Raw genomic sequence first — 56,769 nt, forward strand, 5'->3', positions numbered from 1 at the left:
ATGGGGAACAGCGTCACGCCATCAGTGTGCAGCTGCTCGCCCAGGAATTTCATCAAGGGCATGCCCCAGGCACCCACGGCACCACCCAGTTGTACCGGCGCGGCATCACCCGGCTGCTGGATGGCCACCCCCAGCAGGTAGCGCAGGAATACGCCCTCTTCTTTCAGGGTAATGGCCGCACCGTCCAGCGCTTCGCCGGCAAGGGGGGCCGCTGCATCCAGTTCACGGGTCAGGCGATACAGCTTGGCCGCATCCATAGCCACCACACTGTCCGGATGCAAGAGCTGGCCGAACACGCGGGCCTCGCCATCCGAACTCAACACCCCGTGCTGGCGCAGCAAGGCATTCAGGCCATCTTCATCAGCAATCTGCGCCGGCAGCGTCGCCTGATTCTTGCTGCCTGCCACCAGCACCAGCGGCAAGGCAAACAGGTGAGCACGGCGGCCATCCGGCTGCTCCACCGCCGCACGCAACGCATCCCAGACAATCTTATAAGTGTCTTGCGACGGCACCATCGCCAATGCGACCGAAATCGAGAGCAATTCGCCACGCTGCAGCATTTGCGCCATGGCATCACGAATGGCGACAAACCACAGCTCGCGGTCGGCATCGCTGGTGGCATTTTGTACCGACAAGGCGTTGTGGATCAGCATATTGGTCAGCGACACCGGCGGGTGGTACTGGCGCGGGTCCGGAAGAGTGAGAAGCGGCTGCGACATCATGTCATCCTGCTGAAATCGGGAAAGGGCATATTGTCGCACAATCAGCCGCGCCCGGCTCACCAAGCAAGCGCTTGACTTTCGATTTCAAACATAAGCATGTGCTAATTAGCGACAGAAACGGATATTTTTAAGCTTTTCGAAAATACTAATGTTGACACCCGAGCGCGACATCCGGATAATCCGTACTCGTTGAGATGCAGCAATTGCTTCTTGATAGTTTCTCCTCTATTTCTCCTTTGTAGACTTGGCGCGGGCCTCACGGCACCGCGCATTTTTTTGTCCATTCGCCAGGCAAGCCCAAAGAAAATCCATATAAGACAATGTTATTAAAGATTTTTTACACGGGCGGCAGTATTCTCCCTCTGGCCAAGAATCACGCTGACCACCATGACGGCCCTGTCATCTGCCACTCTGCGCATACTTGCAGCCACTGCGGCGGCAGGACATTGGAATGTACATTGGCATGTTCGAATTTGCGCAATCTTGTGCAGCAAATGAAACATATACTGTATACAAGTTCAAATTGTGACAAAAAAGAAAAACCGAACATGCGGAAATGTTCGGTCTTGCTGAGCTAGCAAGGCAAAACAGCGGGAATTGCGCTGTTGATCGGGGAATCCAGTCTGGGGACCAAACCGGAAATGATGTGACAGCGCCAGGGAAATTAAGTTCTGACTTGTAGAAAATTCCACAGCGCACATGATCAGCACTGTGGCAAGCAGTACACCGCTTAGCGGCTGCCCGACATCAGGCCAGCGCCGGGCGCGGTAGCTGCAGCCACTGCTGCACTGATGGTCGCTGCCATTGCCGGGCCGCATAGTCTGCCAGCCGCGCAGGCAGTTCATCGCCATTCAGCCGCAGGCGGTTGAGCATCAGCGCCAGATCGACATCGGCAATGCTCCACTCTGCAAACAGATGATCCCGCCCCGGTAACAGCAACTGTTCGGCAACGCGCAGCAGCTTGTGGGCGGCGCGCTGGCCGCTATCCGACAGGGGCTGTGTCACTGGCCGATAAAACACCACCAGCGTGTCGCGCTCCTGCCTGAGTGCCAGCAAATCGCTACGCAGCCAGGCCTGGATTTGCCGCGCCCGCGCCTTGTCCTGGGCCGATTGCGGGTACAAAGCCGGGCCGGGAAACAGCTCGTCGAGATATTCGGTAATGGCCGAAGACTCACTGAGCACGAAATCACCATGCTGCAAGGCGGGAACCCGCGCGGTCAGCGAGCTGAAGGCATAGGCCGGCGCATGATTGGCCCCGGCATCCAGATCCAGCGTCGACAGGGTAAAGGGCAGCTGCTTTTCCTGCAGCGCCACATACACCGACATGGCATACGGGCTGCAGTACTGGGCATCAACGGTCAGGTGTAGTGAAGCGGTATTGTTCATTGCCAAGTTCCTCCGCTGGTGACATCAATCCACACAAGCCTGGTCTAGTTGCACAGGACCGGAGACAAAGCTTGCGCTGCTTATCTTCCCTTCTTCCACGGTATACAGGCACAGCAGCTCGATCTGGCCCGGGCCTTCGGCAAAATTGCGCCTGACCATTTCGTGGTCAATCACCACCTGCCCCAGTACCTGACGCCGTAACAGCCGGGCATGCAGATCGGGCTCGGCGAAGCGGGCGATGGCCCGCTGGCGAATCTCGGCATGACCACGCGCCAGCAAGGTGGCAGGGTGCTGGTACTGGCAGGCATCTGCCGCATAGGTAGCCAGCCAGGCGTCCAGATCATGGGCGTTATAGGCGTCCAGCTGTTGCTGGACCACCTCTTCAAGGGACAAATGCAGGGTCTCTGCCATACTGGGTATTCTCCGGTGAGCACTAAGCGAAAAAAACGGCAGCCACAGCTGCCGTTCTTGCACATTCAGCGGGCAGTCCGCTTATTTTTCCACCTGGGTCACATCACGCACCGCACCGGTATCGGCGCTGGTGGTCATGGCAGCGTAGGCACGCAGGGCGGCGCTGACCGGACGCTGGCGGCCCAGCGGTTTCCAGGCATCACGACCACGGGCGTCCATGGCGGCACGGCGTGCTGCCAATGCCTCGTCGCTGATCGACAGGCTGATGCCACGATTGGGGATGTCGATCTCGATGGTATCGCCCTCTTCCACCAGACCAATCGCACCGCCTTCGGCTGCTTCCGGCGACACATGGCCGATGGACAGGCCGGAAGTGCCACCGGAGAAGCGACCATCGGTCAGCAGTGCGCAGGCCTTGCCCAGGCCCTTGGACTTGAGATAGCTGGTGGGATAGAGCATTTCCTGCATGCCCGGCCCGCCCTTGGGGCCTTCGTAGCGGATGACCACCACATCGCCGGCCACGATCTGGTCATCCAGAATGGCGGCGACTGCGTCGTCCTGACTTTCGAAAATACGGGCACGGCCGGTGAACTTGAGGATGGAATCATCCACCCCGGCGGTTTTCACGATACAGCCACGCTCGGCGATATTGCCGTAGAGCACGGCCAGGCCGCCATCCTGCGAGTAGGCATTGGCCTTGTCGCGGATGCAACCACCGGCACGGTCGTCATCCACGCCGGGGTAGCGCATGGATTGCGAGAAGGCAATGGTGGTGGGTACGCCACCCGGAGCCGCACGGTAGAAGCGGCGGGCTTCGCTGTCTTCGCCGTGGCGCATGATGTCCCAAGCTTCCAGTCCCTCGGCCAGCGTCTTGCTGTGGATGGTGGGGACATCGCGGTGGATCAGGCCGGCGCGGTCCAGCTCGGACAGAATGGCCACCACGCCACCAGCGCGGTGCACGTCTTCCATATGATATTTCTGCGTAGCCGGGGCCACCTTGGACAGGCAGGGTACCGAGCGCGAGATGCGGTCGATGTCGGCCATCTTGAAATCGACACCGGCTTCGCTGGCGGCAGCCAGCAGGTGCAGCACGGTATTGGTGGAACCGCCCATGGCCACGTCCAGGCTCATGGCGTTTTCAAAAGCCTGCTTGGTGCCGATGGCACGCGGCAGCACGCTGGCGTCGTCCTGCTCGTAATAACGCTTGGTGATATCGACGATCAGGCGGCCGGCACGCAGGAACAGCTCCTTGCGGTCGGCATGGGTAGCCACCAGGCTGCCGTTACCCTGCAGCGACAGGCCCAGTGCCTCGGTCAGACAGTTCATCGAGTTGGCGGTGAACATGCCGGAGCAGGAACCGCAAGTCGGGCAGGCGGAACGTTCCACCCGTTCCACGTCTTCATTGGAAATGGCGCTGTTGGCCGCTTCCACCATGGCGTCCACCAGGTCGAGCTTGCGGATGTCGTTGCCCCACTGCACCTTGCCGGCTTCCATCGGGCCACCGGAAACGAAGATTACCGGGATGTTCAGGCGCATGGCGGCCATCAGCATGCCGGGGGTGATCTTGTCGCAGTTGGAGATGCACACCAGTGCGTCGGCACAGTGGGCATTCACCATGTATTCCACGCTGTCGGCGATCAGGTCGCGGCTGGGCAGGCTGTACAGCATGCCGCCGTGGCCCATGGCGATGCCGTCGTCGATGGCGATGGTGTTGAATTCCTTGGCCACCCCGCCGGCGCGTTCGATTTCACGTGCCACCAGCTGGCCCATATTGTGCAGGTGGACATGACCGGGCACGAACTGGGTGAAACTGTTGGCAATGGCGATGATGGGCTTGCCAAAATCCTCGTCTTTCATGCCGGTGGCGCGCCACAGGGCGCGGGCACCCGCCATGTTGCGACCGGCGGTAGAGGTTTTGGAACGGTATTGGGGCATGTCTTGTTTCCTTGATGATTCAGATGCTTGCAGAGCACATTGCCGCTGACCACGCCTGTGTTGCAGGCAGGTCTGCCCTTTCCGGGGTGCCGCAGGATCGGGCTGGCCACATTCTGTCACGGTAATGACAGGACGCGGCGGAACGCATTCCGTATAATTTCGTCCATATTCTTTTACCGCAAACGCACCGACCTGACAAATGATCGTTCATCCGCAGTTTGACCCCGTCGCCATCCACCTGGGCCCGCTGGCCATTCACTGGTATGGCCTGATGTACCTGCTGGGCTTTGGCCTGTTCCTGCTGCTGGGCAATTACCGCATCCGCCAGGGCCATGCTTTTCTTACTTCCAAGCTGCTGGACGACCTGCTGATGTATGGCGTGCTGGGGGTGGTGATTGGCGGCCGGCTGGGTGAGGTGCTGTTTTACGAGCCGGGTTATTACTTCAGCCATCCGGCAGAGATCTTCATGGTGTGGAAGGGTGGCATGTCCTTCCATGGCGGTTTCCTGGGGGTGCTGGTGGGCATGGCCTTGTTTGCCCGCAAGCAACAACGCAGCTTCTGGGAGCTGACCGACTTCATCGCCCCACTGGTACCGCTAGGCCTGGCGGCCGGGCGTATCGGCAACTTCATCAATGGCGAGCTGTGGGGACGGGTAGCCAGCCCCGAGCTGCCGTGGGCCATGCTGTTTCCCCAGGCGCGGGCCAATGACCTAGCCGAGGGCCAGACCTCGTCCGACCTGCTGAACATGCTGATGCAGTATGGCGCGCTGCCGCGTCATCCTTCGCAGCTGTATGAATTTTTGCTGGAAGGCATCGCCCTGTTTGCCGTGCTGTGGATCTATAGCAGCAAGCCGCGCGCCCGTGGCCAGGTATCGGCGGTGTTCCTGATCGGTTACGGTCTGGCGCGTTTTGTCAGCGAGTTCTTCCGCAATCCGGATGCCGGTATTTTCGGCCACTCCTACACCATCAGCATGGGCCAATGGCTAAGCCTGCCGATGATCATCATCGGGGTGCTGCTACTGCTATTCTTCGGCAAACGCCAGCCACGCTAGGTTATAATTGCCGCTGGCAGCTTTTCGTCTGCCACCATCGCTTTATCCAGAAAGCCAGTCATCGACTGGCTTTTATTTGTCCTGCGGCCTTTCGCCCGCACCGCTAAGGAAATCTGGCATGAAAACCCTCAAGCTCACCCTGGCCACGGCCTTGCTGGCAGTCTCCGCTCTGGCCTCGGCCGAAGAAGCCGTGTTGAAAGTATCGGCCATTCCCGACGAGGCTCCTACCGAGTTGCAACGCAAGTTTGCGCCGCTGGGCCAGTATCTGGAAAAGGAGCTGGGGATGAAGGTGCAGTTCGTGCCGGTGACCGACTACGCCGCGGTGGTGACTGCGCTTAACAGCGACAAGATCGACATGGCCTGGCTGGGTGGCTTTACCTTTGTGCAGGCCAGCCTGCATGGCAAGGTGGTGCCGCTGGTACAGCGCGAGGAAGACAGCAAGTTCACCGCCAAATTCATCGTCAATACCGCTGTGGGGGCCAAATCGCTGCAAGACCTCAAGGGCAAGAGCTTTGCCTTTGGCTCGGCCTCCTCCACTTCCGGTCACCTGATGCCGCGTTACTTCCTGCAGAAGGAAGGCATCAAGCCGGAAACCTTCTTCAAGAACGTCGCCTACTCCGGCGCACATGACGCCACCGTGGCCTGGGTCGCCTCCGGCAAAGTGGATGCCGGTGCGCTCAATGCCTCGGTATGGGAAAAGCTGGTGCAAAGCGGCAAGGTGGATGGCAGCAAGGTGAAACTGCTGGCCACCACGCCGCCCTTCTATGATTACAACTGGACGGTGCGTGGCAATCTGGACAAGAAGCTGCAGGCCAGAATCAGCGCGGCTTTCCTCAAGCTGGACCCGAAAAATCCGCAAGACAAAGCCATTCTCGATCTGCAGCGTGCCAGCCGCTTCATTCCCACCAAGGCGGACAACTACAAGGGTATCGAGGCTGCGGCAGAAGCGGCAGGCCTGCTCAAGTGAGCCTGCGGTTTGACAGCGTCAGCCTGCAACTGGGCGGAACAGACATCCTGCGCGATATCAGTCTGAGTCTGGCCCAGGGGGAGCAGGCGGCGCTGATCGGCCCGTCTGGTGCCGGCAAGACCTCGCTGTTATTGCTGGCCGCCACGCGCTACTGCCCCAGCCACGGCAGCCTCAACCTGCTGGGCGACAATCCCTGGCACTTGTCGCCGCGCTGGCTGGCCGGTTTGCGTAGCCGCATCGGCATGATCTACCAAGCAGCACCGCTGCCGGCCCGCCAGCGGGTAGTGCATGCGGTGGCAGCCGGACGACTGGGCCAGATGTCCGGCTGGAGCGCACTGCGCCAACTGCTGTGGCCTGATGATACCGCCGCCATCCTGGACAGCCTGCAGCGGGTGGCGCTGGCCGACAAGCTGTGGCAACGCTGCGATCAGCTGTCCGGCGGGCAGCGCCAGCGCGTCGGCATTGCCCGGGTACTGCACCAGCGTCCCGCGCTGATGCTGGCGGACGAACCGGTGGCAGCGCTCGACCCGCGGCTGGCCGATGACACCATCCGCCTGCTGTGCGAAGAAGCCAGCACCCACCAGTCCACCCTGCTGGTCAGCCTGCACTCGGTGGAACTGGCGCTGGCTTATTTCCCGCGCATCATCGGGGTGCGCGATGGGCAGATCATGTTCGACCTGCCACGCGAGCAGGTGCATCCGGGCGTGGTCAGTGCCCTGTATGCCGGTGAAAGGCTGCGCGAGCCGGCTGAGCCGCCCGCCCCAGCAGCCAGCCGCCAGGACCTGCGATGCTGAGCAGCCATCCGCGCGATCCGGCGCGCTGGCCGCGCCTGCTTACCCTGCTGCTGTGTCTGGCCTTGCTGGCCCCCAGCTTCAGCCTGACCCAGTTCAACCCGGCTACCCTGGCCAACCCTGATAGCTGGCGCACCATGGCCGGCTTTGTCGCAGGGTTCTTCCCCATGGCGCTGCAGGCGGATTTCCTGCGCGATGTGGCACGCGAAACCCTGACCACCCTGGCCAGCGCCACCGCCGGCATCGCCCTGGCCATGCTGCTGGGTGCGCCGCTGGCCTTTGCCACCAGCCATGCCTTGCAGCGCCATGTGCTGGGCGGTGAGCGCCCTGCCCGCCTGGCCGGCTGGCTGGCCTCGCTGCTGCGCGGGCTGATGGTGATCTTGCGCGGCATTCCGGAAATCGTCTGGGCGCTGCTGTTGGTGCGGGCGGTCGGCCTGGGCAGCCTGCCTGCCGTGCTGGCCATCGGCCTCGCGTATGGCGGCATGCTGGCCAAGGTATATGCCGAGATTCTGGAATCACAAACACCTGGGCTGGCTTCTGCCCTGTATCTGCAAGGTGCCAGCCGCTGGCAGTGCCTGCTGTACGGCCTGTGGCCACAAGCCCTGCCCGAGCTGCTGAGCTATAGCGTGTATCGCTGGGAGTGCGCCATCCGCGCCTCGGCGGTGATGGGGTTTGTTGGCGCCGGTGGCGTGGGCCAGTTGCTGGACACCAGCCTGAAAATGCTCAATGGCGGTGAAGTCAGCACCCTGTTGCTGGTTTTCCTGCTGCTGGTCAGCCTGAGCGAAGGCATCAGCCTGTTGTCGCGCCGTGCCCTGGCCAGCGTGGCCGCTACCCGCATGCTGCCGGCACTGGGCCTGCTGGCCGTGGCGGCCAGCGTGCTGTGGCTATGGCCGGGCTGGCGTGATAGTGGTTTCGACACCAGCGCCATCGTGCGCTTTGCCCGGGACTTCTTCCCTCCGGCCAGCGACATGCTGACGGAAATTGGCCACGGCATTGTAGAAACCCTGGCCATGTCGGGGCTGGGCAGCGTGCTGGCTTTTATGGCTGGCGCGGTGCTGGCCATGCCGGCCGCCGGCCGCTTTGGCACTGCCGCAAAGTGGCTGAGCCGGCTTTTGCTGAATGTGCTGCGTGGCGTGCCTGACCTGCTGTGGGCATCCATTGCCGTACTGGCAGTCGGCCTTGGCCCGGCGGCCGGGGTGCTGGCGCTGGCACTGCACACCACCGGCGTACTGGGGCGGCTGTTTGCCGAAACACTGGAAAACGCCGACCCGGAACCTGAGCTGGCCTTGCAACAGGCCGGGGCCGGCAGACTGCTGGCCTTTGCCTACGGTCAGTTGCCCACGGTGTTCAGCCAGTGGCTGGCCTACACCCTGTATCGCTGGGAAAACAATATCCGCAGCGCCACCGTACTGGGCATTGTGGGTGCCGGTGGCCTGGGGCAGCAGCTGTATCTGGCACTGTCGCTGTTCCAGCAGCACCGGGCGGCCAGCCTGATCATCGCCATGCTGCTGCTGTCGTGGGCGGTGGAACAGCTCAGTCGTTATTGCCGGCAGCGCATGGGCTGAATCGTCAGCATGCACAGCGCCTTGCAACGGCAGCCTTGGGCTGCCGTTTCTTATTCCATATTCTGATAAAAAATGCAGTTTTAATCGTTTTACCTGCTGAGCAGCTGCGCCTAGCATGGGGGCCATTCACAGCAGCGCCTACCGGAGCTGACTGTCCTACCCTTCTCACTCCACAAGAGGCTTAGCCATGAAAACCCCTTCCCTGCTACTGGCACTCACCCTGCTCGGCACTGCCGGCCACGCCCTGGCCGATCGCCTGGACGACATCAAGAAAGCCGGCGTGCTGCGCGTGGCGGCCTTCGACAGCAACCCGCCCTTTGGCTTCCTGGATGCCCAGACCCACCAGATCAGCGGTCTGGATGTGGAAGTAGCCCAGGCCATTGCCAAGAAACTGCAAGTGAAACTGGAACTGGTTGCCACCAACCCGGCCAACCGCATTCCGCTGCTGGTAGCCGGCAAGGCCGATCTGGTCGCCGCCAACTTCACCGTCACCGATGAGCGCAAGAAGCAAGTGGATTTCAGCCTGCCCTACTTTGCCTCCGGTCAGCAGTTCATCGCCCGCAAGGGCAGCCTGAGCAAGCCGGAACAGCTGGCCGGCCTGCGCGTGGGTGTAGACAAGGGCACCACCCAGGAAATCTATCTGCGCGAGAAATACAGCAAGACCACCGTGGTTGCCTACGACGACACCCCGCTGGCCTTTACCGCACTGCGTAACGGCAATGTGCAAGCCATTTCACAGGACGGCTCCAAGCTGGCTGCGCTGCTGGCCAATGCCCCGGACAAGGCCAAGTACGAGCTGGCGCCGTTCACCCTGACCCGCGAGTACCAGGCCATCGGCCTGCCCAAGGGGGAAGCCCGCCTGACCAAGACAGTGAATGACACGCTGGTGGAACTGGAAAAATCTGGCCAGGCCCGCAAGATCTACGACCGCTGGTTTGGCCCCAAGACCAAGGCCCCGCTGCCGCGTGATTTCAAGATCGGCGACGCTGCCTGAGTCTTGCAACACCGCCCAAACCGGCCTGAGCGCTTATGGCGCAGGCCGGTTTTCCCGTTTCATCTCCGGATTTTTGAGCAGGAAAGATTGCCATGACACCCCCCTCCTGGCTGGGACAAGGCTGGCTGGCGCCACACTATCTGGGCTGGCTGCTGCAAGGTGCAGCCATGACTGCTGCGCTGGCGCTATGCGTCTGCCTCAGTGCCACCGTGCTGGGTGTGCTGCTAACCGCCGCACAAGATAGCAAGCAGCGCTGGCTGCAGTGGCCGGCGCGTCTGTTTTGCAGCCTGCATCGCAACAGCCCGCTGCTGGTGCAGGTTTTGCTATGGTATTTCGGCGTGGGCGGCCTGCTGCCGGATCAGGCCATGCAATGGCTGAACAGCCCGCACCAACTACCGCTGCCGCTGGGCTTGAACCTGTCCTGGCCCTCCTTTGAATGGCTGGCCGCCTGGATTGCCCTGTCCTTGTATTCGGCCTGCTTCATCAGCGGCGAACTGGCCGCCGGGCTGCGTACCGTCGGCAGCGGGCAACGGCTGGCTGGCCGGGCCCTGGGCATGAGCGAGTGGCAGATTTTCCGCTTTATCGTGCTGCCGCAGGCATTGCGCCACATCCGCCAACCGCTGCTTGGCCAGTACACCGCCATCATCAAGAACACCTCGCTGACCATGGCCATTGGCGTGGCGGAGCTGTCCTATACCTCACGCCAGGTGGAAAGCGAAACCCTGCTGGCCTTTCAGGCCTTTGCCGTGGCCACTCTGCTCTATCTGCTACTGGTGATTGCAACACAGCTGGCAGGTAGCCAGCGCAGCGCCGAGGAGCCTGGCCGATGATGCTGACCTTGCTGCATGACAATCTGGACTATCTGCTGTGGGGCAATCTCACCCGTGGCCAGCCGGGTGGCCTGCTGCTGACCCTGGGTATCAGCCTGGCTGCCGGCATGCTGGCCACGCTGGGTGGGTTGGTCGGGGGGGTTGCGCTGTGCATGGGTGGGCCGCGTCTGTGCCGGGTACTCGACACGCTGGTGCAGATTCTGCGGGCCATCCCGGTGCTGATGCTGATTTTCTGGTGCTATTTTTTGCTGCCGATTTTGTTCGGCATTGATATTCCTGGCGTGTTGACGGTGATTGCCGCGCTGGCGGTGATCAATGCCGCTTATCTCAGCCAGTCGGTCAAGGCCGGCATCGATGCCATCGGTGACGGGCAATGGCGCGCGGCCCAGGCACTGGGCATGACCCGCTGGCAAGCCTTGCGCTACATCATCCTGCCACCGGCCTTGCGCGCCATGTTGCCGTCCTTCGTCAACCAGTGGATCACCTTGCTGAAAGACAGCTCGCTGGCCTATGTGGTGGGTGTGGCGGAGTTCACCTTTGTCGCCACCCAGATCAACAATCGCGAGCAGGTCTATCCCTTGCAGATCTTCGGCCTGCTGGCCATCGGCTATCTGCTGCTGTGCAGTACGCTGGAATGGCTGGGCAGGCGGGCCGGCCGCATGCCGGCCTGAGGTCGTCCGGCCCGGCAGCACACGAGCGGGCTTGCCACCACTCGATGCACTCCGGCGCAATGCTGCGCCATCGACTACACTGGCTACAGGTTGATCCGGCTGATGAGCGAGGGGTTCCACATGCATGTCAAGGTTCTGGGTGCGTCCGCCGGTATCGGACAAGCGGCGCGTACCACCAGTTTTCTGGTTGATGGCAATTGCCTGATCGACTGCGGCAGCGGCGTTGCCGACCTCGATACCGACGCCCTGTTGCAGATCGACACCGTGCTGCTGACCCACAGTCATCTGGATCACAGCGGCAGCCTGCCGCTGCTGGCCGATGCCCATGTGACACACGGCGGCAGGGGGCTGGACGTCTATACCCAGCAGGAAACCATCAGCGCGCTGCAACAACACATGTTCAACGGCCTGCTGTGGCCGGACTACACCAAGGCGGCCCCCGGTAATATGCCGTGGGTGAGGCTGCATGCACTGGAAGTGGGTGACTCGATTCCCTTGCCCGACGGCATTGCCACCGCGCTGCCGGCCGAGCACAGCGTGCCGGCAGTGGGCTGGCTCTTGGAGGGGCCATGGCGGGCGCTGGCCTTTACCGGTGATTCCGGTCCTTGCCTGGCTTTCTGGCACTGGATCAGCCATGTCCCGTCATTGACGGATGTGATTTGCGAATTGAGTTATCTGAACGAGCAGTCGGCACAGGCGATGAAAGGTGGCCACATGTCCCCCGCCCTGCTGCTGCCACTGCTGGAAATCCTGCCACCCAATGTCCATGTGTGGATTACCCACACCGAAAACAGCCTGCGCAGCCAGATGCTGGAGCAGGTACGCAAGGAACTGCCCTCGCTATTGCACCTGCATCCACTGGAGCAAGGCATCACCATCGAGCTATGAGTGCCACTTGGAGCCGCGAACAAAAACCCTGCGGCTGCGTTGCGCCTCCTTGCCGTACTATTTGTACTATCTGCGTCGCCAGGCCTTGCACCAGAGACGCTACGCTATTTTTGTAACCGCTCTTATTCGCTCACACCATAAATGCGATTGAGTGGCTCCATGATGCGAGCCAAAGACCCATTACGCCGAACGCGCTCAAAGCCATCACGCACCTGCTGTACCAGGGCATCGCTGGTATCACGGTTAAACACCATGTACAAACCAGACTCCAGCTCGCTCAGCACATACACCGGCTCGATACCGCTGCAATCCAGGCCATGGGGGGCGCACTTGGCCAGCCCCAACGGCACCAGATCGATGCGCCCAGCCTGCAACATGGGCAGCAGCAGGTCACTGGAACTCACCACCATCAAGGTCTTGTCGCCGCCATCGGCAAAGCCCTTGCGCCGCAGGTACTCCTCGCGGAAATCCATATTGACCACGCCGATGCGATAACGCCGGGCATCATCCAGGCTGTGCACCACGACATCCCCGCGCCCCTTCTTGCGAAACAGGGCAATGCGGTTGCTCACCAGCGGACCTATCCATTTGAACTTGTTCTCACGGTCCGGCGTTCTGGCCACCGGATACATCAGCGTGCCCGGCCGGGCCAATGTAGTGGTGTAGATTCTGGCCCAGGGCTGGATTTCCACCTGGTAGGGCAAACGGGCGGCGCCCAGGGTGGCGCGCATGATGTCGGTGCAATAACCCTGGATCGCACCATTCTGCCGATAGGAAAAAGGCAGATTATCCTCGGCCAGTACCGGTATTGGTGCTGCCAGCACCTGCCCGCTGCAGACCGCCAGCCCACACCATACTGCTACCCACTTGATCGAAAAGCGCATCATCGCGTCATCTGCGGCTTGTAGCCGTCTGCTTGTAAACGACTGATGCCGGTCAGGGACCGGCATCTGCAATGACAGCAGTATAAGTGTTTATACCGATAGCCGGTACTTATTCATTAGCTGGCGACTACCTCGAAGCCGGCATCCACCACGGCGGCGGCCAGCTCCTCGGGCGACACGGTAGCCGCATCGTAAACGATGTGTGCCTGCTTGTTTTCCAGGCTGACCTCGGCACTGCTGACACCAGCCATGGTGGACAACACCTTGCTGATGCTGTTGGAGCAGCCAGCGCAGGTCATCCCTTCGATATTCAGTTTCAGTTCGCTCATGCTTGTTCCTTTCAGTTTATTTCCAGCGGCGCAGCAGCAGCGAATTGCTGACTACCGACACCGAGCTCATGGCCATGGCAGCACCTGCCAGCACCGGATTCAGCAGCCCCAAGGCCGCCAGCGGAATGCCCAGTACATTGTAGATAAAGGCAAAAAACAGGTTCTGCCGGATCTTGCCCAAAGTGGCACGCGACAGACGGATGGCATCGGCTACCTGCTGTACATCACCACGCATCAGGGTGATGTCGGCGGTTTCCAGCGCTACATCCGAACCGGCCCCCATGGCGAAGCTGACATCCGCCACGGCCAGCGCCGGCGCATCATTGATGCCATCACCCACCATGGCTACCTTCAGGCCTGTTGCCTGGATTTCGCGCAGTGCATCCGCCTTGTCCTGCGGCCGCAAGCCAGCGCGGTAGTCGTCGATGCCGGCTTCCGCAGCAATGGCAGCGGCTGTCGACGGATTATCGCCGGTGAGCATGATGACCCGCACCCCCATTTGCTGCAAGCTGCGCACCGCAGCCGCCGAGGTGGGACGCAAGCGGTCGGCAATGGCCAGCAAGCCCAGCAAGACGCCATCGCGGGCAAGCGCAATCACGCTTTGCCCCGGCGCACTCCACGCGGGAGGCAAGGGCTGATTGCTGGCCCACTCCGGCCGCCCGACCCGTATTTCACCGTAACCGGCGAGGTGGGCAATCACCCCCTGCCCTACTTCGGCGCGGAAGGACTGCACCGGCAACAAGGATAGCTGACGCGCCGCCGCCTGCTGCAGCAGGGCCAGGGCTAGCGGATGCTCCGAACCGCTCTCTGCACTCGCCGCCAGGCACAACAGCCGGTCCTGGTCACCATCAGCTGCCCAGATGCTGGTCAGTTGTGGCCGACCTTCGGTCAGTGTCCCGGTCTTGTCCACCACCAGCAGCTGGATGCGGCCAGCCGTTTCCAGCGCTGCGGCATTGCGAAACAGCATGCCACGGCTGGCTCCCTTGCCTACCCCCACCATGACGGCAGTCGGGGTCGCCAAGCCCAGCGCGCAGGGGCAGGCAATCACCAGCACCGCTACGGCATTGATCAGTGCCTGACTCCAGTCGCCCAACCACCAGCCGTTCAGTAGCAAGGTCAGCGCCGCCAGGCCAGCCACCACCGGCACAAACACCCCGGCAATACGATCGGCCAAGCGCTGGATCGGTGCCTTGCTACCCTGCGCCTGGCCAACCAGCCGGATGATTTCCGCCAGCTGCGTGTGGGAACCAACACTGCCAGCCCGTATTTTCAGCATGCCTTGCAGATTGCGGGTAGCGGCATACACCTTGTCACCCACATCCTTGGCCACCGGCATGCTCTCACCGGTCAGCATGCTTTCGTCGAGGCTGGCCTTCCCTTCCAGCACCACGCCATCCACAGGCAGGCTTTCACCATGACGCACCAGCACCACATCGCCCACTTGCAGCTGGTCAACTGCGATCTCCTGCAGGCTGCCGCCCCGCTCTATGCGTGCCGTGCGTGGTGCCAGCCGCAGCAGGCTGGCAATAGCCCCTGCACTCTTGCCACGTGCCCGCGCCTCCAGCAGCTTGCCCAGTAATACCAGGGTAATCACCGCCGCACTGGCCTCGAAATACACATGCTGGTGCTGCCAACCCGACAGGGTAACCACGGTGGACAGCAGCCAGGCCATGCTGGTGCCCAGCGCCACCAGCACATCCATATTGGCGCCGCCGCTGCGCAGCGCATGCCAGGCTCCGCGATAAAAGCGCCAGCCAATGATGAACTGCACCGGGGTTGCCAGGGCCAATTGCAGGCCGCGTGGCAACATCAGCTGGTGCCAGCCGAACAACATGGCCAGCATTTCCAGGAAAAATGGCAGCGTAAGCAGCGCGGAGACGGCAAACCACAACAGTTCGCGCCGGTACGACTGCATCTGCTGCCCACCATCCTGGCTGGCAGCCTGCTGTAGCGTGGCAGTGAAGCCGGCCTTGGCCACTGCGGCAATGGCATCGGCCGCCTGCAGCGTGCCCGGCGCAAACTGCAGGCGCGCAGTGGCCGTGGCGAAATTGACCTCGGCCTCCAGCAGCGGCAGTTTGTTCAGCACTTTTTCCAGCCGTACCGCGCAGGCAGCACAGCTCATGCCGGCGATATCCAGTTGCAGTTGCTGCAGCGGTACGCTGAAACCGGCTTTGTCGATGGCGGCCTGCAGCTGCGCGATGGTGGTGGTGTCGGGCCGATAACGGATAACGGCCTGCTCGCTGGCAAAATTGACATTGGCACTGACATCCTCCAGCCGGTTCAGCACCTTCTCCAAGCGGACGGCGCAGGCAGCGCAACTCATTCCGGCAATGGGCAGGGTAATGGCAGATTCATTCATGACAGCCTCCTTGATATTTCAGTATATACCCCCAAGGGGTATATGAAAACCATCATTACCAAAACTGCAGGCATGAAAAAACCGCAGGGCCCATGGCGCTGCGGCTGGGGGAGCAACGGGGGTGGCTCAGATCCAGTTGCGCTTCCAGAACAGCCAGATCAGCCCGCCGGCAATGGCAGCCATCAATCCCAGTACACCAAAGTACCCATAGTGCCAATGCAGTTCTGGCATGTTCTCGAAATTCATGCCGTAGATGCCGGCAATCAGCGTCAAGGGCATGAAAATCATGCTGAACACGGTGAGCACACGCATCTGCAGGTTCAGCCGGTGCGACTGGGTAGACAGATACAGGTCCAGCATATCGGCTACCATTTCGCGGGACATTTCCAGAGATTCGATGACATGCATGGTGTGGTCGTAGGCATCACGCAAATACACCTGGGTTTCCGGGCGGATCAGCCGATATTCGCCGCGCAGCATCGTCAGCAGCATCTCGCGCAGCGGCAGAATGGAGCGGCGCAGCTTGAGGCAGTCATGCTTCAGCCGTTGCACCTTGTTCAGCACACCTTGCTCACGGCCGTGCAGCAGCAACTGGTCGGTACGCTCGACATGCTCGGTAAACTGGCTGAGCACGCCGAAATAGTCGTCGATGATGGCATCCAGCAATGAATAAGCCAGATAGTCCGCCCCCTTGCTGCGCAGCACACTGTGCGGATTGCGCAGCCGCTCGCGCACCGGCTCGAAGACCCCGGTCGGCCTTTCCTGAAAGCTCAGGACGAAGTTTTCGCCCACCACCAGATACATCTGGTCGTAGCTGAGCCGGCCACCATTTTTGGGAAAATCGAACACCCGCGTGGCGATGAACAGATAGTCGCCATAGTCTTCCAGCTTGGGCCGCTGCCGGTTGTTCAGAATGTCTTCCTGCACCAGCGGGTGTAGCTGGAAACGCTCGCCGATAGCCTGCATCACGGCAGGGTCGTGCAGACCATAGACATTGAGCCACAAGACTGGCTGTTCCGGCTGATAGGCCAGCCCCGCCGCGATACTGTCAAAACGGTTTTCACTCAGCTGCTGCGGACCGAACTCCACCAGGGCAAGACTGGAGCTGGGTAATTTCTGCTCACCGACTGGCAGCAGGCTACCGGGTGCCTCACCCAGGCTGGGCACCCGTTGTTTCACTTCGGCATGGCGCATGATTAGAGCTTGCTGACGTCGAGTTCGAAACCGACATTCTTCCACTGCAGCACTTCCTGGCGGAAGGCGCTGGCAGTCAGCGGATTATCATTCAGCCAATTCTGACTCATGGTCAGCACAAAACCTTTCACATCCAGCTTCAGATCCAGCAATTCCGGCAGGGTGATGGCCATGCGGCTGCGATAGAACAATACCGCCAGCCGCAGCGCAACTACGGCCTGCCACAAGGCAGGGTCGTTCACCACCTGCAGCATCTTGCCCATGTCGCCGCGATGGCCCAGCACGATGGTAGCCAGCATGGCCTGCTCACGCTTGGAAAAACCCGGCATGTCGGCATTCTGCAGGATATAAGCCGAATGCTTGTGGTAAGCGGTATGGGCGATGGTCAGGCCGATTTCATGCAGCCTGGCGGCCCAGATCAGCCGCTTGAGCATGTTCTGGTCCACATCCTCACCAGCCACCATGCGGTACAACCGCTCGGCCAGCACTTGCACCCGCTCGCTTTGCGGCACATCCACGTGATAACGGCGCTTGAACAGCTGTACCGTGCTTTCGCGCATATCCTTTTCGCGCTGGCGGCCCAACAGGTCGTACAGCACGCCATCACGCAGCGCACCTTCAGCCACGGTCATCTTGCTGATGCCCAGCTCTTCGAAAATGGCAATCATGATGGCCAGCCCACCCGGCAGCACAGGCAGCCGGTCAGCCTTCAGCCCATTCAGGCTGAGGTTTTTCAGGGACTCACGCTTGATCAGCTCGGCCCGCAATTGCAGCATGCCTTCCAGCGTGATGTCGGAAGCCGACCAGTCGTTGATTTCCAGAATATCGCGCAGTGAACGGGCAGTGCCCGAGGTACCCACCGCCAGTTGCCACTCTTCCGGACGGTATTCGGTGGTAATGCGCTGGATTTCATTGCGCGCGGCCAGCGTGGCATCGGCGAAATTGCTGCGGCTGAGCTTGCCGTCGGCAAAGTAGCGCAGGCTGTAGCTGACACAGCCCAGCGGCAGGCTTTCGGTTACATGGGCCTTGAACTGGCTGCCGATGACAAACTCGGTCGAGCCGCCACCGATGTCCACCACCAGCCGTCTTTCCTTGGTAGCAGGCAAGGAGTGCGCCGCGCCGATATACACCAGCCGTGCCTCTTCGCGCCCGGCGATGATTTCGATGGGGAAGCCCAGCAGTGCTTCGGCGCGCTGGATGAAATCGGCCGAGTTTTTCGCCACCCGCAGGGTATTGGTGCCGACGATACGCACCTGCGCCGGGCTGAAACCACGCAGGCGCTCGCCAAAACGAGCCATGCAGGCCAGGGCTTTTTCCTGGGTGGCGTCGTCCAGGTATTTGTCGGCAGTCAGGCCGGCGCCCAGACGCACGGTTTCTTTCATGGCGTCCAGCGGGTAAAGCTGGTCTTCTACAACGCGGGATACTTGCAGACGAAAGGTGTTGGACCCCAGGTCGACCGTGGCCAGCACATCCGGGGTGGGCAGGGTTGTGGTCAAAGGCTAGCCTTTTCCAATTTGGTTTGCTGCGCAGCCATGTTCAGGGCTCCGCCTGTACCGGGCTACGCCATGGATTATTCAATAAAAAATGGCAGTAACATGCGCGATGTTACCGCCATTTGTGCCCTTGCGTCATTGCGCTTGATCAGTGGCCCAGGGTTTCCCGCTTGATGGTTTCCAGCGAGGTGTGGCGGATGTCCTTGCCCTTGACCAGATAAACCACGTACTCGGAGATGTTCTTGGAATGGTCGCCAATGCGTTCGATGGCCTTGGAAATGAACAGGGTGTCGATGGACATGCTGATGGTGCGCGGGTCTTCCATCATGAAGGTGATCAGCTGGCGCAGTTCGGCGGCGAAATCGTCGTCCAGCCGCATGTCTTCTTCGGCCAGTTCCAGTGCCGCGCTGGCATCCAGCCGGGCAAAGGCATCCAGTGCGCGGCGCAGCATGGCCAGGGCCACTTCCGCCATTTTGCGGATTTCGCGGAAACGCGGCATCTGGTAGCGCTCGGACTGGTAGATAGTTTTACCCATGCGGGCTATTTTTTGCGCCTCGTCACCAATGCGCTCCAGATCGGTAATGGTCTTGATCACGGTGATGATGATGCGCAGGTCGCTGGCAGCCGGCTGACGGCGCGCGATGATGTGCTGGCAGTCGTCGTCGATGGTGACTTCCATGGAGTTGACCAGCGCATCTTCGGCAATCACCTTGTCAAACTTGGCGATGTCACCGGACATGAGCGCATCGATAGCAGAGAGGATCTGTTGCTCCACCAGGCCGCCCATTTGCAGGACGCGGGTGCGGATGGTTTCCAGTTCCATGTCAAACTGCTTGGAGATGTGTTCTGCCATGTCTGCCTCTTAAACGAATCCGGATTTCAAAGAATGGATGATGGTAAGCCTGCTGGATGACAGGCTGATGACATTTAATCAAAACGGGCCTGTCAGCGACAGGCCCGGCGACATGCGACAACGGGCTTAGCGAATGACTTCCACGCCATCCTGACGGCCCAGCACCAGTACATCGGCGCGACGACGGGCAAACAGACCACAGGTCACGACACCGGCGATATGGTTGATGGCTTCCTCCAGCTCGACCGGGGTGTTGATGGTGAGACCATGTACGTCAAGAATCAGGTTGCCGTTGTCGGTGACCACGCCCTGGCGCAGTTCCGGGTGGCCGCCCAGCGCTACCAACTGGCGGGCTACCGAGCTGCGCGCCATCGGAATGACTTCGATCGGCAGCGGGAACTTGCCCAGCTTGAGCACGTACTTGCTTTCATCGGCGATGCAGATGAACTGCTCGGCTACACTGGCCACGATTTTCTCGCGCGTCAGTGCTGCGCCACCGCCCTTGATCATGTGCAGGTGATGGTTGATTTCATCCGCACCATCGATATACACCTCGAGCTTTTCCACCTCGTTCAGCTCGAATACCGGAATGTGGTGTGCTTTCAGGCGGGCGGTGGAGGCTTCCGAGCTGGATACCGCGCCCTTGATACGGCCTTTGATGGTGGCCAGTTCTTCAATGAAGAGATTGACCGTGCTGCCAGTGCCCACACCGACGATACAGTCGTCCGGCACGAATTCCAGCGCCTTTTGGGCCACGGCCAGCTTGAGTTGGTCTTGGGTCAGCATGTTGATACCTCCATCAGGTGAGTTCGATTCCGCATTCAGACAGGGATTATCCCACATCGGCTGGCTTCTGTCGGTGCGCCAGCCATCACTGCGCCGGCATCAGCAGGCAAATGGCCTGCGCTTCGATTGCCTCGCCACGTCCCAGATAGCCCAGTTTTTCATTGGTCTTGCCCTTCACATTGACCGCATTCACGGCAATGCCCAGGTCGGCAGCAATGCAGGCACACATGGCATCGATGTGCGGTGCCAGTTTGGGGCGCTGCGCGATCAGCGTGGCGTCCACATTCACCACTTGCCAGCCAGCCGCCCTTACCCGTACCGCCGCTTCGCGCAACAATACCCGGCTATCGACACCTTTGAAGCGCGCGTCGGTATCCGGAAAGTGCCGGCCGATATCGCCCAGTGCGGCAGCTCCCAGTATGGCATCGGTAATCGCATGCAGCAGGGCATCGGCATCGGAATGCCCCAGCAGGCCATGGCTGTGCGGAATGGTCACCCCCCCCAGGACCAGCGGGCGGCCTTCCACCAGCTGATGCACGTCGTAACCTTGTCCAACTCGGAACATGCTGTTCACTCCTTTCTTGCGGCCAGAATGGCACGCGCCAGCGCCAGATCGCGCGGGTAGGTCACCTTGAAATTCTGTGCATCCCCCTCCACCAGGCGGGGTTTGTGTCCATATTGCTCGACAGCGGAGGCTTCATCGGTGATATCCGTCACATTGGCCGCAGCCAGCGCCTCGGCCAGCAGCCCGGCGCGGAACATCTGTGGTGTCTGCGCCAGCCACAGTCCCTGACGCGGCACGGTGGCGCTGATGCGCCCTTCGCCATCAGCCCGCTTCACCGTATCCGGCACCGGCAAGGCCAGCAAGCCGCCTACCGGATCGTCAGCCAAGGTGGCAATCAGCCGCTCCACGGCAGCGACAGACAGGCAACAGCGCGCCGCATCATGCACCAGCACCCAGTCCTGCTCGCTGGCTTCCATGGCCTGCAAACCATTGCGCACGCTTTCGGCGCGGCTGGCACCGCCCACGCGCAGCACCCTGAGCTTGGGCAGGTCCCATTCGAAATCATCGAACCACTCATCACCCGGTGAAATCACCACCACTACCTGGCTGATGGCTTCCACCTGACACAGTACCTGCAAGGTGTGCCACATCAGCGGACGATTGTTCAGTTGCAAGTACTGCTTGGGGCTGGGACCGCCAAAACGGCTGCCGGAACCGGCGGCCGGTACCAGGGCAAGATAACGGCTCATGCAGCATCCCCTGCCGGTGGGTTCTCCAGCGTGCGCCACAGGCAACTGCCCTTGACCGCCTTGTCCAGGTCACCCAGATAGCTCTGATGTGCGGCCAGTTCTTCCTCGCTGGCCCGGCGTACCGACAAGGGCTTGCGCTCGAACTGGATGTCGCCGGCCTGCTGGCTGCCATTGTCGACATCGATATCCATGACCAGGCTTTCCTGGCCCCGGGTCATCCACAAGTAAACTTCCGACAGCAGCTCACAGTCGATCAGCGCGCCGTGCAGGGTACGGTTGGAGCGGTCGATTTCAAAGCGGTCACACAAGGCATCCAGGCTGTTGCGCTTGCCGGGAAACTGGTCACGCGCCATGGCCAGGGTGTCGGTCACCTGCTCGGCCACATCCTTGATGCGTGGCAGGCCCATGCGGTCAAATTCGGCATTGAGGAATTTAACGTCAAACGGCGCGTTATGGATGATCAGCTCGGCCCCACGCATGAAGTCGGCCAGTTCGGCCGCCACCTGAGCAAAACGCGGCTTGCCCTCCAGCGAGGCCAGCGAAATGCCGTGCACCCGCTCGGCATCCGGATCGATATCTCGCTCCGGGTGAATGTAAACGTGCAGATGCTTGCCGGTCAGCTTGCGGTTCACCATTTCCAGACCGGCGAATTCAATGATGCGATGGCCCTGATCAGGGTCGAGGCCAGTGGTTTCAGTATCGAGAATGATCTGTCTCATGCTGCTGCTTTCGGACGGACCGGCCTGCGCCGGTCGCAATCAATAAATCTATCTGGGGGATTTACAGCGTGTCGACGCCACGGTTGGCCAACTGGTCGGCGCGTTCGTTGAATTCATGGCCGGCGTGGCCCTTGACCCAGCGCCACTCGACATGGGCATGGCGGTTGCGTTCAGCATCCAGTGCCTGCCACAGGTCGGCATTCTTGACGGGTTCCTTGGCGGCAGTTTTCCAGCCACGGGCCTTCCAGCCGTGGATCCACTCGGAAATGCCTTTCTGCACATATTGCGAGTCGGTGTAGACCACCACACTGCAGGGCCGGTTCAATGCTTCCAGTGCACGAATCACCGCCAGCAGCTCCATGCGGTTATTGGTGGTACCGCGCTCACCACCAAACAATTCCTTTTCCTTGCCCTTGAAACGCAGCAGCGCACCCCAGCCGCCAGGGCCAGGGTTACCCTTGCAAGCACCATCGGTATAAATCTCAACGCGATCTTCAGTTGTCATGTGTCTCTAGTCAGTTCCGCCCCGTCCTGCCGACCGGGCATGGTCATTCTTTGTGCTCTCCCGCACACCGGCTAGGAGTGGCGGCTTGTTTGTGCGTAGGATGGCGCTCGTTACCGCCGGCCACCACCAGCCCCTGTGCCGACTTGGCGGTTTTCCATTTTGGGGTAATCAGCCGCATGCCGCGTTGACGCTTGATGGCTTCAATACCATACACGCCGGCAGCCAGCGGCCACCATTTATCACCCGCCCGCTCCAGGAAGCCAAAGCGCTCCAGCCAGTCGTGCTGTGAAACGGGGGGGGCATAAGCCATGAAACAGCCGGCGACCGGTTCCAGATCCAGCAATTTCAGCCAGTCGCGAATGCGGATCAGCGGGAAAAAATTGCCACGCCACGGCGTGTCTGCCCGCCCTTGTATCAGGCGACGTACCCCCCACAAGGACACCGGATTGAAACCGGTCATCAGCAGACGCCCTTCCGGCACCAGCACTCTTTCCACCTCGCGCAGTACCTGATGCGGCTCGGTGGTAAAATCCAGCAAATGCGGCATGACCAGCAGATCGAGGCTGCGCGATTCGAATGGCAACTGCGCCGGATGGCAGATAATCTGCGCTGCCTCACCGCTTTCGGCAGCCCGGCATTGCCAGGGAATGCGGTTAGCCGCCAGAAAATCCACCTCTGGCAAGCCCACCTGCACCGCATGAAAACCAAAAATATCGGCAACAGCCCGATCGAAAAACGCCTGTTCGCACTCCAGCAGGTAATGTCCCAGTTCGGTCGTGGCCAGCCACGTGGAAAACGCTTGCATCATTGAAGGAGTCCGATCCGACCATGTTTACCATTACCCCCGTTCGGGCATTTGCCGACAATTATATCTGGGTTTTGCAGCAGGGCACCGGCGCACTTGCAGTTGATCCGGGCGACGCGGCACCGCTGATTGCCTTTCTGGAGCACGGCGGTCTGGCGCTGCAGGGCATTTTGATCACCCATCACCATGCCGACCACTGTGGCGGGCTGGCCGAGCTGTTGCAGCGCTGGCCACAGGCCAAGGTTTACGGCCCGGCCGGCATCAGCGGCGTGAATCAGCCCGTTGCGGAAGGCGAACAGGTCGACTGGCAGGGCTATCAGTTCGAGGTATTGGCATTACCAGGCCACACATTGGACCACCTGGCTTATTACGGCCATGGCCAGCTGTTTTGCGGTGACACCCTGTTCGGAGCAGGCTGTGGCCGGCTGTTTGAAGGCAGCCCGGCCCAGATGCTGTCCTCGCTGGACAAGCTAGCCGCGCTGCCGGATACCACCCGGTTTTACCCGGCACACGAGTACACCTTGTCCAACCTCAAGTTTGCGCAGGCAGTTGAGCCGGACAATGACGAAATACAGCTGCGTCAGTTGTTGGATCAAAAGCAGATCGCCATGGGTTTGCCCACGCTGCCAACCGAGCTGGGACTGGAAAAAACCACCAATCCCTTCATGCGCTGCGGCAAACCAGCGGTACAACAGCAGGCCAGCCGACAGGCCGGACATACGCTGCAAGACCGCCTGCAGGTGTTCACGGTGTTGCGCGAATGGAAGAACAACTTCCGCTGACATGCATTCCGGGTAGATCATTCTTGCGAAAAGGCTGGCTGCCAACCTTTATTAAATATATCGACTCATTCAAGCAAAGCTCATGAAATGATTTGCCTTTTTCGATTGACACACCCTTGGGGGGTGTTTAGCATCGGCCGAGATCAGAATTCCGGGCTGGCCAAATGAAAAGAATTACACCATTGGCACTTTCGTTGTCATTTGCATTTTCCGTTTCATCCCTGGCACATGCCGACTCAGGGGCATTCAGACAATCAGTCGGCGTCGACGAAGCCCAGGCTGCCGGCCTGGACATGATGCTGCTGAACTCCACCCTGCTACGCAATGGCGACAATGTGTGGGAGCGTGCGCGCGAAGGCTTCCAGCTGACTGAAGTCAACGCCGACATCGTCCGCAAGCAGGAACGCCTCTACAGCAGCAAGCCCGAATACTTCAAACGCATGCTGGACCGCAGCCACAAATACCTGTTTCACATCATGAATGAAGTGGAACGCCGTGGCATGCCAACCGAAATCGCCTTCTTGCCGGTGGTAGAAAGTGCTTTTGTCCCCACTGCCAACTCACCGGTAGGTGCAGCGGGTCTGTGGCAGTTCATGCCGGCTACCGGCCGCCATTACGGCCTGGAACAGACCTGGTGGTACGATGGCCGCCGCGATGTCATGGAAGCCACCCGCGCCGCCCTGGATTATCTGCAGAATCTGTATGCGCAGTTCGGCGACTGGAATCTGGCTCTGGCCGCCTACAACTGGGGCGAGGGCAATCTGGCACGCGCCATTGCCCGCGCCCAGGCCGCAGGTCTTGAGCCGACCTACGAAAACATCAAGATGCCGAATGAAACGCGCAATTACGCTCCCAAGCTGATTGCCGTGCGCAACATTCTCAGCCAACCAGAAAAATACGGCGTCAAGCTGGATAAATTCCCCAACAAGCCCTACTTCATCGCGGTGTCCACTGGTCGTCATATGGACATCGATGTAGCCGCCAAGATGGCGGGTATTTCTGTTGCCGAATTCAAGGAACTGAACCCCGCCTTCAATCTGCCGGTATATGCCCATAAACCGGGCCGGCAAATGTTGATTCCGCTGTCCAAGGCCGACAAGTTCGATTACAACCTGTCGCACTGGAACAAACCCCTGCTCAGCTGGCAGGTTTACACGCCGTCGGCTGATGAAAATGTCGCCAGCGTGGCCGAACGCTATGGCATGAGCTCGGCAGAGCTGCAAAACGTCAACAAGGTGGGTTCGCGTAACCTGACCGCCGGCCGCCCGGTACTGGTTGCCTTGCGCGGCAAGACTGATGGTGCCAGCCCACTGGACGCTGGCGATGGCAATCTGGGTGATGGCAGCAGCCTGATTGCCTCTGCTCCTGCCCCGGCATCGACGACTCAGGTCGTTGCCAACAAGCTTGAGACTCAAACTATTGCCAGTGCAGCCCCAGCCAGCGTCGCCAAACCCTTGGAAGTCAGCACCAGCACGGTTGCCGTAGCACCGGTGAACGTAGCCACGCTGCCAGTTACCAACACGGTTGCAGCGGCTGAGCCGACCATCATTGCCGATAGCACACCGGCAAAACCGATCGTGAGCGCAGCGCCTGCTGCGACGACCAAACCGGTCTTGCTGGCCAAGGCTGAGGCACCCAACCTGCCCTCCAGCACCACCCCGCCGCCCAAGCCGCTGGAAGCCCGTCTGGCCAGCGTCAATCCGGCAGCTAGCCAGCACACCGTTGCCAGTGGCGATACCCTGTTCAATATTGCGCGCCGCTACAATGTCAGCGTGGCAGACCTGAAAGCCTTCAACAATATGGCGGACAACACCGTCAAGTTGGGTCAGGTCATCAAGGTGAAGGGTAATCCGCTGGCAGCCAATACCATGCTGGCCGAAGCTGTGCCGGTACCCAGTGCGCAGGATGAGGCGCTGGTCAAAGTCAGCAGCAGCATGGCTCAGGCCACCGGAGCGGTACCGGCCGAATACGTGGTACAACGTGGCGATACCGTTTACAGCATTGCCCGCCGCTTTGGTGTGAATCACGCCGATATCCAGCGCTGGAACGATGCCAACCAGTTGACCCGCCTGCAACCGGGCCAGCGCGTACGCATCGAAACCCAGGGCCTGTAATTCACCGGGTTCTGCCAATGAAAAACCCGCTACTGCGGGTTTTTTCTTGCCTGCCATCAGAGCACTGCAGCGCTTACTCGGGTTCGCGGCTGTCCAGCAAAATGGTCACCGGCCCGTCATTGACCAGTGCAACCTGCATGTCCGCCCCAAATATTCCCGTCGGCACCGCACAGCCGATTGCCTGGCTCAGGCTGGCAACAAACTGGTCAAATATAGGCCGGGAAATATCACCACGGGCGGCACGGCTATACGAAGGTCGATTGCCTTTGCGAGTTGAGGCAAACAGGGTGAACTGGCTGACCGCCAGCACCTCAGCCCCCTTTTCCTGCAGGGAAAGATTCATCACCCCGGCGGCATCATTGAAAATGCGCAACTGGCTGATCTTGCGCACCAGCCAGTCGATATCCTGCTGGCCATCCACCTCCTCCACCCCCACCAGCAACAGCAACCCTGCGCCAATCTCACCGCACACCTCGCCGGCAACCGTCACGCTTGCTTCGCTTACCCGTTGAACAACGACCCGCATGCCCACATCTCCTAGAATCTGACGTGTCATTCTACCCGGTGGGAGCCTGTGATGAATATTCTGAAGATTGCCGCCTTTTCCGATGGCGACAAGGGTGGCAACCCGGCCGGAGTGGTGATCCAGCCCAGCCTGCCCAGTGACGACGAGATGCAAGGCATTGCCGCCCAGCTTGGCTTCTCGGAAACCGTATTTGCCATGCCACAAGGCCAGGGCTGGCGGGTACGCTATTTTTCACCCGAAGCAGAAGTCCCGTTTTGCGGCCATGCCACCATTGCACTGGGTGCCGCGCTGGCCATGCAATACGGCAATGGGGATTTCCCCCTACAACTGAATCAGGCCAGCATCAGCGTCAGTGGCCACTACCAGGCAGGCCAGCTCAGCGCAGCCCTGCAATCCCCACCGACACGCAGTACAGCGGCACCGGCAGCCTTGCTGCAAGAAGCACTCACCCTGTTCGGACTTGGCTCCAACCAGCTCTGCCCGACACTGCCACCAGCCCTGATCCATGCCGGAGCCGATCACCTGCTGCTGGCCGTGCAAGAGCGCGCCACCCTGTCCGCCATGCGCTATTCGCTGGAAGCAGGACGCGACCTGATGCGCCGTGCCGGACTCACCACCATCCTGCTGCTGTGGGCAGAAAACCGGCAACGCTTTCACAGCCGCAATGCCTTTGCTGCAGGCGGCGTCTATGAAGATCCGGCTACCGGTGCGGCCACGGCAGCACTGGCCGGTTATCTGCGCGATATTGGCTGGGAGCATGGCGGCCATATCGAAGTAGTACAGGGTGAGGACATGGGGCAGCGCTCCTGCCTGCAGGCCACGATCCCGGCAGAAAAAGGCAGTTCCATCCGCGTGTCCGGCACTGCCAGGCTCATGGAGCCAAGGCGCTGAGCGGCTGTCTCCGCTACAATCCCACCCTACCCCGCTGCAAGGATTCGCCTCATGTTGATGGTACTCTCCCCGGCCAAAACGCTGGACTACACTACCCCACCGCACACCACACGCCATAGTCAGCCGGATTTTCTGGTCGACAGCCAGCAACTGATCACGGTATTACGCGAAAAAAGCCCGGCAGATATTGCCCGCCTGATGAGCATCAGCGATGCGCTGGCCACCCTGAATGTGGGCCGCTATCACGACTGGACTCCCGATTTCACGCCTGACAATGCCAAGCAAGCCGTGCTGGCCTTCATGGGCGATGTTTACGAGGGACTGGATGCGGCCAGCCTGAACGAAACACAGCTGGATTATCTGCAAAACCATCTGCGCATCCTGTCCGGGCTGTATGGTCTGCTGCGCCCGCTGGACCTGATGCAAGCCTACCGGCTGGAGATGGGAACACGGCTGGCCAATCCACGCGGTGCCAACTTGTATGCATTCTGGGGCGAACGCATTACGCAGGCGCTGAATCAGCTGCTGGATGCAGAAGATAACCCGACACTAATCAACCTGGCTTCCGACGAATATTTCAAATCGGTCAAACCGGCCCAATTGCATGGCCGGCTGATCACGCCGGTATTCCAGGACTTCAAGAACGGCCAGTATAAGATCATCAGCTTCTACGCCAAACAGGCACGTGGCCTGATGGCGCGCTGGGCAGCCCTGCATGCAGTAGACACCCCTGAAGCACTGCAGGACTTCAATCTGGGTGGCTACCGGTTTGATACAGCCGAATCAGACAGCCAGCGCTGGGTATTTCGCCGCCAGCTTGCCTGACCCCGGCCTAGCTGCCACTAGCCCCTCAGTTTCCCACCTTGTTGGCCAGCACCTGCCCCTGCTCAAATGCCGTGGCGTTGGCCAGCGTGGTTTCCGCGATATTGTCCAGCGCCTCCCGGGTAAGAAAGCCTTGGTGCGCAGTGACCAGCACATTGGGGAAGGTCAGCAAGCGTGCCAGCTGGTCATCCTGCAGGCCGACTTCAGAGTGGTTTTCAAAAAACACCCCCTCCTCCATCTCATAAACATCCAGCCCTACCCCGGCCAGCCGGCCATCCTTCAAGGCTGCGATCAGGGCCGTCGTTTCCACCAGCGCTCCACGACTGGTATTGATCAACACTGCACCGCTTTTCATGCCTGCCAGTGCATCGGCATTGATCATGTGCTGGGTTTGCGGTGTCAGCGGCAAATGCAGGCTGACCACATCGCACTCCTGTAGCAAACGCGCCATCGACACATATTCAAAACCCAGTTGCTGGTCCAGCCCGGCCTGGGGATAAACATCGAAGGCCAGTACGCGCATGCCAAAGCCCTTGGCAATGGCAATGGTGGCCTGCCCGATGCGCCCGGTACCTACCACCCCGATGGTCTTGCGGTATAGGTCGAAGCCCACCAGACCATCCAGTGAAAAATCCATTTCGCGCACCCGCACATAGGACTTGTGAATCCGCCGCACCACGGCCAAGAGCAGGGCAAAAGCATGCTCGGCCACCGCATGCGGCGAATAGGCCGGCACCCGGGTCACCACGATGCCGTGCTGCTGACAGGCCGCCAGATCCACGCCATTGAAGCCGGCACAACGCAAGGTGATCAAACGCACGCCACGCTGCGCCAGACGGGCAATCACTTCGACATCGAGCCTGTCATTGACAAAGGGGCAGACCGCATCAACGTCATGCACCAGATCCAGCGTGTCCTGATTAAGCCGGGGCTCGAAATAGCTCAAATGATGGCCAAACTGCTGGTTGGCAAGATCCAGGCTTTGACGGTCGTAATTTTTGGTATCGAAAACAGCGATGCGCATGGTGCTTGTCGCCTGAAAGTGGGAGGGCTTTCAGTATAGCGCGGGCAAAGCGCGGCCCCGAGGCCTGAAATACCGCAAGACAGCTGCCAGACGCTGCTAGCAAATAGCAGGCGCTACAATGCAAAAACCCCGTCAAGCATGGCTTGATCGGGGTTTTTACTACCGTGCAGCAAGCTGCAGGGAATTGGTTGCGGGAGCAGGATTCGAACCTACGACCTTCGGGTTATGAGCCCGACGAGCTACCAGACTGCTCCATCCCGCGTCAGTGTTCTGTCGCTGTCTTCTGCGCTGTTTCTTCAGAAGAGGAGTGAATAGTACCTGCCATGGCCGGCAGCGTCAACACTTTCTTAAAATAAATTTAATATGCCACGGGAATCATTTGTAAAACTTATTAACATTTAGCGGCTTGCCTGACACATCTCCTCAATACGGCTGGCCTAAAGTAGCCAATGTGTTACCGCCAGTCACTTCTGCCCCATGAGTGGCTGGCCGCTTGCAGCACACCCCGTCGACTTCCCCGAGAGGCGAACGTGTTGCAGACAGGTAGCCAGTGCAGTTTGAATCGTACTGCGCCAGCTCAGGCGAAGTGCAGCGCGTATTCTCCTAAGTGTTCATCACGGAAATTTTGGGCCGCCGTTTGGCGGCCCCTTTTTTTGCCTTCAGAATGGCAAGGCACGGCCCTGTCCATGCAAGCGCTGCCGACCAAGCCAGGTTAGTCCAATCAGCAAGGCCATGATTCCATAGCTGACAAAGGGCGAAAGCAGCAAAAAGCTGTCCACCGATAGCTGCCAGATCATGGCGGCTCGAATCAATGCTTCCAGAGTCAGCCCCCACCCCCACAAACCAGTCATGCGCCGGATCGCCTGACGAAAGGCCGGCTCTTGCCAGCGCTGGATAAAACGCGCCCGCCCATCGGCCGACTCGCGCACAACCGTGGCCAGCGCCAGATGGTAAACCAGCGGCCGAGCTGTCAGCAGCGACAGCAGGAAAACCACGCCAAACAGGCCCGACAGCAAGGACTCCCGCATCAGCAGGACACGTGGGCTTCCTCCCAGCAACATCACCAGCAAGGACAGCACAATACCGCCGACGACCAGCAGGCTGAGAGCATCAATGCGGCGAAAACGCAGTAGTTCGACCACGCTCCACAGAATGGGCGGCAGCGCAGACACCATCAGTGCAATGCTTTCCCCCCACGGGGCTAGCGCCCAGCGATAGCACAACCAGGGCAGTAGAAAATTGCAGACCAGTTCAGGCAGCAGTTTGAACAAACGGGACATGAGTACGTTACAGGTAAAAAATCGATGATAGGGTAGAAGCCATGCCAGCGACCAGCAGCGGGCAGGAGGTCCATAAAGCAAAACCCCGCCGACGGCGGGGTTGTGTTGTCTGTGTACTGACCGGCTTGGGCGGTCAGTCGGTACTGCAATTATGCGGCGGCGTGGATGAAACCGTTGGCCGGATAAAAGGCGCTGGCAAGACCCAGCACGGATTGGAAAGTGACTTCGAACATCTTGCCAACCTGGCGAATGCTGACGACGGTGTAGTGGACGATATCGCCACTGTCTTTATGCTCAAGAACGGTATAACCCGGTTGCAATTGAGAGATTTTCATTTAGGTATTTCCTTATTTTTTTTATCATTGCGACAAAATTTTTAGTTTGATCTAAAGGTTTAACACGTTATTGACAAATTAGCCAACAATAAAGTTCCGTATCGCGCTGATGAAGCACTGTAACAGCGACAAATGACACATTCGTGACGAATTTCCGGCAAGAATGCTACAAAAAACAAAGCCCTGCCGATACTGAATCGGCAGGGCTTTGAGCTTGGTACTGGTGTAGAGCTTAAGCGATACGCATGCCCGGTACCGCGCCCTGGTCCACATCCAGCAGGAACAGACCGCTATTGTCGTCGGCACCAGAGGCGCAGACGATCATGCCTTGCGACACGCCAAAGCGCATCTTGCGTTCGGCCAGATTGGCCACCACCACCACATTGCGGCCCACCAGTTTTTCCGGCTCCTGATAGGCAGCGCGGATGCCTGAGAAAATATTGCGCTGTTCAAAACCCAGATCCACGGTGAACTGCAGCAGCTTGTCCGAACCTTCCACGAAATTGCAGGCGAGTACCTTACCGATGCGCAGGTCCACCTTGGCAAAGTCGTCAATCTTGATGGTGTCGGCCAGCGGCTCGTAAGTAGCAGCCGGAGTGTTGGCAGTTGCTTGCATATTCTGTTTGTTTGCTTCGATCAGTTTGTCGATCAGCGCCGGGTCGATGCGTTGCATCAGGTGCTGATAGGTGTTGATGGTTTTGCCCAAGAGCAGGCTTTCGGCATCAGCCCAGCTCAGCGCGGCCACGCCCAGGAAGGCTTCCACGCCTTCGGCCAGCTTGGGCAGTACCGGCTTGAGGTAGATGGTAAGCAGGCGGAAGGCATTAAGCAGCACGGTGCAGACTTCCTGCAGGCGTGCATCCTGCCCTTCCTGCTTGGCCAGCTCCCACGGCTTGTTGGCATCGACATAGGCATTCACCTCGTCGGCCAGCGCCATCACGTCGCGCAAGGCCTTGGCGTATTCGCGCGCTTCAAACGCAGCGGCCAGTTCGGCGGCGGCGGCCTGCAGCTTGTGCAGGATGGCGGTGTCAGCCACGCTGTCGGCCAGCTTGCCGGCAAAGCGCTTGCTGATGAAACCGGCAGAGCGGCTGGCGATATTGATGTATTTGCCGACCAGGTCGGAGTTGACGCGGGCGACGAAGTCATTGAGGTTGAGGTCGATGTCTTCAATGCGGCCATTCAGCTTGGCCGCCATGTAATAGCGCATCCATTCCGGGTTCAGGCCGCAGTCCAGATAGCTCTTGGCCTGGATGAAGGTGCCGCGCGACTTGGACATCTTCTGCCCGTCCACGGTGAGGAAGCCGTGGGCAAACACACCGGTGGGCACGCGCATGCCGGAGTACTGCAGCATGGCGGGCCAGAACAGGGCGTGGAAATACAGGATGTCCTTGCCGATGAAGTGATACATCTCGGCATCCGAGCCCGGCTTGAACCAGGCATCAAAATCGATGCCCTTGCTGTCGCACAGGTTCTTGAAGCTGGCCATATAGCCAATCGGCGCGTCCAGCCACACATAGAAGTACTTGCCCGGGGCATCAGGAATCTCGAAACCGAAATATGGCGCATCGCGGCTGATGTCCCAGTCTTGCAGGCCGCCTTCGATCCACTCGTTCATCTTGTTGAGTGACTCGGGCTGCAAGTGCGGCTGGCTCACGCCATCGGCACGGGTGGTGCTGCCGCTGGTCCAGCCTTTGAGGAAATCAGCACACTCGCCCAGACGGAAGAAATAGTGCTCGGAGGTTTTCAGTACCGGCTTGGCACCGGATACCGCCGAGTAGGGGTTCTTCAGCTCGGTCGGGTTATAGGTGGCACCGCACACTTCACAGTTATCACCGTACTGGTCCTTGGCCGCGCACTTGGGGCATTCGCCCTTGACGAAGCGGTCCGGCAGGAACATCTGCTTTTCCGGGTCGAACAGCTGCTCGATGGTGCGGCTGGAAATCTTGTCATCGGCGCGCAGGGCTTTGTACACCTGCTCGGCAAAGGCTTTGTTTTCCGGGCTGTTGGTACTGTAGTAGTTGTCGTGACCGATCAGGAAACCCTGCGAATCGGCCAGATGCAGTTCGCGCACGGCATCCACCAGCTGGGTGGGGGTGATGCCCTGCTTTTCGGCGGCTAGCATGATGGGCGCGCCGTGGGTGTCGTCGGCACACACGTAATAGCACTCGTGGCCGCGCATTTTCTGGAAGCGTACCCAGACGTCGGTCTGGATCTGTTCAAGCATATGGCCCAGATGCAGCCCCGCGTTGGCGTAAGGCAGTGCGCTGGTCACCAGAATCTTGCGTTTGCTCATTGGGTGTTCCTGAAGGTAAGCGATCTCAAGCGGTCGATTATAGAGCCGGATGCCGCTGCCGGTCACGGCGCAGATCGGCAAAAAACCCGGTGAACCGCGGCAAAAGCGGGCCAACCGGGTTGATTGGAGAGTACTTCGCAGAAAATCAGCTGTTTTGGGTTTGCAGTTCCGGCGGCAGATAATCTGCCGGTGCGGCACGCTCGGCCATGGCCTGCGGCACGGTACTGCGTGCCAGCTGGACAAACAGCAAGGCGGTGAGCACCGAGCAGGCGGCAAAGCCAGCCATGCCACCCAGCAGGTAGGCCACGCGGAAGATCTCGATACCCAGCGCGTAGCCGGCCATCGACAGCATGCTCATGGACGCCGATACCGTGCCCTTGGCCACCGGGGAAGACATCAGGGCAAAGCGGTAGAGCACGCCAAAGCTGAGGCCTTCGCCAAAGCTCATCAGGCTCATGCCGGCTACCATCAGCCATACCGGCTCTGCAGCAAACAGCACACCGCCCAGCATCAGCAGCAGGCCACTGACGATAGGCCCCATGCCAACAAATACCGAGCGGCCCAGCGGCCAGCGGTCGGCCAGCAGCACCAGCGCGAAATTACCGGCAATCAGGCCGCCGAACACCGGCAGCTGCATCATGCCGTATTGCAGGGTAGTCATGCCCAGGTCCTGCACCAGCAGCACCGGCGACAAGGCAATCCAGCCCATCAAGGGCAGGGCCAGCAAGGGAATGCACAGGGCAGACAGCACAAAGCGGCGCTGGCTGAACAGACGCAGGTAATCACGGCCCATTTGCGACAACGGCAGCTTGTCATGACTGGGTTTTACCGTTTCCGGCATTTTCCAGATCAGGCCCAGCAGCGCAATAAAGGACATAGCCGCAATCACCAGGAAGCAGCTGCGCCACGGGGCGACTTCCACCAGCGCGGCACCGGCCAGCGGGCCAACCAACGGCGCGATCAGCGCCACATTGGCCATCAGCGCCGTTACCTTGACCGCTGCGGTTTCTTCAAACGCCTCTTGCACGGCGGCATAGCCCACGGCATTGATGAAGCACAGCCCCATGCCCTGCAATACACGCAGGGCAATAAAGCTTTCGATGGAATGCACCAGATAGCTGGCGAGGCAGGCCAATACGAAATACGCCACGCCAAACAGCAGCACCGGGCGGCGGCCGATACGGTCCGACAGCGGGCCGGTCAACCAGGGCAGCACAGCTCCGCCGATCAGGAAAGCGGTCATCGAAGTGGGAACCCACGAGGTATTCACCATGAATTCACGGGTGACCTGCAGCATGGCGGGCTGCACCATGTCATTGGCGATATAAACGGCAAATTCGAACAAGACCAGCGCGAGGGGGAACAGCAGATTGGCCGGACTGAGAGAAACATGTTTGGACTGCAATGCAACAACCTTTCTTGATGACAAAGAGCAAAGCCATGGCCTGACAGGGCCGAGCCGGTGCCGGACGACACGCGAAATACGTACCGTGGCGTGAAAAAAAAGGGGCTAATTCTACGCTTATCAAGCGCTTACGGCAAAATCTTTCGAGGTGAAGCAATCAATAACCGCCAGCAACCTGCCACCCTGCGATGGCCATAGCCACTCGGGCAAGGCGGGAGTAACATGCCAGCTGGCGCAACGGGAGCCACGCACCCGTGCTAAAACATAGTAAAATTGTCGGGTATTCCACCCATCCTAATTGCCCCCATGCTCTCCAAACTGACCAAGCTGTTCGGTGCCAAGCCGGACGCAGATAGCGCAGCCGACACCATGACCCTGACCGACGCCCAAGTACTGGAGGCCGTTGCCGGCCTGATCGACGCGAACACCGGTAAAACCTATGCCGCCGCCAAGGCGGTGAAGAACATCCAGATCAGCGCCGAGCAGCTGGCGCTGGACGTGGTTCTCGCCTACCCGGCCGCCAGCCAGTTCGACAGTGTGCGTAGCCAGTTCGAAACCGCGCTGCAAACCATTGCCGCAGGCCGTGCGCTACAGATTACCGTACGCAGCCAGATCACCAGCCATGCTGCCCAGCGCGGCGTACCGCTGCTGCCTGGCGTGAAGAATGTGATTGCGGTCGCCTCCGGCAAGGGTGGCGTGGGCAAATCCACCACCGCCGTCAATCTGGCACTGGCGCTGCAAGCCGAAGGCGCGCGCGTGGGGATTCTGGATGCCGACATCTACGGCCCCTCGCAGCCGCTGATGCTGGGCCTGCAAGGCCAGCGCCCGGAAACCCCAGATGGCAAAAGCCTGCAACCCATTGTCAATTACGGTATCCAAACCATGTCCATCGGCTATCTGGTGGATGCCGACCAGGCCATGGTGTGGCGCGGCCCGATGGTAAGCCAGGCACTGCAGCAATTGCTCAACGATACCCGCTGGGACAATCTGGATTATCTGGTCATCGACATGCCCCCTGGCACCGGTGACATCCAGCTGACGCTATCGCAAAAAGTGCCGGTTACCGGCGCGCTGATCGTCACCACTCCGCAAGACATCGCCCTGCTGGATGCCCGCAAGGGGGTCACCATGTTCCAGAAAGTAGGCGTGCCGATCCTGGGTATGGTGGAAAACATGGCCATTCACATCTGCAGCAACTGCGGCCACGCCGAACACATCTTTGGCGAGGGCGGAGCCGCGCGCATGGCTGCCGACTTTGGTGTGGAAGTGTTGGGCTCGCTGCCGCTGGACATGGGCATTCGCCTGGCAGTGGATGAGGGCAAGCCGACAGTTGCGGCCGATCCCGATGGTGCCATCGCCACCCTGTACAAGGACATTGCACGCAAGCTGGCGGTCAAGGTGGGTGAAAAAGCGCAGGACTTCTCCGGCAAGTTTCCCAAGATCGTCATCCAGAACAACTAAGCACAGCATGATCGCGATGTTCGACTCCGGCCTAGGCGGGCTGTCCATCTGGCGCGCCGTGCACACGGCGCTGCCTGCCTGGCCGATTACCTATCTGGCCGATCAGGCCTACTGCCCCTATGGCGGCCGCAGTAAGGCCGAAATCATCGAACGCAGCCTGAAAATCGGCCACTACCTGCACCAGCAGGGGGCCAGCCTGCTGGTGGTAGCCTGCAACACCGCCACCACGGCAGCCGTGGCGGCACTACGCCAGCAGCTGCCCATTCCCATCGTCGGGGTCGAGCCGGCGATCAAGCCGGCAGCGGCAGCCAGCCGCACCGGCCGCATTGCCGTACTGGCCACTGCGGCCACGCTGGCTAGCGAGCGGGTGCAGTCCTTGCTGGACAAACATGCTGGCGAGGTAGAAGTACTACGCCGGCCGGGGCTGGGCTGGGTGGAACAGGTGGAAGCGGGCGAGCTGGACAGCCCCCTCACCCGCCGCCGCGTGGCCGAGGTCGTCCGCCCGCTCTTGCAGGAAAACATCGACCATATCGCGCTGGGCTGTACGCATTATCCCTTCCTGTCACCGCTGATTCGCGAACTCACCGGCGACAGCATCGCCCTGTACGACCCGGCCGAGGCCATCGCCCGCCGTGTCGATTCGCTGCTGCAACTGCACGGCAGTGACAGCATCGGAGATCATTGCTACCGTTTCATCACCACAGCGGACGACCCGCAAGCGATGGCAGCCATGCTGCCGCTGCTGATCGGCCATGGCTACGCTGTCGAATCCCTGAACCTGGAGTAAATCATGTTGCTACGCCGTGCCATCCCGAGCCTGCTGCTCTGCGCCCTGCTCGCCCCTGCCGCCTGGGCCTTGCCGCAATGCGCCAGCGTCGCCAGCAATGTCAATCAGCAAGTCGGCAACCGGCTGGACGCACGGGAACTGACCACCGTGCTGCAAACCCTGGGGCAAAGCGGCAGGCTGCCGGATCAATTCCTCACCAAGCGCCAGGCGCAACAGGCTGGCTGGCAACCCGGCCGCAGCCTGTGGGCCGTCCCCGGACTGCAAGGCAAGTCGATTGGTGGCGACCGCTTTGGCAATTATGAAAAGCAGCTGCCCAAGGGTCAGTGGCAGGAAGCCGATCTGAACTATAAAGGAGGCAAGCGCGGCGCCTATCGACTGGTGTTCTCGCGCGCCGGCCAGCGTTTTGTCTCTCTCGACCATTACCAGCACTTTATCGAGGTGCCAGCATGTCAGTAAGGATTTGCGAACTTCATCACATCATTTCGCTGGAACAGTTCTATGACGAGCTGACCCGCCAGCTACATCTACCCACGCATTTCGGCCGCAATCTGGATGCGCTGTACGACAGCCTGAGCGCAGATGTCAGCGGCCCCTTCGAAATCATCTGGCGCGATACCGAACAGTCACGCCAGCAACTGGGTGCCGACCTCTACGCCACCCTGCTGGAGATCCTGCAATCGGTGGCGGAAGAACGCGGCGATGTCACCCTGGATATTCATCACTGAAATCACCCGCACCATGCAAAAGGCTGCCACAAAGGCAGCCTTTTTCACATCTGGCACACACAGCGCAACCGCATTAACCCCCCCTCAAACACAGCCCGGATCAAGGCGCACGGACACCAACAGTCCAGCCAACAGGGCAAGGCGGCGCAATAAAGGAGCCGGGCTTTTGTCCGTGGCTCTAAGCCAGGCTGCCAATACGCGCCACGGCCTCAGCCAAACGCTCAATACCGGTGGTATACGCCACCCGCACATGCTGTGCGGCCCGATAACAGCCAAAATCTGCCCCTGGCGTAATGGCGACATTCACCTCCTCCAGTAGCCGTGCACAGTAGGCAAAGCTGTCATCGGTCACCGCACTGACATCCGCATACAGATAAAACGCCCCCTCAGGCTGCACCGGCAGTTTCCAGCCCAGCTGCGGCAAGGCCTGCAACAGGAAATCGCGCCGCCGGCCAAATTCGGCACGACGCTGCTCCAGCTCGGCAATCACCTGCGGCTGGAAAGCCGCCAGTGCCGCGTGCTGCGCCATCGTCGGCGGACACAAAAACAGATTCTGCGCCAGCCGCAACGCTGGTTCCACATAAGCATCCGGCACCACCAGCCAGCCCAGCCGCCAGCCAGTCATCTGGAAATACTTGGAAAAACTGTTGATCACAAACACATCCGGGTCCACCGCCAAGGCCGTGGCAGCATCACAGCCATAGGTCAGACCATGATAAATCTCGTCCACGATCAGGCTGCCACCATGGCGCTTGCAGCTGGCGCTCAGTGCGGCCAGCTCTGCCGCCGTCAACAAGGTGCCAGTCGGATTGGCCGGGCTGGCCACCATGGCCGCCACCGTGCGCTCGGCCCAGGCCGCATCCACATCCCCGGCCAGCAACTGGTAACGGGAATCCGGCCCCACGGCCAGGCAAACCGGCTCACCACCCAGCAAGCTGACAAAATGCCTGTTGCACGGATAAGTCGGGTCGGCCATCAGCACCTGATCGCCCTGGTCCACCAGCAAGGACAAGGCGATCTGCAATGCGCCAGAGGCACCCGGCGTCACAATGATGCGGCGCGCATCCACCGCCACGCCATAACGCTGCAGATAAAATGCCGCAATCGCCTCGCGCAGGGCCGGCAAACCCTGCGCCGCAGTATAAAAAGTATGGCCTTCGCTTAGAGCCTGCCGGCCAGCCTCCACAATGGCTGCCGGCGTGGCAAAGTCCGGCTCGCCCACTTCCAGATGAATCACATCCCTGCCCGCCGCCTGCAAAGCCCGGGCCCGCTCCAGAATGGCCATCACCTGAAACGGCGCAATGTCATTCAGTCTTGTTGATAGTTGCACCACAATCCCCTGTTATGTCGCCAGCGGCAGCACTTGGCGCGCAATGGCTATGCGCCCAGTGTAACAAGCCCACTCCGCCCCCTCCAGCACTGCCCTGCACCCGCCGACATACGGAGGCACTCGCCTGCTAATCTGCAGCCAAAGCCGGTTTCCGTGGCATCACTGTCAAAAACAATCCGCTGCCAGCGACTCAAGCTATTGACAGCTAGCCCGACTAACCATAGAATTCGTCGCTCTGAGTCGGAGAGGTGGCAGAGTGGTCGAATGTACCTGACTCGAAATCAGGCGTACGTGCGAGCGTACCGAGGGTTCGAATCCCTCCCTCTCCGCCAGACCAGACAGCCAAGCCCTTGAGAAATCAAGGGCTTTTTTGTTTTCCTCCTTCCCTGAAAACGCCGTTTTTCTCCCTGACTACCTTCTAATATTTCTACAAATCTTCTAATAAAGCCGTCCACAGCGCATTACAACTCTCTGATTTTCATGAAATTCCCTTCTGAAAATCAATCAGGTACAGTCCTATAGGGACTACTAACGCCCCCGACGCCCCCCCACTTTCAGTAGCAGAGGGCTTTAGAGTCCGGGCTTAATTTACCTGATTTCTCAGCAAGTGATTCGGCATAGGCTGCCGGCGTCAAACCACCCAGTGCTTTCTTCGGCCTTTCATTGTTGTATTCCCTTCGCCAGGCTTCGATAACAACCTGGGCATGGCGCAGGCTGGTGAACCAGTGTTCGTTCAGGCACTCGTCCCGGAAACGTCCGTTAAAGGATTCGATATAAGCGTTCTGATTGGGCTTGCCCGGCTCAATCAGAAAGAGTTGAACCCCACGGGCGTGCGCCCAGCTCAACATCGCACGGCTGCAGAACTCCTTGCCGTTATCGGTCCGGATGGCTTTGGGCAAGCCACGTGTCTTGGCTAGTTGGTCGAGGACGCGCGTCAGATGCAGGCCTCCCATCGCCCGCTCTGGAACAATGGCGACTGCTTCATGCGTGGCATCATCGACCACTGTCAGATTCTTGATAACACGCCCCTCTGCCGTCCGGTCGAACACAAAGTCCATCGACCAGACCTGATTGGCCGCCAAAGGGCGAGCTAGTGGGTGACGGTCTGCCACGGGAATTTTCTTGCGCTTGCGCCGGCGAATTTGCAGACCTGCCTCGGCATAGAGTCGATCTACCCGCTTGTGATTGACCAGCATGCCGCTCTGTCGCAGCTTCAAATAGATCATGCCGGCCCCATAGCGTCGGTGCCGTTGCGCGAGCGCGATGATCTGCGCTTTCAAGGCGGCATTTCGGTCAGTGGCGGGCTGGTAGCGGTATGAGCTGGGGCTCATGTCGGCCAGACATAGCGATCGACGCTCGCTAAGCCCTTTGCCCACAAGATGGCGCACCAGCTCCCGCCGTGACGGTACGCTTACCACTTTTTTCGCAGGGCCTCTTTGGCAATCTCGTTCTCGAGCATGGTCTCGGCCAGGAGCTTCTTCAGCCGTGCGTTCTCAGTTTCCAGCTCCTTGAGACGCTTGGCCTCGGAGACATTCATGCCGCCGAATTTGTTGCGCCAGAGGTAATAGCTGGCTTCCGAGAAGGCGTATTTGCGGCACAACTGTGCAACAGGCATGCCGGCTTCTGCCTCGCGCAGGAAGCCGATGATCTGTTCTTCGGTGAAACGTTTCTTCATGTCCAATCTCCATGTGGGGTTGATTGGACCCTAAAGTCAGGTGCTACTCAATACTGGGGGGACGTCGCCCCCGCTCTTCTTCTCTGCAAAGCATGGTCTGTCCTGCTCCCCGTGGACACTCACTTAAGCTGGATAATCACCGCCAAGGAGTGATGTTCATGAGCAAGATCAGACGTACTGCCGGCTATCGCTCCGTTTGATTACGGCATCCTGAGCGCACCATGCGAAAAAGGCCATGCAATGCATGGCCTTTTATTTTTCAAGCATGGTCTCAGTGATGCTCGCCCGCACGCTGGCGGTTTACCTCGCACGGGGTACCGGCGGTGCAGAAGGCATCATTGGCATTGCGCTGGGCATGTTGCTCAGCCGTCTGACTGGCGGCCTGGGCATCTGCAGCAAAAACCTGGCTGCTGCATGCCAGTAGCAGCAGGATGGGGGTGATGAATTTGCTCATGGGAATTCCTTACGATTGATTGGTTTTTTACTTTGTCGATGTTTACTTTGAACCGCTGTCATCCCAGCTGCCGCCCAGTGCACGGATCAGGCTGAGCGAAGCCAGATAGCGGTCCTGACGGATGCTCAGCGCCTGCCGCCGGATGGTCAGCTCGCTGCGCTGGGCGTCCAGCAATTCCAGCTGTCCGGTCTGGCCATTGCGATAGCGTGAGTCGGCCAGCGCACTAGCGTGGGCTGCACTGTTTACTGCTTGCTGCTGGGCTTCTTCCTGCTGCGCCAGCAGACGGATATCGCTGAGCGAATCCTCTACTTCAGCCAGCGACTGCAGGATGCTGTGGCGATAATCGGCCATGGCCACGTCCATGTCGGCACGGGCCGAACCCAGCAGTGCCTGACGGCGCCCGCCATCAAACAGTGGCAGGGACAGCAAGCCTTCCACCGACCAGGCACGGGCCGACCAGAGGAAGATGTCGCGCAGCTGCGAGCTGGCATAACCACCGGCCGAAGTCAGCGTCAGGTCCGGAAACCAGGCGGCTTGCGCCACCCCGACACGGGTCTGTGCGGCCAGCAGTTTGCGCTGGGCGGCCGCCACATCGGGACGGCGCGCCAGCATGGCGGACGGCAAACCGGCAGGCACCTGCGGCAGGCTGGCATTCCAGCGGGATTCTTCCAGCTGGAAGCTGGATGCAGGCTTGCCCAACAGTACCGCCAGTGCGTTTTCCAGCTGTGCGCGTTGGCGGTCCAGCGCAATGGCTTGCGCGCGGGTGGCCTGACTGTCCGATTCAATACGTGCCAGTGACAGCCCGGACTCCTCCCCGGCCTGATAGCGCTGGCGGGTTAGCTGCGCAGTACGGGCATAGGACTGCACAGTGTCCTGCAGCAGCTGGCGTTGCTGGTCGAGCAGGCGCAGGCTGAAGTAAGTCTGTGCCACCTGGCTGGCAATCAGCAGACGGCTGCCCTGCAGCAGCGCGGCACTGGCTTCGGCATCCAGCGCCGCGGCACGACTGGCCCCGGACAAGCGACCGGCCAGGTCGATTTCATAGCTGAAGCTGGCCCCCAGGCTGGTCAGCTTCACCGGCGTAGTGTTACTGCTGTTCAGCAAGCTGGTGCCGGACGGCCCGGCCCCGGCCTGCGTGCCGCGCGCACTCCCCAGATTGACACCCAACTGCGGCATGCGGTCGGCATCGGCCACGCCCAGTGCGGCGCGGGCCTGTTGCAGACGGGCGGCTGCCGCCGCGAGGTCGGTATTGTGTTGCAGCGCGCTGTCAATCAGCCGGTTCAGCGTGCTGTCCTGATAGGCCAGCCACCAGTCGCCACGCGTGGCGGCATCGGCCGGTGCGGCCAGCGTCCAGCTGCCATCCGCCAGCGGGGCCACTGGTGGGTTCTTGTAGCTGGCCGGGGTGGTTGGCAGCTGGCTGCCATCAATGGCGGGCGGCGTGGCGCAAGCGCTCAGCGCAGCCGCCAGCACCAGGCCCAGTGTGATTTTGTTGATCATCTATCCGCTTCCTTATTCGACATGGTGCTGCTGTAGCGCATGGCCGTGCTCATGCCCCATTGGCGGCTGGGCAATCGGGTCCAGATGCGGCACTTGTCCGTGTAGCTTCAGTGGCTTGTTGCCGGACAAACGGCGCATCAGCACATAGAACACCGGGGTGAGGAACAGCCCGAATACCGTGACGCCTATCATCCCGCTGAACACCGCCACGCCCATGGCATTGCGCATTTCCGCCCCGGCACCTTGCGCCAGCACCAGCGGCAACACACCCATGATGAAGGCCATCGAGGTCATCAGGATGGGGCGCAGCCGCAGGCGGCTGGCTTCAATGGCGGCCTGCAGCGGGCTGCGGCCGGCAAACTCCAGTTCACGGGCAAACTCGACAATCAGGATGGCGTTCTTGGCACTCAAGCCCACCAACACCACCAGGCCGATCTGGGTGAACACATTGTTGTCGCCGTGACTCAGCCACACCCCGGCCATGGCCGCCAGCAAGGCCATCGGCACGATCATGATGATGGCCAGCGGCAGCGCCAGGCTTTCGTATTGCGCCGCCAACACCAGGAACACCAGCAAGATGGCAATGGGGAATACCCAGTTACCGGAATTACCCGCCAGGATTTCCTGATAGGTCAGCTCGGTCCACTCATAGCCAATGCCCGGCGGCAGGGTTTGTGCCGCCACCCGCGCTACGGCTTCCTGTGCCTGTCCGCTGGAATAGCCAGGGGCGGCACCGCCGTTGATGTCGGCTGCCAGAAAACCGTTGTAACGCATCGCCCGTTCCGGCCCGAAGCTGGGCTTGACCTTGAGCAGGGCCGACAGCGGTACCATGCTGCCGTTGGCCGAACGCACCTGCAGCTGGCCCACGTCTTCCGGACGCGCACGGAAGTTGGCATCCGCCTGCACCCGCACGGTGTAGGTACGGCCAAACTTGTTGAAGTCGTTGACGTACAGGCTGCCCAGATAAATCTGCATGGTGTTGAACACGTCGGTCACTTTCACCCCCAGCTGCTCGGCCTTGGTGCGGTCCAGATCAGCCAGCAGTTGCGGCACGTTCAGCTGGTAGCTGGTATACAGCCCGGCCAGCTCCGGAGCCTTGGCCGCACCGGCCATGAAGGCCTTCACCGCCTTGTCCATGGCGTCATAACCCAGGCCGCCACGGTCTTCGAGTTGCAGCTTGAACCCGCCGGTAGTGCCCAGCCCCTGCACCGGTGGTGGCGGGAACATCACCACAAAGGCATCCTGCAACTTTCCATACTCGGCATTCATGGCTCCGGCAATGTCATTAGCGCTCATGCCCTTGCCCTGCCGTTCTTCAAACGGCTTGAGAGTGACAAACACGATGCCGGAGTTGGCACTATTGGTAAAACCGTTGATCGACAGCCCGGGGAAGGCAATGGCGTGCTCTACGCCCGGAATCTTCAGCGCAATATCACTCATGCGATGAATCACCGCGTCGGTACGGTCCAGCGTGGCACCGTCCGGCAACTGGGCAAAACCGATCAGGTATTGCTTGTCCTGTACCGGTACAAAGCCACCCGGAATGGTGTGGAACAGCCCTGCTGTCAGCGCGGCCAGCCCGGCATACATGGCCAGCATGACAAACTTGCGGCCGATGGCTTGCTTCACGCCCTGGCTGTAACGTGTGGCACCACGGTTGAACAGGCGGTTGAAACGGTCAAAGAAACCACCCAGCAGACGATCCATCTGGCGGGTCAGCCAGTCCGGCGGCGCATCATGGCGTTGCAGCAGCAAGGCAGCCAGTGCCGGGGACAGCGTGAGCGAGTTGATGGCGGAAATCACCGTGGAAATGGCAATGGTCAGCGCAAACTGCTTGTAAAACATACCGCTCAGCCCGCTGATGAAGGCCAGTGGCACAAACACCGCCACTAGCACCAGCGCAATGGCGATGATGGGGCCAGACACTTCGCGCATGGCCCGATAGGAGGCCGCACGCGGGTCCAGCCCGGCCTCGATATTGCGCTCGACGTTTTCCACCACCACGATGGCGTCGTCCACCACGATGCCGATGGCCAGCACCAGGCCAAACAAGGACAGGGTGTTGATGGTGAAACCAAAGCCGTGCATGACCGCGAAAGTACCGACAATGGACACCGGTACCGCCAGCAGCGGAATCAGCGAGGCACGCCAGGTTTGCAGGAACAGGATGACCACCAGCACCACCAGCGTGATGGCCTCCAGCAGGGTATGCACTACCGATTCGATCGACGCACGCACAAACTGGGTGGGGTCGTAGTCGATGGCGTAGTCCACCCCTTCCGGCATGGATTTCTTCAGTTCGGCCATGGTGGCTCGCACCTGATCGGAAATCTGCAAGGCATTGGAGCCAGGGGCCTGCGACACCGGAATGGCCACTGCCGACTTGTTATCCAGCGTGGAATGCAGCGCGTATTCCGATGCGCCCAGCTCGATGCGGCCCAAGTCACGCAGGCGGGTTACCGCGCCATCTGCACCGGTCTTGACGATGATGTCGCCGAATTCCTGCTCGGTTTGCAGGCTGCCCTGCGCGTTGATGGGGAATTGCAGCTGGATGCCCTTGGCACTGGGCGAGGCACCGATGCTGCCGGCCGCGGCCTGCACGTTCTGTTCGCGGATGGCCGTTACCACCTCGCTGGCCGACAAGCCATGCATGGCCACTTTTTGCGGGTCCAGCCAGATGCGCATGGAATAATCGCCAGCACCAAACAGCCCTACCTGGCCCACGCCGCTGATGCGTGCCAGCCGGTCGCGCACATTGAGAATGGCGTAGTTGCGCAGATAGGTCATGTCGTAGCGGCCATTGGGCGACAGCAGGTGCACCACCAGCGTCAGGTCCGGGCTGCTCTTGATGGTGGTCAGGCCCAGACGGCGCACGTCCTCGGGCAGGCGCGGTTCAGCCTGGGACACGCGGTTTTGCACCAGCTGCTGTGCCTTGTCCGGGTCGGTACCGATCTGGAAGGTCACCGTCAGCGTCATCAGGCCGTCGGTAGTGGCCTGGCTGCTCATGTACAACATGCCTTCGGTGCCGTTGATGGCTTCTTCCAGCGGCGTGGCCACCGATTCGGCAATCACCTTGGGGTTGGCACCGGGAAACTGCGCCCGCACGATGATTTGCGGCGGTACCACTTCCGGGTATTCCGAAATCGGCAGCACCCGCAAGGACAGCAGGCCCGCCAGGAAAATCAGCAGCGACAACACCCCGGCAAAAATGGGACGGTCGATGAAGAATTTGGATAGGTTCATGAATGTCTTTCGCGTGGGAATCAGCTATTGGCAGCAGCGGTGGCCGGGGACTGCATCGGCACCATGTGCGGCGCGACCGCTGCGCCGGGCTGCACTTTTTGCAAGCCGTCCACAATCACCCGCTCGCCAGCACGCAGGCCGGCTGTGACAATGCGCAGGCCATCAACACTGGCCCCCAGCTGCACCTGGCGGTAACGCGCCTTGCTGTCCTTGTCGACCACCATGACAAAGCGCTTGTCCTGATCGGTGCCGATGGCCTGCTCGTTTAACAGCAGTGCCGGATGGCGTTTGGCCTGCCCCAGCCGAATGCGCACGAACTGGCCGGGAATCAGCACGCCGTCGCGGTTGTCCACCGTGGCACGCAGCTTGACCGTGCCGCTCTTGCCATCCACCTGGTTGTCCACCAGTTGCAGCTTGCCGCTGAAGCTTTGTGCAGTGTTGGTGGATACCTGTAGCGGAATGTCACCCAGCCGCGCACGTGCACCACCGGCATCCGGCAGCTCTGCCAGTGCCCGGCCCACGGTTTCTTCGTCGGCATCAAAGCTGGCATACACCGGGTTCACCGACACCAGCGTGGTGAGCACCGGCGAATCCGGCCCGGCCGACACCAGGTTGCCGGGCGTCACCAGCAGCTTGCCCACCCGGCCGGATACCGGCGCGCGGATGGCGGTGTAGCCCAGATTCAGCCGTGCCGTTTGCAAGGCGGCCTGCGCGGCTTTCAGGTTGGCATCGGCGGCGCGGGCAGCATTGTTGCGCTCGTCGGCATCGCGCTGGGCAATGGCGTGATCGGTCAGCATGCGATTGGCGCGTTCCTGTTCACTGCGGGCAAACACCAGCTGGGACTGGGCAGCGGCCACCTGGGCGGCCGCACGGTCCACTTCGGCCTGATAGGGTGCGGGGTCGATGCTCACCAGCAGGTCGCCCGCTTTTACCAGCGCACCTTCACGAAAGTGCACGGCCTGGATGGCACCGGCCACGCGCGAACGCAGTTCGACCCGTTCCACCGCCTCCAGACGGCCGGAAAAGTCTTGCCAGGCGCTGACCTCCTGCGACACCAGCAAGGCAGCGGAAACGGGAATGGCCTGGCTGGCGGCAGCCGGGGCATCGGCCTTGACAGCCTGGCTGTGCAGGCCAAGCCAGCCAGCAGCACCAATGGCAGCCAGCACGGCAAAGGAAATAGCAGTCATGGCCAGCGGTCGCCGGCCCTTGAGCGGTGGGTTCATTGCTTTGATTCCGTAAGGTCAGGACAGATGGCCAGCGCGCAGGGCGTGCCACCGGACACGTGATGAGGGTGCAGCGCCCACACGGACCAACCGCGTGGACGCTGTCTTGTTGTCGGGTGAAGAAACACCATCGGCCGGCACATGCCAGCCGGATATTCACCGTTTGATCAGGGTCGGAAATGTATCAGCTGTCAATTTGATGAACTAGATACAATTTCATGCATGCCATTGTGAGATATATTCATCAATATCAGCACAAGCATCCAGAGGGGTGCTATGGCGAGGAGGTTTCACGCCTGGCTGGCGTGGTAGCGCAAGGCATCTACCAGCAGCATCAGCGCACGGGAGGACTGGCGTCGGCTGGGGTAGTAGAGATGAAAACCGGGAAACATCGCGCACCAGGGTTGCAGCACTTCCTGCAGGCGGCCATCGGCCAGATAGGGCTGCACATAGTCGCGGGCGGTGTAGGCAATACCCATGCCGGACAGGGCAGCATTGAGCATCTGCGGCAGGGTGTTGATGATGAGCTGACCACCGACCCGGATAGAAAACTTGTGCTCACCCTGGGCAAACTCCCAGGCATACAGGCCGCCATAAGTGGGCAGGCGCATGCTGATGCAGTTGTGCTCGGTCAGCTCGCGCGGGTGTGCCGGCACGCCGTAACGGGCAAAATAGGCCGGCGTGGCCACCACGGTGGTCTGGATATCCGGGCTGATGCGCACGGCAATCATGTCGCGCGCCACCTGGTCGCCAAAACGGATACCGGCATCAAAGCGCTGCGCCACGATGTCAGTCAGGCCATAGTCGATGGACAGCTCCACCTGCACATCCGGGTAGTCCGGCAACAGCTGCGCCAGCTTGGGCAGCAGGTATTGCTCGGCGGAAAAATCCGTCGCGGTGATACGGATGCTGCCCGCCGGTTTGTCACGCTGTTCGCGCAGCACCGACAGCTCAGCTTCGATTTCATCCAGCCGTGGCGCAAAGATGGCCAGCACCTGCTCACCCGCCGTGGTCAGCGCCACACTGCGTGTGGTGCGGGTCACCAGCCGCATACCAAGGCTTTCCTCCAGGCCACGCATGGTATGGCTGACTGCCGATGGCGACACCCCCAGTTTTGCCGCAGCGCGGGTGAAACTGCCTTCGCGGGCGACCAGGACAAAGGTGCGCAGATCATTCAGGTTTTCGCGGGCCATTATTGAAATAATCTCATGCAAACTGGCGCATTATTTTGCACGCTGCTGGAATGCGCCAGCACATTCTGCATCATCCGCTTGCCGTCACCCCATTTTGCTGTGCCAAAAGCAGCCTGAACCACCGGACGGCCGCGGCACAATGTGTGCCGGCAATCGTGCAGCGCACTTGCTCTTACCGGTAGCACAGGACTAGAATGAGTAATTACTCACTTACTTTTCGCACTCATGGCCCTCCCCCGCAGCGAAGAAAAACGCATCGCCCTGCTTGAATCTGCCGCCGCGATCATGGCTGCACAGGGGCTGGGTGCGTCCACTGCGTCGATTGCCCGTGGTGCTGGCGTGGCGGAAGGAACGCTGTTCCGCTATTTCGCCACCAAGGATGTGCTGTACAACGCGCTTTACACCCACCTGAAGCTGGATCTGGCCACGGCCCTGCGCCAGCACATGGCAGCGGAAGACAGTCTGGACGGGCAGGTGCGTGCGCTGTGGGATGCCTATATCGACTGGGGCGTCAGCAATCTGTCCTTTTTCAAAACGCTGAACCAGCTGGTGGTATCGGACAAGGTCACCAGCGAAACCCGTAGCACGGTGGCAAGCCAGCTGTCCGACATCAAATGTATCTCCCAGGCCTGTACCGACAACAATGGCCTCGCCGCCCTACCCAGCGGCTTTGCCGATGCGGTATTCATGGCTCTGGCAGAAACCACCATCCAGTTTGTGGTGCGTGACCCAACCAATGGCCAAGCTTACAAAAGTGCCGGTTTCCGGGTGTTCTGGTCCGGCTCGGTGCGCTGAATTGCAGCGCCGTTTTTTTGCCCAGCAAATGAGTGAGTACTCACAGTAGGATTGTGCCATGAACTATGCGCGACTGGGCCTTGCCGGCCCCACCCTCTCTCGTCTGGCTTGTGCAGCGCTGCGGCCAGACCCGGCCTGCCCGGATGCGGCACAACAGGCCGCCCGCAGCATAGGCCAGGCACTGGATGCCGGCATCAATCTGTTCGATGCCACCAGTTGCATGGATGGCATGTCGGAATCCCTGTTGGCCAGCGCCTTGGGCAAGCGCCGCGCCGAAGTACTGATCAGCAGCCGGCTTGGTGCGCGCCGCAACGGCACACACAGCCATCCTGGCCTGTCGCGCAGCGATATGGTGTGGTCGATCGAGCAAAGCCTGAAACGGCTGGGCAGTGACTGGCTGGACCTGTGCGTGGTACCCCATGAAGACCCGCACACTCCGCTGGAAGAAACCTTGCAAACACTGGATGAAATGGTACGAGCGGGCAAGGTGCGCTATCTGGGCTTTGCCAACTGGCCCGCCTGGAAGGCGGCCCAAGCGCTGGAATTGCAACTGCGCCACGGCTGGGCACCATTTTGCTTTGGCGAGATGCACTATGCCATCAACACACGCAGCCCGGAGCGGGAGGCCATTCCCATGCTGCAAAGCTATGACCTGGGCCTGATCGTGAAGCCCCTGCCAGCAGGCTTGCCGTTCAGCAACGCCGGCGCGGTACAAGCCCAGGGCTACCTGACTGGCGCCGCAGCGCCGGATGGCCCGCGTACCAACCACAGACTGGCCGAACTGATGCGCGACATCGCAGCGAGCCATCAGGCAAGCACCAAGCAGATTGCCCTGGCCTGGCTGCTGGCGCGCGAGGCGGTTTCCAGCATCGTGCCTGCTTTCAATAGTGCAATGCAGCAACAAGCCGCCCTGCACGCCATGACGCTACAGCTCTCGCCTGGCGAATTACTGCTGCTGGATACCGCCAGCACCCCGACTCCACTTTTGCCGGACTGGTTTACCCTGCAGGAACCCCTGACGACACCGCAGTCCGAACCAGAAAAAAGCTGCGCCTGAAGCTGCGGTGCGCCTACTCATTTTGCCTCACAAGGAAGCCTCATATCCACCCTGGCAACAGTCAAACCGGCTGCCAGACAAGCGGCAGCCTGCTACGCGATGGCCGCTAGCGCAATACCCAGATACGCCGCACCGATGAGCTGCGGAACACCCTGCGCATCATGCTGCGCTTTTTCACCGACAAATTGCCTCATGCGATACCGGCCCAGCCCCTCAGGCCACTGCCGTTGAGCCCATCAGGCCAAGCGGACGGCCATGCTGGATGGCTGCCAGCTAGCATTGGCCATCGCCAGCCTGACTAATTGCAGCTGGCCAACAGCAGCGGGGCATGCTGGCCGGTCAATTGCAGGGCCAGTGTGGCCGGGCCGCCCACCGCCTCCAGCAGCAGGATTTCACCACGAGCCTTGCCCGGCTGCCAGTTGGCCGTGCGCCCCAGGATCACATCCTGGCCACAGTAGCTGATCCAGATACGTCCCTGTTGTACCTGCAAGGATTGTGGCAGTTGGCCGCTCAGGCGCATCACTTCGCCCTGGCGCAATATTAGTGTGCTCATCTTGCATGCTCCCCTGCTGTTGATGAACAACAGCTTAGAGGGTGTGCCAGAGCCCCGGTAGCCACACAGTTGTGGATAAACAGCCATGACAGTTACGGTTTTACGGTGACTGTACTGCTTGTTTTTGTGCATAACTGTTCGTGGTGCGGCGCAGACATTCCCTTATGATGGCTAGATGGATACCCTGCCCCTTTACCTGCAACTGGCGGATGACATCGCCGCCCAGATCAGCGCCCGCGTGCTGCGTGCTGGCGAGCGCCTGCCTTCCCTGCGTGAGATGAAACTGCGGCGCGGCCTCAGCCTGAGTACGGTGCAGCAGGCTTTCCGCCGATTGGAAGACCTGGGGCTGGTGGAAGCCAGGCCGCAGTCCGGCTACTTTGTGCGCTACCGCAGCGAGGCCGGCCATGCGCTACGACTGGCCGCACCGACCGAAGTGGCAGTCGATCCGCTGCTGTGGAGTTATGTGGAAGACCAGTCGGAACAACGCACCGAGCGTATGCAGGGCTTTCGCAGTGCGGTAGCACCACATGCGCTATTACCCACGGCCCAGTTGCAACGCATGACGCTGGACTGCATGCGCCGGCATCCGGATTTGTTGTCTGACTATGGTCGTCCCAGCGGTTATCTCGACTTCAAGCGCCAGATCGCCCGGCTGGCCATGGAGTGGGGTGGCCAGCTGCATCCGGAGCAGCTGATCGTCACCCAGGGCACCATCGAGGCACTCAATCTGGCGCTACGTGCGCTGACCCAACCGGGCGATGTGGTGGCGGTGGAATCCCCAGCCTATTTTTCCCTGCTGTACACGCTGAAGGCGCTGGGCCTGCGGGTGGTGGAAATCCCCACCGATCCGGTCAGCGGCATTTCGGTGGAGGCGCTGGAGCTAGCCACGCGCGATGCCGCCATCAAGGCAGTGATTCTGGTACCCAATTTTTCCAATCCGCAGGGCGCGCTGATGCCGGATGCCGCCAAGGAAAAGGTGGCCAACATGCTGGCGGCACGCGGCATTCCGCTGATCGAGGACGATGTCTACGGCGAGTTCTATTATGGGCGGCAGCGGCCACGCCCCATCAAGGCCTTCGACCGCAGCGGCAATGTGCTGTACTGCGCCTCGCTCACCAAGGATGTGGCACCCGGCCTGCGTATAGGCTGGATCGATCCTGGCCGCTATCGCAGCCAGGTGGAGGTACAGAAATACCTGAGCACCCATTCCACGCCCACGCTCAATCAGGCGGTGCTGGCGCGTTTTCTGGAAAGCGGTGCCTACCCACGTCACATGCGGCGCTTGCGGCGTGCCATTGCCAACCAGATGCAGGGCTTACTGGATGGTTTGGCACGACACTTCCCGGCTGATGTCCGCTATACCCGCCCGCAAGGTGGCTTTGTGCTATGGCTGGAATTTCCACCGGAATTCGACAGCCTGGCCCTGTACCGGTTGGCACGGCAGGAGGGCATAGGGCTGGCACCAGGCCCGCTGTTCTCCCCACGCGGCGACTATCGCCACTGCCTACGGCTGTCTTGTGCCGAACCGTGGAGCGAGGCCCAGCAAGCCAGGCTGGTGCGGCTGGGCGCGCTGGTACGTCAACAATATGCTGAGCAAGGCTGACTGACTGCAAACCCGTCGCATCAGACAGCAAAGCACTCAAGCATCAGCATGGCGAGGCTGAGCGTTTCTCTTGTCCCGGCCTGTTGCTAAAGCCTGCAAGCCGAGCTGGACGTAACTCTTGGCGAGCCGCCCCTGGCTGGCACTTTAGCTGGCATGCTCTGCCTGCAGACCGCATTCCCGCAACTCACCATCCACCATGATGCTCAGACAATTCGCGGCAAATGCACCCGCCACGCAATTTTATTGCGTAAAACGGCCAGCGAGACAATCAGACATCGCAAACAGCAGGCCGGCACCGTAGCGGGGCAAGTACGCACCGCCCTGCCACATGCACACCTGATCACGACATCAACTTGCTAGTTTTGACAGGAATCGCCGCACCAAAATGGCCAGAACACCCCATTTAGCCCTGAGCTGGGGCGAGAGCATTTCCCCTGACTTGCCATTAAGAACGGTTGATTCATGCCCCTGACCTACCTACTTCCTCATGTGCACCTGCAGCATAAAGCCTCAAAAATCGTTAAATGCGACAGAAAATGCCAATACGTTGCAGTTTGCCAACATGGTTGTTTAATGCGGCCAAATGATGATTCATGCAATTTTCTAGTAATAAATACTTAGCAAAGATGATTTAGCGCTCATATTTAATGTAGTTTAATTACTACACAAGAACCCATCAAAATGTAGCAAACAAGCTACATAGAATACGTTTGACCGCTAATAACACAGAAATTAACAATGTCCCTGCTTTCAACAGCGCCAGAAGCCGCCAAAAATCTCAGCGGAAATCTGTCGTCAAAAGTAGCAAAACAACAATACGAGACAATTGGAGAAGACAACATGCAAAGCAAGTATATTGCGCTGGCCGTGATGGCCGCCTGCGCCGGTTATGCCCATGCCGAAGATTCTGGCATCACCATCTCCGGTTTTGTCCGTGCCGGCGTGCTGCAATACAACGGTGCGGCCAACAATGCCTGGGGCTACACCACCAACCCAGCAGCGGTTTCCACCACCAATGTGGCAGGTCGCGGCCAGATCAACTTCAATGGTGAAGAAAATCTGGGCAATGGTCTAAGCGCCATTTTCCAAGTGAATAACCGTTTCTCGCCAACCGGCAGCGGCTACGACGAAATGGGCAAGCAAGCCAATACCTTTGCCAGCGATGACAGCTTTGTCGGCCTCAAGGGCAGCTTTGGTATGATTCGCGCCGGCAAGGGCACCGGCAACGTGGAAGACGGCAAATTTGATTACAGCGTCTGGGCTGGCCCGGACAACCACCTAGGCTGGTACGGTGGCGTGACCGGCAACAATATGGTGCGTTACGACTTGCCGGGTAATCTGGGTGGCTTCTACGGCGGAGTGCAATTCTCTACCGATGAAAACAAAACCAGCACCAGCAGCGGCACCAACCGCTACTCGGTACTGGCCGGTTTCAGTGGCAGCAACTGGACGGTTTCCGCCAACTATGGCGCATCCAGCAACACGACCAATAGCAACGCCACCAACATCAACCAGCTGGGCAGCAACCGCCAGCTGCACCTGACTGCCAACTACAAGCCCATCGATGCGCTGGAACTGGCGGTGGAATATCAGCGCAACAAGCTGGCTGATGACAGCGTGATCAACGCCACTTCGCTGTATGCGTACTACACCATCGGCAATACCCAGCTGGGCCTGCAGACTGGCGTACGCAAGGACAATTCGCCGCAACTGGTCTCCGGCACGGAAAAATACGTCAACTTGCTGCTGCATTACAGCCTGAGCAAGCACACCATGGCGTATGTCGAGCTGTCACATGACAAGCCACAAGCCGGTGGCAGTGCCCGCAATGGCGAGCTGATTGGTCTGTCCAAGAGCTTCTAAGCCTTTTCGCAAGTCAGTGAGATCCTTCTCAAGCCTGCTTATGCAGGCTTTTTTTATGCCTGTCCACATCCAGGCTTGCGGCGCAAACTGCTAGAATTCGAGCGCAAGCCGCGTGGTGTCGGCTCTGCTCACCAGCGCTACAGTAAGCCATCTTCCTGATGAATCGAGCCCGCCATGGTCAGCCGCAAACAGCAACTGCATGCAGAACTCATCAGCCGTGACCCTCGCTGGCAGGATGTGTTGCAGCGTAACCCTGAGGCAGACGAGCGCTTTGTCTATGGCGTGGCCAGCACTGGCGTGTACTGCCGGGCCAGCTGCCCGGCACGCCTGCCCAAACCACAAAATGTCCATTTTTTTGCCGATTGCACCACTGCCGAGCACGCGGGCTATCGTCCCTGCTTGCGCTGCACGCCACACCAGCAATCACCCCGGCAACGTCAGGCGGCACTAATCGAAGCGGCCTGCAAGCGCATTGCCACAGCAGAACAGACTCCGGACCTGCAACAACTGGCAGACGAAGCAGGCATGAGCCGCTATCACTTTCACCGTCTATTCAAGGCCGCCACCGGCTTGACGCCGCGCGGCTATGCCATGGCGGCGCGCCAGCAACGGCTGCAACAGCAACTCGGTAGCGCCACCAGCATCACCAATGCCATCTATGCCGCCGGCTATCAGTCCAGCAGCCGTTTTTATGCCGAATCCACACACATGCTGGGCATGACACCCCGCAACTACCGGGCGGGTGGCAAGCAGGCGGTAATGCATTTCGCCATTGGCCAATGCTCGCTGGGGGCCATTCTGGTGGCACAAAGCGATAAAGGTATTTGTGCCATCTTGCTGGGGGAACAAGCGGAGCAATTACTGCAGCAGCTGCAAGACCAGTTTCCGCAAGCGCAGCTGATCGGTGCCGATGCTGATTTCGAGCAGCAAGTAGCCCTGGTCATCGGTTTGATCGACAATCCGCGCCAGGGCTTGCCACTGCCACTGGATATTCGCGGCACGGCGTTTCAGCAGCGGGTGTGGCAGGCACTGCGCGAGATTCCGCCAGGGCAAACGCTGAGTTATAGCGCCGTGGCGGCTAAGATCGGCAGCCCCAGCGCCGTGCGTGCTGTGGCACAAGCATGTGCAGCCAATGTGCTGGCAGTCGCCATTCCCTGCCACCGGGTAGTGCGCCAGGATGGCCAGCTCTCTGGCTACCGCTGGGGCATCGCCCGCAAACAGGCTCTGCTGGACAAGGAGCAATCATGACATCACCGCCCACCCTTCATCATGGATGATCTATTCCCCGATAGTCTGGTCAGTCCGCCATTGGCACTAGCCCCAGGAGCCGTCTTGCTACCCGGCCAGGCGCTGGCGCAGCAGGATGCCATCTGGCAGGCGCTAGACCAAGTACTGCAGCAGGCACCCTTGCGCCACATGCAGACACCCGGTGGCCATACCATGTCCGTTGCCATGAGTAATTGTGGCCAACTTGGCTGGATCAGCGACCAGCACGGCTATCGCTACAGCGCGAAAGATCCAGTCAGCGGCCTGCCCTGGCCTGAGTTGCCCCCCATACTGGCTGAACTAGCCAGCACGTGGGCTGGCGCGGCCGGCTTTGACGGCTTCCACAGCAATGCCTGCCTGATCAATTGCTACGCGCCGGGCAGTCGCATGTCCTTGCATCAAGACCGGGATGAACGTGACTTCTCGCAACCCATCGTCACCCTGTCGCTGGGACTACCCGCCCGTTTCATGCAGGGAGGGGGACAACGCCAGTCCGCCCACCAGAAAATAACCCTGCGCCATGGTGATGTGCTGGTATTTGGCGGCCCGGCCCGCTTGTGCTTTCACGGCATCATGCCGCTGGCGGATGGCTGGCACCCGCTGCTGGGTAGTCGGCGCATCAGCCTGACATTTCGTTGCGCCTGAAGCTACCGCAAAACGGAGTTGCCAGCTCAAAGCCAGACAAGAGCGGGAAAATTATGCAGGCAAGACAAAATGCAGCTCAGACTGCGGACGTGAAAAGACCCGGCCAGGCCGGGTCTTCTGTCACCACCTTCACGTCCGCAGTTGTAGCACACCATAGTGTGCAGCCCTGGGACTTAAGGCAACATTTCACGCCTGATGGCGTTGTAATACCAAACAAGCGTTACTGCCACCAAAGGCGAAAGAATTACTGATGGCGGCCTGCAAGTCCGGTGCCGCCACGCCCTTGCCCAGTACGTGCTGCACCCGACAATTTTCATCCAGTTCACGGCAGTTGGCTGTAGGAGGAAGCTGCTGATGATACAAGGCCAGCGCAGTAATGGCCGTTTCCAGCCCGCCAGTTGCCCCCAGCAAATGGCCATGCATCGACTTGGTGGCACTCACCTGCAAGCCAGGGGTATCTTCCCCCCAGATGGTCTGCAATGCCTGGCACTCCACCACATCACCCACCTGGGTTGCCGTACCATGGCTATTGCAATAGCCA

At 60.2% G+C, this 56,769-nt stretch carries 51 protein-coding genes, 2 tRNA genes and 2 pseudogenes (1 of these 55 only partly in view); 23 read left to right on the forward strand and 32 right to left on the reverse strand.

The window, feature by feature from the left end; all coding sequences use genetic code 11:
* The 4 genes and pseudogenes from H2Z84_RS10245 to ilvD all read right to left on the reverse strand — a co-directional run.
* A pseudogene (locus tag H2Z84_RS10245) lies at positions 1-719 on the reverse strand (hypothetical protein); the annotation flags it as partial.
* Positions 720-1,469: 750 nt separating this feature from the next.
* Positions 1,470-2,108, reverse strand: a complete 639-nt coding sequence (gene yfcF / locus H2Z84_RS10250; protein WP_181835909.1) for a glutathione transferase — start codon at positions 2,106-2,108, stop codon at positions 1,470-1,472.
* A gap of 24 nt (positions 2,109-2,132) precedes the next feature.
* A complete protein-coding gene (locus H2Z84_RS10255; RefSeq protein ID WP_181835910.1) occupies positions 2,133-2,519 on the reverse strand; it encodes a nuclear transport factor 2 family protein in 387 nt (128 codons plus the stop codon).
* A gap of 81 nt (positions 2,520-2,600) precedes the next feature.
* Positions 2,601-4,454, reverse strand: coding sequence for a dihydroxy-acid dehydratase (gene ilvD, locus H2Z84_RS10260; RefSeq protein WP_181835911.1), 1,854 nt, complete (start codon positions 4,452-4,454; stop codon positions 2,601-2,603).
* Positions 4,455-4,653: 199 nt separating this feature from the next.
* Here ilvD and lgt point away from each other — a divergent pair, with 199 nt between their 5' ends.
* The 8 genes from lgt (at position 4,654) to H2Z84_RS10300 (ending at position 12,211) form a co-directional block, all read left to right on the forward strand.
* A complete protein-coding gene (gene lgt, locus H2Z84_RS10265) occupies positions 4,654-5,505 on the forward strand; it encodes a prolipoprotein diacylglyceryl transferase (protein ID WP_103524671.1) in 852 nt (283 codons plus the stop codon).
* A 118-nt stretch (positions 5,506-5,623) separates the two neighbouring features.
* Positions 5,624-6,472: a putative selenate ABC transporter substrate-binding protein gene (locus tag H2Z84_RS10270; RefSeq protein WP_181835912.1), complete on the forward strand. Its 849-nt coding sequence runs from the start codon at positions 5,624-5,626 to the stop codon at positions 6,470-6,472.
* Positions 6,469-7,266, forward strand: coding sequence for a phosphonate ABC transporter ATP-binding protein (locus tag H2Z84_RS10275; RefSeq protein ID WP_181835913.1), 798 nt, complete (start codon positions 6,469-6,471; stop codon positions 7,264-7,266). Before H2Z84_RS10270 ends, H2Z84_RS10275 begins: the two co-directional genes overlap by 4 nt.
* Positions 7,260-8,828: a phosphonate ABC transporter, permease protein PhnE gene (phnE, locus tag H2Z84_RS10280; RefSeq protein WP_181835914.1), complete on the forward strand. Its 1,569-nt coding sequence runs from the start codon at positions 7,260-7,262 to the stop codon at positions 8,826-8,828. The genes H2Z84_RS10275 and phnE overlap by 7 nt, the downstream gene beginning before the upstream one ends.
* Positions 8,829-9,015: 187 nt before the next feature.
* Positions 9,016-9,822, forward strand: coding sequence for an ABC transporter substrate-binding protein (locus H2Z84_RS10285; protein ID WP_181835915.1), 807 nt, complete (start codon positions 9,016-9,018; stop codon positions 9,820-9,822).
* Positions 9,823-9,914: 92 nt separating this feature from the next.
* Complete coding sequence (locus tag H2Z84_RS10290) at positions 9,915-10,652, forward strand: amino acid ABC transporter permease (protein WP_181835916.1); 738 nt, start codon at positions 9,915-9,917, stop codon at positions 10,650-10,652.
* The gene (locus tag H2Z84_RS10295; protein WP_181835917.1) at positions 10,649-11,323 is read left to right on the forward strand and encodes an amino acid ABC transporter permease; all 675 of its coding nucleotides are present in this window, start codon (positions 10,649-10,651) and stop codon (positions 11,321-11,323) included. The genes H2Z84_RS10290 and H2Z84_RS10295 overlap by 4 nt, the downstream gene beginning before the upstream one ends.
* Positions 11,324-11,443: 120 nt before the next feature.
* Entirely contained in the window at positions 11,444-12,211 is a 768-nt protein-coding gene (locus tag H2Z84_RS10300) for a 3',5'-cyclic-nucleotide phosphodiesterase (RefSeq protein WP_181835918.1), read from the forward strand.
* Positions 12,212-12,333: 122 nt separating this feature from the next.
* Here the strand turns inward: H2Z84_RS10300 and H2Z84_RS10305 are convergent, their stop codons facing one another.
* From H2Z84_RS10305 to H2Z84_RS10360, 12 genes are all read right to left on the reverse strand, one after another.
* Positions 12,334-13,098 carry a substrate-binding periplasmic protein gene (locus tag H2Z84_RS10305; RefSeq protein WP_181835919.1) on the reverse strand — a complete coding sequence of 255 codons (765 nt, stop codon included), beginning with the start codon at positions 13,096-13,098 and terminating at the stop codon, positions 12,334-12,336.
* A gap of 113 nt (positions 13,099-13,211) precedes the next feature.
* On the reverse strand, positions 13,212-13,424 hold the full coding sequence (locus tag H2Z84_RS10310) for a heavy-metal-associated domain-containing protein (RefSeq protein WP_103524678.1): 213 nt from the start codon (positions 13,422-13,424) through the stop codon (positions 13,212-13,214).
* 16 nt (positions 13,425-13,440) lie between these two features.
* Positions 13,441-15,783, reverse strand: coding sequence for a heavy metal translocating P-type ATPase (locus H2Z84_RS10315; RefSeq protein ID WP_181835920.1), 2,343 nt, complete (start codon positions 15,781-15,783; stop codon positions 13,441-13,443).
* A gap of 126 nt (positions 15,784-15,909) precedes the next feature.
* Positions 15,910-16,977: a magnesium/cobalt transporter CorA gene (corA, locus tag H2Z84_RS10320; RefSeq protein WP_220272785.1), complete on the reverse strand. Its 1,068-nt coding sequence runs from the start codon at positions 16,975-16,977 to the stop codon at positions 15,910-15,912.
* Positions 16,978-16,979: 2 nt separating this feature from the next.
* Positions 16,980-18,473 (reverse strand): exopolyphosphatase, encoded by a 1,494-nt coding sequence (ppx, locus tag H2Z84_RS10325; protein ID WP_220272786.1) that lies wholly within the window; start codon positions 18,471-18,473, stop codon positions 16,980-16,982.
* A 145-nt stretch (positions 18,474-18,618) separates the two neighbouring features.
* Positions 18,619-19,323 carry a phosphate signaling complex protein PhoU gene (phoU, locus tag H2Z84_RS10330; protein ID WP_124642777.1) on the reverse strand — a complete coding sequence of 235 codons (705 nt, stop codon included), beginning with the start codon at positions 19,321-19,323 and terminating at the stop codon, positions 18,619-18,621.
* A gap of 126 nt (positions 19,324-19,449) precedes the next feature.
* A complete protein-coding gene (rpiA, locus tag H2Z84_RS10335) occupies positions 19,450-20,109 on the reverse strand; it encodes a ribose-5-phosphate isomerase RpiA (protein ID WP_103524681.1) in 660 nt (219 codons plus the stop codon).
* Between the two features lie 85 nt (positions 20,110-20,194).
* On the reverse strand, positions 20,195-20,674 hold the full coding sequence (gene ispF / locus H2Z84_RS10340; RefSeq protein WP_181835921.1) for a 2-C-methyl-D-erythritol 2,4-cyclodiphosphate synthase: 480 nt from the start codon (positions 20,672-20,674) through the stop codon (positions 20,195-20,197).
* Positions 20,675-20,679: 5 nt separating this feature from the next.
* Positions 20,680-21,363 carry a 2-C-methyl-D-erythritol 4-phosphate cytidylyltransferase gene (gene ispD, locus H2Z84_RS10345; protein ID WP_181835922.1) on the reverse strand — a complete coding sequence of 228 codons (684 nt, stop codon included), beginning with the start codon at positions 21,361-21,363 and terminating at the stop codon, positions 20,680-20,682.
* Positions 21,360-22,082 carry a DNA polymerase III subunit epsilon gene (gene dnaQ, locus H2Z84_RS10350; RefSeq protein WP_181835923.1) on the reverse strand — a complete coding sequence of 241 codons (723 nt, stop codon included), beginning with the start codon at positions 22,080-22,082 and terminating at the stop codon, positions 21,360-21,362. The genes ispD and dnaQ overlap by 4 nt, the downstream gene beginning before the upstream one ends.
* Before the next feature lie 61 nt (positions 22,083-22,143).
* On the reverse strand, positions 22,144-22,587 hold the full coding sequence (rnhA, locus tag H2Z84_RS10355; protein ID WP_124642787.1) for a ribonuclease HI: 444 nt from the start codon (positions 22,585-22,587) through the stop codon (positions 22,144-22,146).
* 43 nt (positions 22,588-22,630) lie between these two features.
* Positions 22,631-23,395: a class I SAM-dependent methyltransferase gene (locus tag H2Z84_RS10360; protein ID WP_181835924.1), complete on the reverse strand. Its 765-nt coding sequence runs from the start codon at positions 23,393-23,395 to the stop codon at positions 22,631-22,633.
* A gap of 20 nt (positions 23,396-23,415) precedes the next feature.
* Here H2Z84_RS10360 and gloB point away from each other — a divergent pair, with 20 nt between their 5' ends.
* Positions 23,416-24,174, forward strand: a complete 759-nt coding sequence (gloB, locus tag H2Z84_RS10365) for a hydroxyacylglutathione hydrolase (RefSeq protein ID WP_181835925.1) — start codon at positions 23,416-23,418, stop codon at positions 24,172-24,174.
* A 293-nt stretch (positions 24,175-24,467) separates the two neighbouring features.
* A complete protein-coding gene (locus tag H2Z84_RS10370) occupies positions 24,468-26,288 on the forward strand; it encodes a lytic transglycosylase (protein WP_258869367.1) in 1,821 nt (606 codons plus the stop codon).
* Positions 26,289-26,361: 73 nt separating this feature from the next.
* Here the strand turns inward: H2Z84_RS10370 and dtd are convergent, their stop codons facing one another.
* Entirely contained in the window at positions 26,362-26,814 is a 453-nt protein-coding gene (dtd, locus tag H2Z84_RS10375; RefSeq protein ID WP_181835927.1) for a D-aminoacyl-tRNA deacylase, read from the reverse strand.
* A 51-nt stretch (positions 26,815-26,865) separates the two neighbouring features.
* On the opposite strand from dtd, the gene H2Z84_RS10380 reads away from it, so the two are divergent.
* The gene (locus H2Z84_RS10380; RefSeq protein ID WP_181835928.1) at positions 26,866-27,705 is read left to right on the forward strand and encodes a PhzF family phenazine biosynthesis protein; all 840 of its coding nucleotides are present in this window, start codon (positions 26,866-26,868) and stop codon (positions 27,703-27,705) included.
* Positions 27,706-27,756: 51 nt separating this feature from the next.
* Positions 27,757-28,530 (forward strand): peroxide stress protein YaaA, encoded by a 774-nt coding sequence (gene yaaA, locus H2Z84_RS10385; RefSeq protein ID WP_181835929.1) that lies wholly within the window; start codon positions 27,757-27,759, stop codon positions 28,528-28,530.
* 25 nt (positions 28,531-28,555) lie between these two features.
* On the opposite strand, the gene H2Z84_RS10390 is transcribed toward yaaA, so the two are convergent.
* The 6 genes from H2Z84_RS10390 to H2Z84_RS10415 all read right to left on the reverse strand — a co-directional run bounded on the left by H2Z84_RS10390 (position 28,556) and on the right by H2Z84_RS10415 (position 34,861).
* The gene (locus tag H2Z84_RS10390; protein ID WP_181835930.1) at positions 28,556-29,551 is read right to left on the reverse strand and encodes a 2-hydroxyacid dehydrogenase; all 996 of its coding nucleotides are present in this window, start codon (positions 29,549-29,551) and stop codon (positions 28,556-28,558) included.
* A 185-nt stretch (positions 29,552-29,736) separates the two neighbouring features.
* A tRNA-Met gene (locus H2Z84_RS10395) sits at positions 29,737-29,813 on the reverse strand.
* A 397-nt stretch (positions 29,814-30,210) separates the two neighbouring features.
* Complete coding sequence (locus H2Z84_RS10400; RefSeq protein WP_181835931.1) at positions 30,211-30,831, reverse strand: VC0807 family protein; 621 nt, start codon at positions 30,829-30,831, stop codon at positions 30,211-30,213.
* Positions 30,832-30,980: 149 nt separating this feature from the next.
* Entirely contained in the window at positions 30,981-31,166 is a 186-nt protein-coding gene (locus H2Z84_RS10405; protein WP_059286504.1) for a hypothetical protein, read from the reverse strand.
* Between the two features lie 232 nt (positions 31,167-31,398).
* Entirely contained in the window at positions 31,399-33,456 is a 2,058-nt protein-coding gene (metG, locus tag H2Z84_RS10410) for a methionine--tRNA ligase (RefSeq protein ID WP_181835932.1), read from the reverse strand.
* A gap of 145 nt (positions 33,457-33,601) precedes the next feature.
* Positions 33,602-34,861 carry an MFS transporter gene (locus H2Z84_RS10415; RefSeq protein WP_181835933.1) on the reverse strand — a complete coding sequence of 420 codons (1,260 nt, stop codon included), beginning with the start codon at positions 34,859-34,861 and terminating at the stop codon, positions 33,602-33,604.
* Positions 34,862-35,167: 306 nt separating this feature from the next.
* On the opposite strand from H2Z84_RS10415, the gene apbC reads away from it, so the two are divergent.
* Genes apbC through H2Z84_RS10435 form a run of 4 tightly spaced genes read left to right on the forward strand, consistent with a single transcriptional unit; the run spans position 35,168 to position 37,834 of the window.
* On the forward strand, positions 35,168-36,322 hold the full coding sequence (gene apbC / locus H2Z84_RS10420; protein WP_309545468.1) for an iron-sulfur cluster carrier protein ApbC: 1,155 nt from the start codon (positions 35,168-35,170) through the stop codon (positions 36,320-36,322).
* A 16-nt stretch (positions 36,323-36,338) separates the two neighbouring features.
* The gene (gene murI / locus H2Z84_RS10425) at positions 36,339-37,109 is read left to right on the forward strand and encodes a glutamate racemase (protein ID WP_220272787.1); all 771 of its coding nucleotides are present in this window, start codon (positions 36,339-36,341) and stop codon (positions 37,107-37,109) included.
* Between the two features lie 3 nt (positions 37,110-37,112).
* Positions 37,113-37,565: a ribonuclease domain-containing protein gene (locus tag H2Z84_RS10430; RefSeq protein WP_181835935.1), complete on the forward strand. Its 453-nt coding sequence runs from the start codon at positions 37,113-37,115 to the stop codon at positions 37,563-37,565.
* Positions 37,556-37,834: a barstar family protein gene (locus H2Z84_RS10435; RefSeq protein ID WP_220272788.1), complete on the forward strand. Its 279-nt coding sequence runs from the start codon at positions 37,556-37,558 to the stop codon at positions 37,832-37,834. Before H2Z84_RS10430 ends, H2Z84_RS10435 begins: the two co-directional genes overlap by 10 nt.
* A 178-nt stretch (positions 37,835-38,012) precedes the next feature.
* On the opposite strand, the gene H2Z84_RS10440 is transcribed toward H2Z84_RS10435, so the two are convergent.
* Positions 38,013-39,164, reverse strand: coding sequence for a pyridoxal phosphate-dependent aminotransferase (locus tag H2Z84_RS10440; protein ID WP_181835936.1), 1,152 nt, complete (start codon positions 39,162-39,164; stop codon positions 38,013-38,015).
* A gap of 242 nt (positions 39,165-39,406) precedes the next feature.
* Between H2Z84_RS10440 and H2Z84_RS10445 the strand changes: the two genes are divergently transcribed.
* Positions 39,407-39,496 (forward strand) — tRNA-Ser (locus H2Z84_RS10445).
* Between the two features lie 222 nt (positions 39,497-39,718).
* On the opposite strand, the gene H2Z84_RS10450 is transcribed toward H2Z84_RS10445, so the two are convergent.
* The 6 genes and pseudogenes from H2Z84_RS10450 to H2Z84_RS10475 form a co-directional block, all read right to left on the reverse strand.
* Positions 39,719-40,839 (reverse strand): IS3 family transposase gene (locus H2Z84_RS10450; RefSeq protein ID WP_181835937.1). Its coding sequence is split into 2 segments (ribosomal slippage): positions 39,719-40,581 and positions 40,581-40,839, totalling 1,122 coding nucleotides; the frame shifts between segments, so codons are not numbered across the junction.
* Between the two features lie 271 nt (positions 40,840-41,110).
* The gene (locus H2Z84_RS10455; RefSeq protein WP_181835938.1) at positions 41,111-41,293 is read right to left on the reverse strand and encodes a hypothetical protein; all 183 of its coding nucleotides are present in this window, start codon (positions 41,291-41,293) and stop codon (positions 41,111-41,113) included.
* A gap of 42 nt (positions 41,294-41,335) precedes the next feature.
* Positions 41,336-42,787, reverse strand: a complete 1,452-nt coding sequence (locus H2Z84_RS10460; RefSeq protein ID WP_181835939.1) for an efflux transporter outer membrane subunit — start codon at positions 42,785-42,787, stop codon at positions 41,336-41,338.
* A 105-nt stretch (positions 42,788-42,892) separates the two neighbouring features.
* A pseudogene (locus H2Z84_RS10465) lies at positions 42,893-46,030 on the reverse strand (efflux RND transporter permease subunit); the annotation flags it as partial.
* 20 nt (positions 46,031-46,050) lie between these two features.
* Entirely contained in the window at positions 46,051-47,253 is a 1,203-nt protein-coding gene (locus H2Z84_RS10470; protein WP_181835941.1) for an efflux RND transporter periplasmic adaptor subunit, read from the reverse strand.
* A 290-nt stretch (positions 47,254-47,543) separates the two neighbouring features.
* Complete coding sequence (locus tag H2Z84_RS10475) at positions 47,544-48,446, reverse strand: LysR family transcriptional regulator (RefSeq protein WP_181835942.1); 903 nt, start codon at positions 48,444-48,446, stop codon at positions 47,544-47,546.
* A 225-nt stretch (positions 48,447-48,671) separates the two neighbouring features.
* Here H2Z84_RS10475 and H2Z84_RS10480 point away from each other — a divergent pair, with 225 nt between their 5' ends.
* Complete coding sequence (locus tag H2Z84_RS10480) at positions 48,672-49,241, forward strand: TetR/AcrR family transcriptional regulator (protein ID WP_181835943.1); 570 nt, start codon at positions 48,672-48,674, stop codon at positions 49,239-49,241.
* A 58-nt stretch (positions 49,242-49,299) separates the two neighbouring features.
* Positions 49,300-50,298 (forward strand): aldo/keto reductase, encoded by a 999-nt coding sequence (locus H2Z84_RS10485; protein ID WP_181835944.1) that lies wholly within the window; start codon positions 49,300-49,302, stop codon positions 50,296-50,298.
* Between the two features lie 298 nt (positions 50,299-50,596).
* On the opposite strand, the gene H2Z84_RS10490 is transcribed toward H2Z84_RS10485, so the two are convergent.
* Positions 50,597-50,851, reverse strand: coding sequence for a hypothetical protein (locus tag H2Z84_RS10490; protein ID WP_181835945.1), 255 nt, complete (start codon positions 50,849-50,851; stop codon positions 50,597-50,599).
* Between the two features lie 175 nt (positions 50,852-51,026).
* On the opposite strand from H2Z84_RS10490, the gene H2Z84_RS10495 reads away from it, so the two are divergent.
* The 4 genes from H2Z84_RS10495 (at position 51,027) to alkB (ending at position 56,228) form a co-directional block, all read left to right on the forward strand.
* Positions 51,027-52,454, forward strand: coding sequence for an aminotransferase-like domain-containing protein (locus H2Z84_RS10495; protein WP_181835946.1), 1,428 nt, complete (start codon positions 51,027-51,029; stop codon positions 52,452-52,454).
* Positions 52,455-53,294: 840 nt separating this feature from the next.
* Positions 53,295-54,317: a porin gene (locus H2Z84_RS10500; protein ID WP_181835947.1), complete on the forward strand. Its 1,023-nt coding sequence runs from the start codon at positions 53,295-53,297 to the stop codon at positions 54,315-54,317.
* 174 nt (positions 54,318-54,491) lie between these two features.
* Positions 54,492-55,565, forward strand: a complete 1,074-nt coding sequence (gene ada / locus H2Z84_RS10505; RefSeq protein ID WP_181835948.1) for a bifunctional DNA-binding transcriptional regulator/O6-methylguanine-DNA methyltransferase Ada — start codon at positions 54,492-54,494, stop codon at positions 55,563-55,565.
* A gap of 21 nt (positions 55,566-55,586) precedes the next feature.
* Positions 55,587-56,228, forward strand: coding sequence for a DNA oxidative demethylase AlkB (alkB, locus tag H2Z84_RS10510; RefSeq protein ID WP_181835949.1), 642 nt, complete (start codon positions 55,587-55,589; stop codon positions 56,226-56,228).
* A 186-nt stretch (positions 56,229-56,414) separates the two neighbouring features.
* Here alkB and H2Z84_RS10515 read toward each other — a convergent pair whose 3' ends face one another.
* Positions 56,415-56,769: the final stretch of a beta-ketoacyl-[acyl-carrier-protein] synthase family protein gene (locus tag H2Z84_RS10515; protein ID WP_181835950.1), read on the reverse strand. Its footprint extends 875 nt past the window's final position; the window shows 355 of its 1,230 coding nt (coding positions 876-1,230); its start codon lies off the right edge, out of view; it ends in the stop codon at positions 56,415-56,417.

Origin of the sequence: Aquitalea aquatica (genome assembly GCF_013911085.1) — a bacterium.
GTDB lineage: Bacteria > Pseudomonadota > Gammaproteobacteria > Burkholderiales > Chromobacteriaceae > Aquitalea > Aquitalea aquatica.

What these genes read in the sequence shown, in the direction of transcription:
- yfcF (WP_181835909.1), bottom strand. Translation starts at nt 2,108, where the DNA reads ATGAACAATACCGCTTCACTACACCTGACCGTTGATGCCCAGTACTGC.
- H2Z84_RS10255 (WP_181835910.1), bottom strand. Translation starts at nt 2,519, where the DNA reads ATGGCAGAGACCCTGCATTTGTCCCTTGAAGAGGTGGTCCAGCAACAG.
- ilvD (WP_181835911.1), bottom strand. Translation starts at nt 4,454, where the DNA reads ATGCCCCAATACCGTTCCAAAACCTCTACCGCCGGTCGCAACATGGCG.
- lgt (WP_103524671.1), top strand. Translation starts at nt 4,654, where the DNA reads ATGATCGTTCATCCGCAGTTTGACCCCGTCGCCATCCACCTGGGCCCG.
- H2Z84_RS10270 (WP_181835912.1), top strand. Translation starts at nt 5,624, where the DNA reads ATGAAAACCCTCAAGCTCACCCTGGCCACGGCCTTGCTGGCAGTCTCC.
- phnE (WP_181835914.1), top strand. Translation starts at nt 7,260, where the DNA reads ATGCTGAGCAGCCATCCGCGCGATCCGGCGCGCTGGCCGCGCCTGCTT.
- H2Z84_RS10285 (WP_181835915.1), top strand. Translation starts at nt 9,016, where the DNA reads ATGAAAACCCCTTCCCTGCTACTGGCACTCACCCTGCTCGGCACTGCC.
- H2Z84_RS10290 (WP_181835916.1), top strand. Translation starts at nt 9,915, where the DNA reads ATGACACCCCCCTCCTGGCTGGGACAAGGCTGGCTGGCGCCACACTAT.
- H2Z84_RS10295 (WP_181835917.1), top strand. Translation starts at nt 10,649, where the DNA reads ATGATGCTGACCTTGCTGCATGACAATCTGGACTATCTGCTGTGGGGC.
- H2Z84_RS10300 (WP_181835918.1), top strand. Translation starts at nt 11,444, where the DNA reads ATGCATGTCAAGGTTCTGGGTGCGTCCGCCGGTATCGGACAAGCGGCG.
- H2Z84_RS10305 (WP_181835919.1), bottom strand. Translation starts at nt 13,098, where the DNA reads ATGATGCGCTTTTCGATCAAGTGGGTAGCAGTATGGTGTGGGCTGGCG.
- H2Z84_RS10310 (WP_103524678.1), bottom strand. Translation starts at nt 13,424, where the DNA reads ATGAGCGAACTGAAACTGAATATCGAAGGGATGACCTGCGCTGGCTGC.
- H2Z84_RS10315 (WP_181835920.1), bottom strand. Translation starts at nt 15,783, where the DNA reads ATGAATGAATCTGCCATTACCCTGCCCATTGCCGGAATGAGTTGCGCT.
- corA (WP_220272785.1), bottom strand. Translation starts at nt 16,977, where the DNA reads ATGCGCCATGCCGAAGTGAAACAACGGGTGCCCAGCCTGGGTGAGGCA.
- phoU (WP_124642777.1), bottom strand. Translation starts at nt 19,323, where the DNA reads ATGGCAGAACACATCTCCAAGCAGTTTGACATGGAACTGGAAACCATC.
- rpiA (WP_103524681.1), bottom strand. Translation starts at nt 20,109, where the DNA reads ATGCTGACCCAAGACCAACTCAAGCTGGCCGTGGCCCAAAAGGCGCTG.
- ispF (WP_181835921.1), bottom strand. Translation starts at nt 20,674, where the DNA reads ATGTTCCGAGTTGGACAAGGTTACGACGTGCATCAGCTGGTGGAAGGC.
- ispD (WP_181835922.1), bottom strand. Translation starts at nt 21,363, where the DNA reads ATGAGCCGTTATCTTGCCCTGGTACCGGCCGCCGGTTCCGGCAGCCGT.
- dnaQ (WP_181835923.1), bottom strand. Translation starts at nt 22,082, where the DNA reads ATGAGACAGATCATTCTCGATACTGAAACCACTGGCCTCGACCCTGAT.
- rnhA (WP_124642787.1), bottom strand. Translation starts at nt 22,587, where the DNA reads ATGACAACTGAAGATCGCGTTGAGATTTATACCGATGGTGCTTGCAAG.
- H2Z84_RS10360 (WP_181835924.1), bottom strand. Translation starts at nt 23,395, where the DNA reads ATGATGCAAGCGTTTTCCACGTGGCTGGCCACGACCGAACTGGGACAT.
- gloB (WP_181835925.1), top strand. Translation starts at nt 23,416, where the DNA reads ATGTTTACCATTACCCCCGTTCGGGCATTTGCCGACAATTATATCTGG.
- H2Z84_RS10370 (WP_258869367.1), top strand. Translation starts at nt 24,468, where the DNA reads ATGATGCTGCTGAACTCCACCCTGCTACGCAATGGCGACAATGTGTGG.
- dtd (WP_181835927.1), bottom strand. Translation starts at nt 26,814, where the DNA reads ATGCGGGTCGTTGTTCAACGGGTAAGCGAAGCAAGCGTGACGGTTGCC.
- H2Z84_RS10380 (WP_181835928.1), top strand. Translation starts at nt 26,866, where the DNA reads ATGAATATTCTGAAGATTGCCGCCTTTTCCGATGGCGACAAGGGTGGC.
- yaaA (WP_181835929.1), top strand. Translation starts at nt 27,757, where the DNA reads ATGTTGATGGTACTCTCCCCGGCCAAAACGCTGGACTACACTACCCCA.
- H2Z84_RS10390 (WP_181835930.1), bottom strand. Translation starts at nt 29,551, where the DNA reads ATGCGCATCGCTGTTTTCGATACCAAAAATTACGACCGTCAAAGCCTG.
- H2Z84_RS10400 (WP_181835931.1), bottom strand. Translation starts at nt 30,831, where the DNA reads ATGTCCCGTTTGTTCAAACTGCTGCCTGAACTGGTCTGCAATTTTCTA.
- H2Z84_RS10405 (WP_059286504.1), bottom strand. Translation starts at nt 31,166, where the DNA reads ATGAAAATCTCTCAATTGCAACCGGGTTATACCGTTCTTGAGCATAAA.
- metG (WP_181835932.1), bottom strand. Translation starts at nt 33,456, where the DNA reads ATGAGCAAACGCAAGATTCTGGTGACCAGCGCACTGCCTTACGCCAAC.
- apbC (WP_309545468.1), top strand. Translation starts at nt 35,168, where the DNA reads ATGCTCTCCAAACTGACCAAGCTGTTCGGTGCCAAGCCGGACGCAGAT.
- murI (WP_220272787.1), top strand. Translation starts at nt 36,339, where the DNA reads ATGTTCGACTCCGGCCTAGGCGGGCTGTCCATCTGGCGCGCCGTGCAC.
- H2Z84_RS10430 (WP_181835935.1), top strand. Translation starts at nt 37,113, where the DNA reads ATGTTGCTACGCCGTGCCATCCCGAGCCTGCTGCTCTGCGCCCTGCTC.
- H2Z84_RS10435 (WP_220272788.1), top strand. Translation starts at nt 37,556, where the DNA reads ATGTCAGTAAGGATTTGCGAACTTCATCACATCATTTCGCTGGAACAG.
- H2Z84_RS10455 (WP_181835938.1), bottom strand. Translation starts at nt 41,293, where the DNA reads ATGAGCAAATTCATCACCCCCATCCTGCTGCTACTGGCATGCAGCAGC.
- H2Z84_RS10460 (WP_181835939.1), bottom strand. Translation starts at nt 42,787, where the DNA reads ATGATCAACAAAATCACACTGGGCCTGGTGCTGGCGGCTGCGCTGAGC.
- H2Z84_RS10470 (WP_181835941.1), bottom strand. Translation starts at nt 47,253, where the DNA reads ATGAACCCACCGCTCAAGGGCCGGCGACCGCTGGCCATGACTGCTATT.
- H2Z84_RS10475 (WP_181835942.1), bottom strand. Translation starts at nt 48,446, where the DNA reads ATGGCCCGCGAAAACCTGAATGATCTGCGCACCTTTGTCCTGGTCGCC.
- H2Z84_RS10480 (WP_181835943.1), top strand. Translation starts at nt 48,672, where the DNA reads ATGGCCCTCCCCCGCAGCGAAGAAAAACGCATCGCCCTGCTTGAATCT.
- H2Z84_RS10485 (WP_181835944.1), top strand. Translation starts at nt 49,300, where the DNA reads ATGAACTATGCGCGACTGGGCCTTGCCGGCCCCACCCTCTCTCGTCTG.
- H2Z84_RS10490 (WP_181835945.1), bottom strand. Translation starts at nt 50,851, where the DNA reads ATGAGCACACTAATATTGCGCCAGGGCGAAGTGATGCGCCTGAGCGGC.
- H2Z84_RS10495 (WP_181835946.1), top strand. Translation starts at nt 51,027, where the DNA reads ATGGATACCCTGCCCCTTTACCTGCAACTGGCGGATGACATCGCCGCC.
- H2Z84_RS10500 (WP_181835947.1), top strand. Translation starts at nt 53,295, where the DNA reads ATGCAAAGCAAGTATATTGCGCTGGCCGTGATGGCCGCCTGCGCCGGT.
- ada (WP_181835948.1), top strand. Translation starts at nt 54,492, where the DNA reads ATGGTCAGCCGCAAACAGCAACTGCATGCAGAACTCATCAGCCGTGAC.
- alkB (WP_181835949.1), top strand. Translation starts at nt 55,587, where the DNA reads ATGGATGATCTATTCCCCGATAGTCTGGTCAGTCCGCCATTGGCACTA.